Source organism: Thauera sp. 28 (assembly GCF_000310145.2).
In the GTDB taxonomy this organism is placed as follows: Bacteria; Pseudomonadota; Gammaproteobacteria; order Burkholderiales; family Rhodocyclaceae; genus Thauera; species Thauera mechernichensis.
Window position 1 is genome coordinate 1 of sequence record NZ_AMXA01000021.1, and the last position, 57130, is coordinate 57130.

General features: G+C 67.7%; 46 protein-coding genes (1 of these 46 cut by a window edge). 24 read left to right on the forward strand and 22 right to left on the reverse strand.

Annotation, left to right across the window (positions count from 1 at the left end; genetic code table 11):
* On the reverse strand, positions 1-1364 hold a 1364-nt coding region (locus C662_RS13840; protein WP_002930313.1), incomplete at its 3' end, for a DEAD/DEAH box helicase.
* Between the two features lie 266 nt (positions 1365-1630).
* Here C662_RS13840 and C662_RS13845 point away from each other — a divergent pair.
* The gene (locus tag C662_RS13845; RefSeq protein ID WP_002930316.1) at positions 1631-2803 is read left to right on the forward strand and encodes a M48 family metallopeptidase; all 1173 of its coding nucleotides are present in this window, start codon (positions 1631-1633) and stop codon (positions 2801-2803) included.
* Between the two features lie 23 nt (positions 2804-2826).
* Here C662_RS13845 and C662_RS13850 read toward each other — a convergent pair whose 3' ends face one another.
* The 3 genes from C662_RS13850 to cbiB are packed head-to-tail and all read right to left on the reverse strand — an operon-like array spanning position 2827 to position 5786.
* A complete protein-coding gene (locus C662_RS13850; protein WP_002930318.1) occupies positions 2827-3789 on the reverse strand; it encodes a cobalamin-binding protein in 963 nt (320 codons plus the stop codon).
* A 45-nt stretch (positions 3790-3834) separates the two neighbouring features.
* Positions 3835-4839 carry a threonine-phosphate decarboxylase CobD gene (gene cobD, locus C662_RS13855; RefSeq protein ID WP_002930321.1) on the reverse strand — a complete coding sequence of 335 codons (1005 nt, stop codon included), beginning with the start codon at positions 4837-4839 and terminating at the stop codon, positions 3835-3837.
* Positions 4836-5786 (reverse strand): adenosylcobinamide-phosphate synthase CbiB, encoded by a 951-nt coding sequence (gene cbiB, locus C662_RS13860; protein WP_002930324.1) that lies wholly within the window; start codon positions 5784-5786, stop codon positions 4836-4838. The genes cobD and cbiB overlap by 4 nt, the downstream gene beginning before the upstream one ends.
* A gap of 183 nt (positions 5787-5969) precedes the next feature.
* Between cbiB and C662_RS13865 the strand changes: the two genes are divergently transcribed.
* The 3 genes from C662_RS13865 to C662_RS13875 all read left to right on the forward strand — a co-directional run bounded on the left by C662_RS13865 (position 5970) and on the right by C662_RS13875 (position 8775).
* On the forward strand, positions 5970-7487 hold the full coding sequence (locus C662_RS13865) for a cobyric acid synthase (RefSeq protein WP_037984685.1): 1518 nt from the start codon (positions 5970-5972) through the stop codon (positions 7485-7487).
* Complete coding sequence (gene queF, locus C662_RS13870) at positions 7484-8332, forward strand: NADPH-dependent 7-cyano-7-deazaguanine reductase QueF (protein ID WP_002930332.1); 849 nt, start codon at positions 7484-7486, stop codon at positions 8330-8332. The genes C662_RS13865 and queF overlap by 4 nt, the downstream gene beginning before the upstream one ends.
* A 134-nt stretch (positions 8333-8466) precedes the next feature.
* On the forward strand, positions 8467-8775 hold the full coding sequence (locus tag C662_RS13875) for a c-type cytochrome (RefSeq protein ID WP_002930334.1): 309 nt from the start codon (positions 8467-8469) through the stop codon (positions 8773-8775).
* 66 nt (positions 8776-8841) lie between these two features.
* Here C662_RS13875 and C662_RS13880 read toward each other — a convergent pair whose 3' ends face one another.
* The 4 genes from C662_RS13880 to C662_RS13895 all read right to left on the reverse strand — a co-directional run bounded on the left by C662_RS13880 (position 8842) and on the right by C662_RS13895 (position 15307).
* Positions 8842-11016, reverse strand: a complete 2175-nt coding sequence (locus C662_RS13880; RefSeq protein WP_002930336.1) for an EAL domain-containing response regulator — start codon at positions 11014-11016, stop codon at positions 8842-8844.
* A gap of 52 nt (positions 11017-11068) precedes the next feature.
* Positions 11069-13024: a sensor histidine kinase gene (locus C662_RS13885; protein WP_002930337.1), complete on the reverse strand. Its 1956-nt coding sequence runs from the start codon at positions 13022-13024 to the stop codon at positions 11069-11071.
* A gap of 101 nt (positions 13025-13125) precedes the next feature.
* Positions 13126-14262: an EAL and HDOD domain-containing protein gene (locus C662_RS13890; protein WP_002930339.1), complete on the reverse strand. Its 1137-nt coding sequence runs from the start codon at positions 14260-14262 to the stop codon at positions 13126-13128.
* 22 nt (positions 14263-14284) lie between these two features.
* A complete protein-coding gene (locus C662_RS13895; RefSeq protein ID WP_037984688.1) occupies positions 14285-15307 on the reverse strand; it encodes a CDP-6-deoxy-delta-3,4-glucoseen reductase in 1023 nt (340 codons plus the stop codon).
* Positions 15308-15328: 21 nt separating this feature from the next.
* On the opposite strand from C662_RS13895, the gene C662_RS13900 reads away from it, so the two are divergent.
* The 5 genes from C662_RS13900 (at position 15329) to mobB (ending at position 20756) form a co-directional block, all read left to right on the forward strand.
* Positions 15329-16216, forward strand: a complete 888-nt coding sequence (locus C662_RS13900; RefSeq protein WP_037984691.1) for an NAD(P)H-binding protein — start codon at positions 15329-15331, stop codon at positions 16214-16216.
* A gap of 59 nt (positions 16217-16275) precedes the next feature.
* Positions 16276-16686 carry a CopD family protein gene (locus C662_RS13905; protein WP_002930346.1) on the forward strand — a complete coding sequence of 137 codons (411 nt, stop codon included), beginning with the start codon at positions 16276-16278 and terminating at the stop codon, positions 16684-16686.
* A 40-nt stretch (positions 16687-16726) separates the two neighbouring features.
* Positions 16727-18148 (forward strand): sigma-54-dependent transcriptional regulator, encoded by a 1422-nt coding sequence (locus tag C662_RS13910; RefSeq protein WP_002930348.1) that lies wholly within the window; start codon positions 16727-16729, stop codon positions 18146-18148.
* Between the two features lie 103 nt (positions 18149-18251).
* Complete coding sequence (locus tag C662_RS13915) at positions 18252-20243, forward strand: sensor histidine kinase (RefSeq protein WP_443080863.1); 1992 nt, start codon at positions 18252-18254, stop codon at positions 20241-20243.
* Positions 20244-20264: 21 nt separating this feature from the next.
* Complete coding sequence (mobB, locus tag C662_RS13920) at positions 20265-20756, forward strand: molybdopterin-guanine dinucleotide biosynthesis protein B (protein ID WP_002930352.1); 492 nt, start codon at positions 20265-20267, stop codon at positions 20754-20756.
* Positions 20757-20786: 30 nt separating this feature from the next.
* Here mobB and C662_RS13925 read toward each other — a convergent pair whose 3' ends face one another.
* Genes C662_RS13925 through C662_RS13935 form a run of 3 tightly spaced genes read right to left on the reverse strand, consistent with a single transcriptional unit; the run spans position 20787 to position 23256 of the window.
* Positions 20787-21737, reverse strand: a complete 951-nt coding sequence (locus tag C662_RS13925) for a helix-turn-helix transcriptional regulator (RefSeq protein WP_002930357.1) — start codon at positions 21735-21737, stop codon at positions 20787-20789.
* A complete protein-coding gene (gene mobA, locus C662_RS13930) occupies positions 21730-22377 on the reverse strand; it encodes a molybdenum cofactor guanylyltransferase MobA (protein ID WP_002930358.1) in 648 nt (215 codons plus the stop codon). Before mobA ends, C662_RS13925 begins: the two co-directional genes overlap by 8 nt.
* A gap of 45 nt (positions 22378-22422) precedes the next feature.
* A complete protein-coding gene (locus C662_RS13935) occupies positions 22423-23256 on the reverse strand; it encodes a formate dehydrogenase accessory sulfurtransferase FdhD (RefSeq protein WP_002930359.1) in 834 nt (277 codons plus the stop codon).
* Between the two features lie 178 nt (positions 23257-23434).
* Here C662_RS13935 and C662_RS13940 point away from each other — a divergent pair, with 178 nt between their 5' ends.
* The 9 genes from C662_RS13940 (at position 23435) to C662_RS13975 (ending at position 32475) form a co-directional block, all read left to right on the forward strand.
* Positions 23435-23902, forward strand: a complete 468-nt coding sequence (locus tag C662_RS13940; RefSeq protein WP_002930360.1) for a DUF3305 domain-containing protein — start codon at positions 23435-23437, stop codon at positions 23900-23902.
* Positions 23899-24507, forward strand: a complete 609-nt coding sequence (locus tag C662_RS13945; protein WP_002930361.1) for a DUF3306 domain-containing protein — start codon at positions 23899-23901, stop codon at positions 24505-24507. Before C662_RS13940 ends, C662_RS13945 begins: the two co-directional genes overlap by 4 nt.
* 159 nt (positions 24508-24666) lie before the next feature.
* A complete protein-coding gene (locus C662_RS13950; protein WP_002930362.1) occupies positions 24667-26775 on the forward strand; it encodes a 4Fe-4S dicluster domain-containing protein in 2109 nt (702 codons plus the stop codon).
* Entirely contained in the window at positions 26772-27404 is a 633-nt protein-coding gene (locus tag C662_RS13955; RefSeq protein WP_002930363.1) for a TorD/DmsD family molecular chaperone, read from the forward strand. The genes C662_RS13950 and C662_RS13955 overlap by 4 nt, the downstream gene beginning before the upstream one ends.
* Before the next feature lie 39 nt (positions 27405-27443).
* A complete protein-coding gene (locus tag C662_RS20325; RefSeq protein WP_157354550.1) occupies positions 27444-27650 on the forward strand; it encodes a hypothetical protein in 207 nt (68 codons plus the stop codon).
* A gap of 13 nt (positions 27651-27663) precedes the next feature.
* Positions 27664-30567, forward strand: a complete 2904-nt coding sequence (locus C662_RS13960; RefSeq protein ID WP_002930367.1) for a formate dehydrogenase subunit alpha — start codon at positions 27664-27666, stop codon at positions 30565-30567.
* Positions 30568-30585: 18 nt separating this feature from the next.
* A complete protein-coding gene (gene fdh3B / locus C662_RS13965; protein ID WP_002930368.1) occupies positions 30586-31212 on the forward strand; it encodes a formate dehydrogenase FDH3 subunit beta in 627 nt (208 codons plus the stop codon).
* A complete protein-coding gene (locus C662_RS13970; protein ID WP_002930370.1) occupies positions 31209-31445 on the forward strand; it encodes a hypothetical protein in 237 nt (78 codons plus the stop codon). The genes fdh3B and C662_RS13970 overlap by 4 nt, the downstream gene beginning before the upstream one ends.
* Positions 31446-31455: 10 nt before the next feature.
* Positions 31456-32475, forward strand: coding sequence for a formate dehydrogenase subunit gamma (locus C662_RS13975; protein WP_002930372.1), 1020 nt, complete (start codon positions 31456-31458; stop codon positions 32473-32475).
* 126 nt (positions 32476-32601) lie between these two features.
* On the opposite strand, the gene C662_RS13980 is transcribed toward C662_RS13975, so the two are convergent.
* Positions 32602-35499 carry an EAL domain-containing protein gene (locus tag C662_RS13980; RefSeq protein WP_002930374.1) on the reverse strand — a complete coding sequence of 966 codons (2898 nt, stop codon included), beginning with the start codon at positions 35497-35499 and terminating at the stop codon, positions 32602-32604.
* A complete protein-coding gene (locus C662_RS13985; protein WP_002930376.1) occupies positions 35496-37148 on the reverse strand; it encodes a FecR domain-containing protein in 1653 nt (550 codons plus the stop codon). Before C662_RS13985 ends, C662_RS13980 begins: the two co-directional genes overlap by 4 nt.
* A 188-nt stretch (positions 37149-37336) precedes the next feature.
* On the opposite strand from C662_RS13985, the gene C662_RS13990 reads away from it, so the two are divergent.
* Positions 37337-38503 carry a THUMP domain-containing class I SAM-dependent RNA methyltransferase gene (locus C662_RS13990; protein ID WP_002930378.1) on the forward strand — a complete coding sequence of 389 codons (1167 nt, stop codon included), beginning with the start codon at positions 37337-37339 and terminating at the stop codon, positions 38501-38503.
* A 32-nt stretch (positions 38504-38535) separates the two neighbouring features.
* Here the strand turns inward: C662_RS13990 and C662_RS13995 are convergent, their stop codons facing one another.
* Positions 38536-39669, reverse strand: coding sequence for a PilT/PilU family type 4a pilus ATPase (locus tag C662_RS13995; RefSeq protein ID WP_002930380.1), 1134 nt, complete (start codon positions 39667-39669; stop codon positions 38536-38538).
* A 122-nt stretch (positions 39670-39791) separates the two neighbouring features.
* Entirely contained in the window at positions 39792-40832 is a 1041-nt protein-coding gene (locus C662_RS14000; protein ID WP_002930383.1) for a type IV pilus twitching motility protein PilT, read from the reverse strand.
* Positions 40833-40924: 92 nt separating this feature from the next.
* On the opposite strand from C662_RS14000, the gene C662_RS14005 reads away from it, so the two are divergent.
* Genes C662_RS14005 through C662_RS14015 form a run of 3 tightly spaced genes read left to right on the forward strand, consistent with a single transcriptional unit; the run spans position 40925 to position 43099 of the window.
* Entirely contained in the window at positions 40925-41632 is a 708-nt protein-coding gene (locus tag C662_RS14005) for a YggS family pyridoxal phosphate-dependent enzyme (protein ID WP_002930384.1), read from the forward strand.
* A gap of 58 nt (positions 41633-41690) precedes the next feature.
* Entirely contained in the window at positions 41691-42515 is an 825-nt protein-coding gene (proC, locus tag C662_RS14010; protein WP_002930389.1) for a pyrroline-5-carboxylate reductase, read from the forward strand.
* A 2-nt stretch (positions 42516-42517) separates the two neighbouring features.
* On the forward strand, positions 42518-43099 hold the full coding sequence (locus C662_RS14015; RefSeq protein ID WP_002930390.1) for a YggT family protein: 582 nt from the start codon (positions 42518-42520) through the stop codon (positions 43097-43099).
* 52 nt (positions 43100-43151) lie between these two features.
* Here the strand turns inward: C662_RS14015 and C662_RS14020 are convergent, their stop codons facing one another.
* The 6 genes from C662_RS14020 to C662_RS14045 all read right to left on the reverse strand — a co-directional run bounded on the left by C662_RS14020 (position 43152) and on the right by C662_RS14045 (position 48784).
* Positions 43152-44432: a dihydroorotase gene (locus C662_RS14020; RefSeq protein WP_002930392.1), complete on the reverse strand. Its 1281-nt coding sequence runs from the start codon at positions 44430-44432 to the stop codon at positions 43152-43154.
* Positions 44433-44459: 27 nt separating this feature from the next.
* Positions 44460-45419: an aspartate carbamoyltransferase catalytic subunit gene (locus C662_RS14025; RefSeq protein ID WP_002930394.1), complete on the reverse strand. Its 960-nt coding sequence runs from the start codon at positions 45417-45419 to the stop codon at positions 44460-44462.
* Between the two features lie 16 nt (positions 45420-45435).
* Complete coding sequence (gene pyrR, locus C662_RS14030) at positions 45436-45942, reverse strand: bifunctional pyr operon transcriptional regulator/uracil phosphoribosyltransferase PyrR (RefSeq protein WP_002930396.1); 507 nt, start codon at positions 45940-45942, stop codon at positions 45436-45438.
* Positions 45929-46426 carry a Holliday junction resolvase RuvX gene (gene ruvX / locus C662_RS14035; RefSeq protein WP_002930398.1) on the reverse strand — a complete coding sequence of 166 codons (498 nt, stop codon included), beginning with the start codon at positions 46424-46426 and terminating at the stop codon, positions 45929-45931. Before ruvX ends, pyrR begins: the two co-directional genes overlap by 14 nt.
* A complete protein-coding gene (locus tag C662_RS14040) occupies positions 46419-46985 on the reverse strand; it encodes a YqgE/AlgH family protein (protein WP_002930399.1) in 567 nt (188 codons plus the stop codon). The genes ruvX and C662_RS14040 overlap by 8 nt, the downstream gene beginning before the upstream one ends.
* A 134-nt stretch (positions 46986-47119) precedes the next feature.
* Entirely contained in the window at positions 47120-48784 is a 1665-nt protein-coding gene (locus C662_RS14045) for a methyl-accepting chemotaxis protein (protein ID WP_083485766.1), read from the reverse strand.
* A 182-nt stretch (positions 48785-48966) separates the two neighbouring features.
* Here C662_RS14045 and C662_RS14050 point away from each other — a divergent pair, with 182 nt between their 5' ends.
* Both C662_RS14050 and C662_RS14055 read left to right on the forward strand, forming a co-directional pair.
* Positions 48967-50412: a cryptochrome/photolyase family protein gene (locus tag C662_RS14050; RefSeq protein ID WP_002930401.1), complete on the forward strand. Its 1446-nt coding sequence runs from the start codon at positions 48967-48969 to the stop codon at positions 50410-50412.
* Positions 50413-50483: 71 nt separating this feature from the next.
* Positions 50484-51644: a MalY/PatB family protein gene (locus C662_RS14055; RefSeq protein ID WP_002930402.1), complete on the forward strand. Its 1161-nt coding sequence runs from the start codon at positions 50484-50486 to the stop codon at positions 51642-51644.
* 15 nt (positions 51645-51659) lie between these two features.
* Here the strand turns inward: C662_RS14055 and C662_RS14060 are convergent, their stop codons facing one another.
* Positions 51660-57130, reverse strand: the 3' portion of a protein-coding gene (locus C662_RS14060; protein WP_002930404.1) for a hybrid sensor histidine kinase/response regulator. The gene runs 187 nt beyond the window's last position; 5471 of the gene's 5658 nt are visible here — the last part of the coding sequence; the start codon falls outside the window, past its right edge; the stop codon is at positions 51660-51662.

Consider the following 57130-nt stretch of genomic DNA (forward strand, 5'->3'; position numbering starts at 1 on the left):
GGCCGGCGATTGCCGTCGACGTCGCCATGGGGGCGCGGCTGAGTGCGGCCGTCGGTCTTGGCGACCGATGAGCTGCGCCCGCCGTTGCCACGATTGCCGCCGCGCGCTGCATCGCCGCTGGCGGCACGCCCCTGGCTCTGGCCGGGGCGCCCGCCGCCGCGACGCTGCAGGGGTTCGCGCCGATGGTCGGCATCATGTGCAGCCTCGGCGCCGGCACTGGGGACGAAATCTTCCGCGGTCGCACGCTCGATGCGGCGCTTGATCAGACGCTCGATCGCCGTCAGCAGCTTGAGCTCTTCCCGGTCGACCAGCGAGATCGCGTGGCCTGCGGCACCGGCGCGGCCGGTGCGGCCGATGCGGTGCACGTAGTCCTCGGGCACATTGGGGAGCTCGAAGTTGACCACCTGCGGCAGCTGATCGATATCCAGGCCGCGTGCGGCGATGTCGGTGGCGACCAGCACGGGCAGCGAGCCGTCCTTGAACTGCGCCAGTGCGCGCGTGCGTGCGGCCTGGCTCTTGTTGCCATGGATGGCGGCCGCAGGGATGTCGTGTTTGCTGAGGTACTCGGCCAGCTTGTTGGCGCCATGCTTGGTGCGGGTGAACACCAGCGCCTGGAACCACTGCTTCTCCTTGATCAGGTGCGCGAGCAGTTCTCGCTTGTGCTTCTGGCCCACTTCGTAGACGGCCTGGTCCACTCGCTCGGCCGTGGTGTTGCGCGGTGCCACCTCCACGGTGCCAGGCTTGTGCAGCAGGCCGTTGGCGAGTTCGCGGATCTCGTCGGAGAAGGTCGCCGAGAACAGCAGGTTCTGGCGCTTCTTGGGGAGCAGGGCGAGGATCTTGCGGATGTCGCGGATGAAGCCCATGTCGAGCATGCGGTCCGCTTCGTCGAGTACCAGGATCTCCACGCCCGACAGGTCGAGCGTGCGCTGGCTGACGTGGTCGAGCAGGCGGCCCGGCGTGGCGACCAGGATGTCCACCCGCTTCTTCAGCGCACTGATCTGCGGGTTGATGTTGACACCGCCGAACATGACCAGCGAGCTGAGCGGCAGGTGCTTGCCATAGGTCTTGACCGACTCCTCGACCTGCGCCGCGAGCTCGCGCGTGGGCGTGAGGATGAGGCAGCGCGGTCGCCCGGGCGGATGCGGGTGTGCATGGGTGGCTGCCAGCATGTGCAGCACCGGCAGGGTGAAACCTGCGGTCTTGCCGGTGCCGGTCTGGGCCGCTGCGAGCAGGTCACCGCCGGCAAGCACCTGGGGAATGGCCTGGGCCTGGATGGGCGTGGGGTGGGTGTAGCCCGCCTCGCCGATGGCGCGCAGGATGGGTTCCGCCAGCGCGAGGCTGGCAAAAGTCAGTTCGGGGTTCATTCGATGGTCCGGCGCGAGCCCGTCGCGCGTTGTACGGCGACACCAATCCGGGCTGCGGGAAAGGGATCCGGGCCGAGGCCGTGCGGATCGTTTCAGGAGACGCTGCGAACGACTGGTGCACCGCAGCGAGGCTGGACTATAAGCGCTTCGTGTCCGTTTAGCGAGGTCTTTCGCACGTGCACCAAGGTAGGGGGCGGCCCACGGCTGCGCAGGGCGTGATTCTTGGTTACACTCCTCGGCTCGTCCACGACCGTGCGCCTGCCCGAATGCACGATTTCGAACCCCGATCCAGCGTCATCCGCCTGCGCGCCCGGCTCGCGCGGCGCCTGACGTGGTGGGCGATCGGCGGCGTGGCCGCGGTGCTGGCGACCGGCTTGCTGGTGTTGGTGGTCGCTGCGGCATGCGCGGCACGGGCCTGGTTGGCGATCGAGTCCGGTCAACCCGTGGAGACCGTGATGTGGGTGGGGGCGATGCTGGTCATGGCCCTCGCCGCGGTCGGTTTGCTGAATGCCTTGTCGACGGGTGTCCCAGTTGCGGAGGGTGTCCGCCTGCCGAGGGCGGTTGCGCCCGATCTGTTCGCGCTGCTGGACGAACTTGCGGCGCAGACTGCGGTAGCCCCGGTGCACGTCGTGCGCATAACCGGAGAAATCAATGCTGCCGTGATGCAGCGCCCGGCGCTTAACCTGGTAGGGCCGCTGCGGACCGAATTGCTCGTCGGTTTGCCCTTGGTGCATAGCGTCTCCCCCGAGCAGTTCGCTGCCGTGCTGGCGCACGAATTCGGCCATCTGGCTGCGCAGCGACGCGGGCGTGACGGCTGGTCCGCTCATGTGCGCGCATGGTGGGCGCGCATCCTCAATGCCGTGATCGATGATGAGGTCGGCGATGGTCGCTGGCTCGATCGTGCGGCAGAGCGCTACTTCCTGGACATGCAGCGGCTTGCGCGGATGGAGGAGTTCGAAGCCGATGCGGTGGCCGCGCGACTGGTTGGTGCCGAGTTGGTCGGCGAGACCCTCGTCGAGTTGAGCCGCAAGGCGCATTTTCTCGAGCACGACTACTGGCCGCGGGTTCAGGCCTTAAGGTCATCGGATGCCGGCTCGCGTGTGCGTCCGTTCCGTGAGATGGGGCACGGCGTACTCGCCGGCTATGCCCAGGCTGCCGCTGCCTGCGCGGATGTCGTGGAGGGCGTGCGCGACCGGCGCCACGACCTCCACCCTACGCCGCGGCGCCGCTTGCGTGCGCTGAGGGTCGCCTGCCGGCAGTTCCAGCTGCCGTTGCCGCAGGGTGCCGGGTCGGCGGCCGAACGCTTTTTCGCCGGGCTGGTACCGACCCTGGCCTGGGTCTTCGATCGGGAGTGGTGCGAGTACAGTCGCAGCCCCAGGCACCCGATGCTTGGTCCGGAGCAAGTGGCGTCGGTGCAGGGTTTTGTAGCCAGGCGCTGAGCGGTCTCCGGACTTCCCGATGTTCAGCGTTCCTGGGTGCCCGCCGCGGCAGGTTGGGCTGAGGCGCGCCGGCTGCGCGCGGTCTCGAGGTGCGTACACAGTTGCTGTGCGCCGTCGAGGATGCGCGGCGTGTGGCGCTGGAGCAGGTCGGGCGGTACGAAGAACAGGTTGTCTGCGGCCGTGGCGGCCAGGGCCGGCCAGCGCTTCCATTCGTCCAGCCATTCGGGGCGCGCCTCGCCCATGCCGCTGGCGACGATCGCCTCAGGATTGGCAGCGAGTACGCCCTCAACGCCGATGGTGGGGGCCAGCTGCGGCAGCGTCCCGAATACGTTCTGTCCGCCGCAAAGACGAATCACGTCTGCGATCAGGTGCTCGTCGTTGATTGTCATCAGCGGCCGATTCCAGATCTGGTAGAAGGTGCGTACGGGCGCTTGCTCGCTGTAGCGTGCGCGCAGTTCGGCGTGACGCTGGCGAAAGTCGCTGGCGTTGGCGTTGGCCACTGTGCTGCTGCCCGCCAGCGCGCCCAGGGACTCCAGGCTGCGGGCCACGTCGTCCAGGCTGCGCGGCTCGTTGATCCAGATCGGGATGCCGAGCGCCTGCAGGCGCTCGAGGTGCTGGCCGCGGTTGCCGCTGCGCCAGCCGACGACCAGGTCGGGGCGCAGCCTCGCCACCGCTTCAAGGTCGACCTGGGTGTAGCTGCCGACCTGGGGCAGTTCGCGCGCCGCCGGGGGGTAGTCGCTGTAGGCCACTACGCCGACGACATGCTCGCCTGCGCCGGCCGCGAACAGGAGTTCGGTGACGTGCGGCGCAAGGCTGACGATGCGCTGTGCAGGGCGTTGCAGGCGCACGACCTTGCCGGCATCGTCGGTCAGTTCGATCTGCGCCAGCGCGGTGCCGGAACTGGCCAGCACCAGCGTGGCCGTCACGCGGGCGGCGGTGCTCAGGCACGCGCCGATGTGGCGGGCGGGGGACGATGCTTGATTCATTACGACGATGTTCCTCGGGTTGCGGTGACGGCGGACCAGCACGGATCAGGTGCTGCTGGCCGCGGCGATGGTACTGGCGGCGCAGGCGCTGAGGGCCGTTTCGAGGCGCGCCCACTCCGCCTCGTTGGCCGGTAGGCCGAAGCGCACGGCGGGTGGGTGTTCGAACAGGCGGGTGAGAATGCCTTGCTGCGCAAGTCGCGCGTGCAGCACACCGGCGTCGCTGCGCGCGATCCATTTGAACAGGGCCGGGCCGCGCGGCTGGCCGCAGCCGGTGTCTCGCAACAGGCGCGCCAGGCGCGCTCCGGCCATATCCAGCCTGCGCCGAGTGTCGTCCTGCCAGGCGCGGTCCAGCAGGGCATGGCGGGCGGCATGGCGGGCCGGGCCGCTGACGGTCCAGGGGCCCAGCCGTTCGGCCAGTGCTGCACGCACTGTGGCGGGTGCCAGCACGAAGCCGACGCGTGCGCCGGCGAGGCCGAAGAACTTGCCGATCGAGCGTAGCACCACCAGGCCGTCGGTGCCCGCCAGCGTGGCCAGGCTGGCCTCGGGGGTGGTATCGATGAAGGCCTCGTCGACCACCAGCCAGCCACCACGTGCGGCGAGCCGGCGGTGCGCGGCGAGCAGGCGTTCGCGTGGGAACAGCGTGCCGGTGGGGTTGTTTGGCTGCACCACGACGACGATGTCGTTGCTTGCGGCGACATCGTCGAGCGCTTCGGCAGCAAAGCTGCTTGCATTGTGATGGCGCCAGGCGTGCGCATGCTCGGCATAGCTGGGGGCAAGCACGCTCACGCGCACACCCGGGAGCACTTGGGGCAGGGCCTGGATCGCCGGCTGCGAGCCGGCCACCGGCAGCAGCGCAGCGGTGCCGAAGTAGCCTGCAGCGGCGGCTTCGAGGCCGTCGTCGTCCTCCGGCAGCCGTTGCCAGGTCTCGGCCGGAATGGGCGGCACCGGATAAGGGTGCGGGTTGATGCCTGTGGACAGGTCGAGCCAGTCCGTGAGCGCGATGCCGTACTGCTGTGCGGCTCGCCTGAGCCGACCGCCATGTTCGATCATGCCTGCAGTCCTCCATGCACCTGCACGGCCAGAGCGAACAACAGTGCGAGCCCCAGCCACAGCAGCACGCCGTGGCGCACGAGGGCGACGGCGGCGCGGATCGTCGCCGCATCGGGTGCCGCGCCGGTGCCCAGCGGTGGGCGCTGTTCGAGCTTGCCGTGGTACACCGCGGGGCCGCCGAGGGCGACGCCAAGTGCGCCCGCGCCTGCAGCCATCACTGGACCGGCATTCGGGCTGTCCCAGGCCGGGGCCTGGCGGCGCCAGCATGCGAGCGCACTGCGGGTGCGGCCAAGCACAGCATAGGTGAGCGCGGTGAGGCGGGCAGGCACGAGGTTGAGCAGGTCGTCGATGCGCGCGGCCGCCCAGCCGAAGCGCAGGTAGCGTGGGGTGCGATAGCCCCAGCTCGCATCCAGCGTGTTGGCCAGGCGGAACAGCAGCGCACCGGCGCCGCCGGCGACGACGAACCAGAACAGCGCGCCGAACACCGCGTCGTTGCCATTCTCGAGCACCGATTCGGTCCCGGCGGCGGCTACGCCGGTGGCGTCCAGGCTGGCGGTGTCGCGGCTGACGATCCAGCCCACGCGCTCGCGCGCCTGCGCCAGCTCGCCGGTGGCGAGTGGGGCTGCGATCGCCTCGGCATGCTCGGCGAGGCTGCGCGCGCCGAGTGCGAAGTAGAGCAGGGCGATGTCGACCACCCAGTGCGCCCACGGCGTCAGAGCGCGCAGGACGAGCACGAGTCCGACCCAGGGCAGTACCGCCACCGACCAGGCCAGCACGCCGGCCAGGCGCCCGTCGCCGGCGATGCGGCGTACAGCGGACTCGACCGCAGCTGCCCAGCGGCCGAAGCCGACGAGCGGGTGCAGGCGGCGTGGCTCGCCCAGCAGGCGGTCGGCGAGCACACCAGCGGCGAGCTTGCAGGTGAGGACGAGGGCGGGCGTGATCGGCATGGGGCGGTGGGTAGCGCTTGGCGCTTCAATCAATCGTGGGAGCAAGCGGCGCCAGCCGCGCGGTATTGGTCGTCCAGGCGCTTGCCTCGACATGCATGCAGGGGGTGGTCATCTCTGCCCGGGACCCGCAGTGGCGGAATCGGCGATAATCCGCCCCCTTCCTGAAGAACGTAATTTTACGCGATGTCTCCTCCTCTGACCCTGATGGTGCAAGGCACGACCTCCGATGCAGGCAAGAGCACGCTGGTGGCAGGACTGGCCCGCGTGCTGCGCCGGCGCGGCCTGAAGGTGGCGCCGTTCAAGCCGCAGAACATGGCGCTCAACTCAGCGGTCACCGCCGACGGTGGTGAAATCGGTCGTGCCCAGGCGCTGCAGGCCCTGGCCGCCGGCGTTGTGCCGCACACCGACTTCAACCCGGTGCTGCTCAAGCCCTCGAGCGACATCGGCGCCCAGGTCATCATCCACGGGCGCGCCACGGCGAACCTGTCGGCGCGCGATTACCACGCCTACAAGCCCACCGCGATGGCCGCCGTGATGCAGAGCTGGGGCCGGCTGTGCGCCGCCTACCACGCCGTGCTGGTGGAGGGGGCAGGCAGCCCGGCCGAGATCAACCTGCGCGACCGCGACATCGCCAACATGGGCTTTGCCGAGGCGGCCGACGTGCCGGTGGTGCTGGTCGCCGACATCGACCGCGGCGGTGTGTTCGCCCACCTGGTCGGAACCCTGGAACTGCTCTCCGCGAGCGAGCAGGCGCGGGTGAAGGGCTTCGTCATCAACCGTTTTCGCGGCGACATCGGCCTGCTGCAGTCCGGCCTGGACTGGCTCGAGGCGCGCACCGGGCGCAAGGTGTACGGCGTGATGCCCTACCTGCACGGTCTGTTTCTCGATGCCGAGGACGGGCTCGCCGACGCCGCCGCCGACGTGGCGGCCGGCAGCGGAGCGCTCAAGGTGGTGGCGCCGGTCTACCCGCGCATCTCCAATCACACCGATCTCGATGCCTTGCGCCTGCATCCGCAGGTCGACTTCCACTGGGTCGGGCCCGGACAGGCGATCCCGCCCGCCGACCTGATCGTGCTGCCGGGCTCCAAGAGCGTGCAGGCCGACCTCGCCTGGCTGCGTGCGCAAGGCTGGGAGGCAGCCATCCTGCGCCACCTGCGCTACGGCGGCCGCGTGGTGGGCATCTGCGGCGGCTTCCAGATGCTGGGGCAGACGCTGGTCGACCCGCTTGGGCTCGAGGGCCCGCCCGGCAGCAGTGCCGGACTCGGTCTGCTCGACATGGACACGGTACTCGAGCGCGACAAGCAACTTTGCAACGTGAGGGGCAGTCTGAGCGTGGAGCTTGACCACGGCCAGGCTGCAGTTGCCGGCTACGAGATCCACATGGGGCGGTCGGCAGGGCCGGCGCTGTCGCGCCCGGCCCTGGTGGTCGATGACGGTGCCGGCGCGCGTACCGATGGCGCGCTGTCCGCCGATGGCCGCATCCTCGGCACCTATGTGCACGGGTTGTTCGATGCGCCGGAGGCACTGGCCGCGCTGCTCGCCTGGGCCGGGCTGGAGCGAGTGCAGGCAGTGGACCTGGCGGCGCGTCGCGAGGCCGACATAGACCGCCTCGCCGATGCCGTCGAGCGCCATCTCGATGTCGACGCCTTGTTCGACGGCAAGCTCCCGGCACTCAAGATCAACGCACAGGATTTCGCATGACCGAGCCGACCCCCACACCCGCACACGGCGCCGAGGCCTCCCCGCTCGGTCGCCCGGTGGCGTATCGCGACACCTATGCGCCCGAGCTGCTGTTCCCGATCGAGCGCCAGCTCAAGCGCGCCGAGCTTGGCATCGCAGTCGGCGCGCTGCCCTTCTTTGGCGAGGATTCATGGAATGCCTACGAGCTGTCCTGGCTTGACCCCCGCGGCAAGCCGGTCGTAGCGTTGGGCGGGTTCCGCGTGCCGGCAGATTCGCCCCGGCTGATCGAGTCGAAATCGCTCAAGCTCTATCTCAACGCCTTCAACCAGCAGCGCTGTGCTTCGCTTGAAGAGGTGACGCAAACGATCGCGCGCGACCTGTCCGCTGCCGCCGGCGCGACTGTCGCCGTTTCCGTCGTCCCGCTCTCGGCGCGGCCGCAGCGCCACAGCGCCTATCCGGAGGGGCACTGCCTCGATGAGCTCGATATCGGTATCGATCGCTACCAGCCCGATCCCGGCCTGCTGTCTGCGGCAGGCGAGGAGGTCGCCGAGACGCTCTACTCGCACCTGCTGAAATCGAACTGCCTGGTGACCGGCCAGCCCGACTGGGGCACGCTGGTGGTGCGCTACCGCGGCCCGGCGATCGATCGCGAGGGCTTGTTGCGCTACATCGTCTCCTTCCGCGACCACAACGAGTTCCACGAGCAGTGCGTCGAGCGTGTGTTCTGCGATCTCATGGCGCGTTGCCGGCCTTGCGAGCTGGCGGTGTGGGCACGCTACACGCGGCGCGGCGGACTCGACATCAACCCTTTTCGCGCCAGTCACGCCCATCTGCGTGCGGACGAGGCGATGGAGGTCAGGCAGTAAGTGGCGCTGTCCTTGATTTTCGTCGTGGATTAATGCGCAACAGCGTTTTGCTTATGAGGTGGATCAATAGGCAAGGGGGGCGGGCTGGGTTAACATCGCGAGGCTGTCTCAACCAACACCACGAGGTAAGGAAGATGAAGGTTTTCGTTGCTGCTGCAGTTGCTGCAGGTCTCCTCTCCGCTGCGCCGGCGTTCGCGTCCGCCGAGCTGGCCAAGGCCAAGAACTGCATGGCCTGTCATGCAGTGGACAAGAAGCTCGTCGGCCCCTCCTACAAGGATGTCGCTGCCAAGTACGCAGGCCAGGGCGATGCGGTCGAAGTGCTCGCCGCCAAGATCCAGAAGGGCGGTTCGGGTAACTGGGGTCCGGTGCCGATGCCGCCCAACCCGCAGGTGAATGACGCCGACGCCAAGGCGCTGGCCGAGTGGGTGATGGCGCAGAAGTAAAAGCGCGTTACCCCACCGCCGCAGCGGTGGGGGTCGTGCATCGATGGCCGGCCTTGCCGGCCATTTTCAATGGGGTTGGGCGAACAGCAACTCGGGGCTGCGCAGCCAGGCTTCGGCCGCGGCAGCGGGTGCCGGGCGCGCGAACAGGTAGCCCTGCATGACATCGCAGCCCAGCGTGCGCAGTGCGTCTGCCTGCTCGATGTTCTCCACGCCCTCGGCCACCAGGTCGAGTTCGAAGCCGCGCGCAATGCCGGTGATCGCCGAGATGATCGGGTTGGTCATCGGCCCTTCCAGGTCGCGCACGAAGCTGCGGTCGATCTTCAGTGTGCTGACCGGGAACTTCTGCAGGTAGGCAAGCGCAGAGTAGCCGGTGCCGAAATCGTCGATGGCCACGCTCAGGCCCGCGGAGCGCAGGCCGCGCACCTTGCTGGCGACACCGGCCGTGTCGTTCATCATGATGCTTTCGGTGATCTCGATCTCGAGCGCCTCTGGCGCGACCTCGTGGCGGTCGAGGCAGGCGGTGATGGTGTCGACGATGTCGGTGCGCAGGAAGTCGTGCGCCGACAGGTTGATCGACATGCGCGGGGGTTCGACGCCGTTGCGCTGCCATTCGGAAATCTGGTTGCAGGCGCGCTCGAGCACCCAGGCGCTGATCTCGCCGATCAGCCCCACCTCCTCTGCGACCTGGACGAAGGTGCCTGGGGGCACGGCGCCGAGCGAGGGGTGGTTCCAGCGCAACAGGGCCTCCAGGCCGACGATGCTGCGCTTGCTGAAGCTGACCTGGGGCTGGTAATGCAGCTCGAGCTCGTTGCGGGCGATCGCGCTGCGCAAGTCGTTCTCGAGTGCGATGCGGTCGCGGTGGCGGCTGTTGAGCTCCGGGTCGAAAAAGCGGAAGGCGTTCTTGCCCGAGCGCTTGACCTGGTACATCGCGACGTCGGCGTTGCGCGTCAGCTCTTCGGCCGTGCTGCCGTCGCGCGGGAAGAGTGCGATGCCCACGCTCACCGTGGCGCGGAAGTCGCCCTGGCTCAGCTTGATGGGCGGCGTCAGCGTGTCGAGGATCTTGCGTGCGATGACCTTCGCGTCCTCGGGCTGGTTGATGTCGGGCAGCAGCACGGTGAACTCGTCGCCGCCGAGGCGGGCCAGGGTGTCGCCGCGGCGCAGCGTTGCCGACAGGCGGCTGGCGATCGAGCGCAGCAGGTTGTCGCCCTCGGCATGGCCGAAGGTGTCGTTGACGAGCTTGAAGCGGTCCACATCGATGAACATCACCGCCAGTGCGCCGGTACGGCGCTGGGCCTGGGCGATGGCCAGTTCCAGGCGGTCCTTGAACAGCACGCGGTTGGGCAGGTGCGTGAGCTGGTCGTGGTAGGCCTGGAAGGAGATGATCTCCTCGGCGCGCTTGCGTTCGGAAATGTCGCGCGCCACGCCGTATAGGCCGACGACCCGGCGGTCGTTCTCGTGGGTGAGCATCGGAATGCCGGTGAGCGATACGGTGACGCTGTCGCCATCGCCGTCGGGGTGGTGGCGACGCAGGCGCAGTTCGACGTTGAAGCTCTCCCCCGGCAAGCTGCTCGGCTGGCTGAGCAGGCCGAAGATGCGGTCGAGGTCCTCGGGCATCACCAGCGTGGTGAAGGGGCGCCGCATGAGTGCGCTGCGTTCGTAGCCGAGCAGGGCCTTGACGCGTGGGTTCAGGTAGCTGAAGCGGCCCTCGCTGTCGAGGGTGAAGATGAGGTCGGGCGAACTCTCGACCAGGTAGCGGTGCAGCCGCTCCGAGGCCTTGAGGCGCTGGCTCATCAGGCGGTTGGTCTTTTCGAGCGCACCCTTGTGCAGTGCGCCGTCAACCGCCCGCTGCAGCTGGGCGACGTGGTAGGGCTTGCGCACGTAGTCGTCGGCGCCCTTGCGCAAGGCGCCGATCGCGGCGTCGATCGTGTCTTCGCCGCTGATGATGACCACGGCCTCGTCACGCTGGTTGTCGCCCAGCCAGTCGAGCAGCGCGAGGCCATTTGCGTCTGGCAGACGGTAATCGAGCAGGATGAGGTCGTAGTGACGCTGCAGCAGGCGGTCTATGGCCTCGCCGATGCTGCCGCACTCGTCGAATAGCCGCCCCGGGCGCGCGAGCACGTGGGGAAAGGTCCGGCGCAAGGCCGGATCATCATCGACGACGAGGATGCGGAAGGTGGCGGTGTCAGCGTCCGCAGCGCCTTCGACCTGAGGCCGGAACGGTTGCTCAGCCGGAGTGACCATGGCTCTCAGGGCAGTGTAAGCAGATGTGTTGTCCGCCCTCATGATGCAACACTCAGGCCGTTTGTTCCAGCGGAACGAAGATCTGGAAGCTCGTCCCGGTGCCCGCCTGGCTCCGGCACAGCAGCGTGGCGCTCCACTGGGCGAGGATGTCCCGCACCACGGCAAGCCCGACGCCCTGGTGGTTGCCGCCCTTGGCGCTGGGGCGCGCGCTGAGGAGGTCGTCGAGGCGGTCCGTCGGCAGGCCCGGGCCGTTATCGACGAAGCGGATCTCGAGGCAGTTGCGGCCGTCCACATTGACCTGCGGAAACACTGAGATGACCAGGCGCTGACCAGGCTGCAGCGCCTCCGATGCATTGCGCAGCAGGTTCAGCAGGACTTGCTTGAGTGCGGACGCGGGTATTGCGGCAGTCGGTACGTCGCGTGCGGCGCGCAATTCGAGCTGAAGATCGCGGCTGCCGAACAGCGGCTCGCCGTACAGCGTACGCATGTCGAGGAGCAGTTCGGGAACCCGGCAGTAGCGCGGCTCGGCCGTGTCGGTGGGGAGCTCGGCGGCGCTGCGCAGCAGGTTGTCGATGCGGTCGAGCTCGGCATTGAGCAGGCTCATTTCGTCCTGCAGCGGAGCGTCCTCCGGGCGTTGCTGGACGAGCATGCCGAGCCGGCTCTTGAGGACGGTCAGCGGGTTGGCGGCCTCGTGGGCAATCTTGCGCACATGCTCGCGGAAGCGTTGCTGCAGCATCGCCTCGCGCGCGGCGATCTCGTTGCGTTGGCGGGCAACGTTGCGCAGTGCTCGGGCGGCGGCACCCAGCAGTGCGGCGTAACGCCAGCGCAGCTCGCTGTCGAGCGCGTTCTCCGAAGGCGCCGGGATGAGTGCCACTGCGGCATCGTGGCCGCTGGACAGCGGCAGGCAGTGGAAACCATGCTGGCCCAGCCAGCGTGCGATCTGCCAGTCGGCCACGCTGCGCCCCGGTGCGCCGCCGGCGGGAATGAAGGAGGTGGGCAGTTCGCTGCGCGTGCTGAGTGCGATGCAGCTGGCCTCGTCTTCGAGGCGCAGGCTCAGTTCGGCGATCAGGGCCTCGGTGCTGCCGCAATCGGCCTCCAGCAGCGGGCGCAGCAGTCCGTCGCCGTCGACACCGAGCAGGACCGGGGGCGTATGCAGGCCGAACAGCGGGCAGGCCAGCTGCAGGCGTGCCTTGATGGCGGCCGTGTCGAGGTCTACGAATGCCGCGGTGAGCAGGCCCAGCATGCCTGCGCTGCGATAAGGGTCGTCGGACAGCCGCGCAGGCGGGTGAGGCGTGGTTTGCAGGGGTGATCCTGCGGGCGGATAGACGGCATGCCCCGACACGATGTAGCCGACATCCGTGCGCAGGCTGAGCACCGCTTCCGCTGGCAGGCCGGCGAGTCCGGAGACGCGTGCGATGTGCGCTTCCCAGTCGTCGGCGGTGAGCAGGTCGGCGGCGGAGAGGAGCGCGAGCAGGGGGTGAGCACCGGTTGCGCGTTCATCGGCCAGGCCAGCGAGTTCGAGGCCGTCTGCGAGGCTGGCGGGCAGGCCGCAGTCACGCATCAGGCTGTGGTACGGGGGGCGGCGGCCGTCGCGGCATGAGCCGGGGCGGGACAGCCCGCGCCACAGGCCACCCAGATAGGCCTCGTCCGGGCGCGGGTAGCCGGACTCGATCGCCAGGTGCATGGCGCACTCTGCGCGCAGCAAGGCCTTCGTGCCGGCTTCGGCATTGCCGTTGCCGAGGTGGCCGAGACCCAGTAGCCAGGCGCGCAGCAGGTCGGTGCCAATATCCTCCAGCCTGCGCCGCAGGGCGCTGTTGATCCCGCCGTCGAGCTCTCCGGCGGCAAGCGGGCGCGCGATCAGCAGCGCCAGGCTGAGTGCCGGGTCGCGTGCAGCGACCAGGGCCACCTCGGGCCAGTTCGGCGCCGCTGCGGCGAGCAGGCGCAGGATGGTGGATGCGCCATCCGGAACGGGCTGCAGCTCGAAAGCACTGAAGGTGGCAGGGAGCATTCGGTGGCGAGGCGGTTGGATGGCGCAGGAGCCACGATTCTAGCCCGAGCCATGTGCAGCGGGCGTGATCCATGCCGCGGCCGCGTGTGTGCGGGCTCGGCTCAGGCCTGCATGCTGTCGGCGAAGTTCAGCCCCAGCAGCTGGGCCCGGTTGATGCGCTCAAAGGGGATGTGCAGGTCGGCCGCGACCTTGGCGAGGGTGCTGGCGTCGAAGCTTTCGCAGGCTTGTGCAAGCTTGAGGAAGGGGCCGAACTCGCCCTGGCCGTAGAGCAGTGCTTCGCTGACGTTGGCGGGCAGGTTCATCTGCTCGAGCACTTCCTGCATGGAGGTGCCGAGCAGCAGGTGCAGCAGCGAGAAGGCGCCGGTGATGAACAGGTTGTCGCGCTCGGATGCGTCGAAGTACGCCGAGCCCACCTCCTCCATGAAGCGGCCGCGCGCGATCGCCGTCTGCATCATCGCCGGCGCGCTGGGATCGCGGCTGGCCGTGACCAGCAGCAGCGACAGCCACTTGTTCAGGGCGTCGTAGCCGAGGATGCTCACTGCGTGGCGGAAGGACTGGATCTCGCACATCAGACCGAAACCGGCCGAGTTGATGTAGCGCAGCAGCTTGTAGGACAGCGCCACATCCTGCTTGAGCACCGCCTCGATGTCGCGCACCTCGCTGTTGTTGCGGACCAGGTTGAGCAGCCGCACGATCTGTGCGTGCCCGGGATTCAAGGCCTTGGCGGGCGGGTTGCCGTGCAGGAAGAACCAGCCCGAGGCGCCGTCGAAGCCCGCACCGACGGCTTGGCGGAAGGCGCCGATATCGGCCAGGCCCCAGGCCATGGTCAGGCCGGGTGAGCCGGCAGGGGCGGTGTTGCGACGCCCGTCCATGAGCACGAAACGCCAATCCACGCCGGCTGGCAGGGCGGTGCCGGGCGAGAACCAGGTCAGGCACATGCCCGTGCCGGCTTCCTGCAGCCGAGCCATGAGCGCCTGTGTCTGCGGGTGTGCCAGGGTCTGCGCCGGGATCTCGATGGTGGCGTTCTCGGGCAGCGCCCACTCGAGCAGCTCCGGGGTCGGCACCAGGCGGCCGAGACTGACGAACACCGGGTGATGGCTGGGCCAGACTTCGGTCTGGGTCGCGAGCGCCTCGACCACCGACGCCACGTTGGGGCCATGGGCGATGATGCGGTTGGCCGTGATGGCGCGGTTCTTGTTGACGACCGGCTCGCGGGTCAGCAGGGTGGTCTGGCTCATCGAGCGCTCCAGGTGGGGCGGTTCAGTTCGTCGGCTGGGCGAAGGTGAAGGCGTCGGCGAAGAACGCGTCCTCGGGCAGGCTGCGGCTGGCGACGAAGCTCGAGCGCGCGGCGTCGATCATCGCCGGAGCGCCACAGGCGTAGATCTCGTGTGTCGAGAGGTCGGCAAAGTCGTCGAGCACGGCCTGGTGGACCAGGCCGCGCCGTCCTGTCCAGGCGTCGTCGGGCTTCTCATCGGACAGTACCGGGATGTAGCGGAAGCCGGGCAGGCGGCCCTCCCAGTCGCGCGCGAGTGCGTCGAGATAGAGCCCGGCGCGGTCGCGCGCGCCCCAGTAGAGCGTGATCGGGCGCTGCAGGCCGATGTGCAGTGCATGCTCGATGAGGCCCTTGATCGGTGCGAAGCCAGTGCCACCTGCCACCATCACGATCGGTCGGGCGGAGTCCTCGCGCAGCCAGAAGCTGCCGAGCGGACCTTCGAAGCGCAGGATCTCCTTCTCCTTCATGGCCTCGAAGACGTGGCGCGTGAAGCGGCCGCCATCGATACGGCGGACATGCAGCTCGAGGTGGCTGGCGTCATGCGGGGCGTTGGCGATCGAGAAGCTGCGCCGGGCGCCGTCGGCGAGCAGGATGTCGATGTACTGGCCGGCGCGGAACTTGAAGGCTTCGCTGGCCGGCAGCTTGAGGTCGATCAGCATCACGTCGTCGGCCAGGCGCTGCAGCCGCTGCACGCGACAGGGCAGCTTGCGCACCGGGATGTCGTCCGCACGGCTTACATTGCGTGCCTCGATGACGAGGTCCGAGACCGGCTGCGCGCAACAGAACAGCGCGTAGCCCTCGGCGCGCTCGGCCTCCGGGAGGGCGCCTTCGGAGTGCGGGCCGTGTACCACCTCGCCTTCGAGTACCTTGCCCTTGCAGGCGCCGCAGGCGCCATCGCGGCAGCTGTGCGGGAGCAGCAGCCCCGCGCCAAGCGCGGCCTCGAGCACGGTCTGTCCGGCTTCGGCGTCGAATTGGTGGTTGCCGGGCTGAAGTGAAATCCGGTGGTTCATGGTGCGTGAGATAATGCCCTGATGAAAAGAGTCCTGATCGTTGGCAGTGGCGACGTGGCCCGGCGCGCACTGCCCTGGCTGACGCGTCGTTTTCGCGTTTTTGCGCTCGTTCGCAATCGCGAGGCATGCGCTCAGCTGCGTGCCGCCGGTGCCATCCCGATCGTGGCCGATCTCGATGATGCGCGCAGTCTGGCCCGTCTGGGTGGCGTCGCCGACGCCATCCTGCACTTTGCACCGCCGCCCGGCGCCGGTGAGGGCGACCCGCGGACGAAGCGCCTGCTGGCTGCGCTCGGAGCGCGCCGAAGTCTACCACAGGCCCTCGTATACATAAGCACGACAGGGGTTTACGGCGATTGTGCAGGTGCGCGGGTGGACGAGCTGTGGCCCTGTCGGGCGCAGACGGCACGTGCGCGGCGCAGGGTCGATGCAGAGCAGCGTCTGCGCGCTTTTGGCGGACGCACAGGGGTGCGGGTATCGGTGCTGCGCGCGCCTGGCATCTATGCGGCCGACCGCCTGCCGCTCGACCGGCTGCGGCGCGGTGATCCGGTGCTGTGTGCCGAAGACGATGTCCATACCAACCACATCCATGCCGTGGATCTCGCTCGCCTGGCCTGTCTGGCGCTCTTTCGTGCGCTCCCCGGTCGTGTGTATAACGTCAGCGACGATTCGGACATGAAGATGGGCGACTACTTCGATGCGGTGGCCGATGCGTTCGCCCTCGCGCGGCCGCCTCGCCTCGATCGGCGGCAGATCGTCGAGCGACTGTCGCCCGTCACGCTGTCCTTCATGAGCGAATCGCGCCGGATCGACAACCGTCGCATGAAGCGGGAACTGCGTGCGCAGCTTGCCTATCCGACCATCTCTGCTGGCCTGGCTGCAGCGCGTGAGTGCGTCGTTGCGCCCGGCTGAGGCGCTGCCTACGGCTGCGCCGCCTGGCGACATCCTTTTTTCTGGAGCACGTTCTGCACATGCTGACTCTCAAGGCCTTGCACATCATCTTCGTCGTGAGCTGGTTCGCCGGCCTGTTCTATCTGCCGCGTCTGTTCGTCAATCACGCGATGGTCGACGACATCGCGACACGCGAGCGCCTGGCGATGATGGAGCTGAAGCTCTATCGCTTCATGACCCCGCTCGGCATCCTCGCCGTCGGCCTGGGGCTCTGGCTGTGGCTCGGCTACGGATTTGCCGGTGGCTGGCTGCATGTGAAGACCTTGCTCGTGCTGGTGCTCGTCGGCTACCACCTGTACTGCGGCCGGCTGATGCGCGACTTCGCCGCAGGCCGCAACGCCCGCTCGCATGTCTGGTACCGCGTGTTCAACGAGGTTCCGGTGCTGATCCTGTTCGTCGTCGTCTTCCTCGTTGTGCTCAAGCCGTTCTGATGGTGGGTTCAGGCAAGACGAAGGATCAGGAGGAGACACGATGCTGCAAGAGACAGCAGGCATGACGGACAGGCCGGTCGACCTGGCCGAGTACAACTGGCAAGCCCATTCGGTCCTCATCGTCGATGACGAGGAGGGCATGCGCAACTTTCTCGAGCGCACGCTCGCGCGCCGCTGCGGCATGGTGCAGAGCGCGGGCGATGCCGAGCATGCGGCCGCGCTCATGGCGCGCCTGCATTTCGATCTGCTGGTGCTGGACATCGCGCTGCCGGGCAAGTCGGGCATCGAGTGGCTTCATGAGCTGCGCGAGCACGGCTATACCGGCGATGTGATCCTGATGACCGCGTTCGCCGACATGGAGACTGCGATCGACGCGCTACGGGGTGGTGCCTCCGACTTCATCCTCAAGCCTTTCCGGGTCGATCAGATCCTGAACTCGATCAAGCGCTGCTTCGAGCGCGCTCGTCTTGCACGCGAGAACTTCGTGCTGCGCCGCGAGCTCGCCGGCCTGGCTGCCGATCCGATGGGGCTGGTGGGCCACTCGGCGGCGATCGAGCAGTTGCGCGGGCTGGTGCGGCGTGTCGGGCAGATGCCCAGCACTGTCCTGTTGCTCGGTGAGTCGGGCACGGGCAAGGAGGTCGTGGCGCGCGCATTGCACCAGACCAGTCCGCGTGCGCAACGGCCCTTCGTGCCGCTCAACTGCGCCGCGATCGCCTCCGAGCTGATCGAGAGCGAGCTGTTCGGTCATGTGAAGGGCGCGTTCACCGGAGCGGGCGAGAGCCGCAATGGCTTGTTCTACTACGCTCACGGTGGCACCTTGTTCCTGGACGAGATCAGCGAGCTGCCGCTGGCCATGCAGACCCGGCTGCTGCGCGTGATCGAGGAGCGCAAGCTGCGCCCGGTCGGTTCCGAGCGCGAGGTGCCGGTGGACGTGCGCATCATCGCCGCTTCCAATCGCGACCTTGCGGCCGAAGTCCAGGCCGGGCGCTTTCGCCAGGATCTCTACTATCGCCTTGCGGTGGTGGACATGCGCCTGCCGCCCTTGCGCGAGCGCGTCGAGGACATCCCCGATCTCATGCATCACTTCATGGGGCCGCTCGCGGTCCAGCTCGGCGTGGCGCAGCTGCCGCTGTCGCACGGCGTCGTCAGCCGCTTGCAGCGCTATGCGTGGCCGGGCAATGTGCGCGAACTGCGCAACTACGTCGAGCGTTCGATGATCCTCGGTTGCTTCGCCACCGATTGCTTCGCCGAGACAGACCACGACACCGCTCCGCCTGCGGACGAGCTCGAGCTCAGCTTGTCCGCGGTCGAGCGCCGCCACATCGAGCGTGTTACCGAGGCCTGTGCGGGCAACAAGACCGAGGCCGCACGCCGCCTGGGGGTGTCGCGCAAGACCCTGGAGCGCAAGTTCGCCGAGTGGGCCGAGGAGGCGCCTGCGCCTGATCTCGTGCGGCGTGCATGAGCCCGGCAGGCATCAACGGCGGGCGAGGCTGAGCGTGCCCGGGCTGGATTGGTTGCGCAGCTCGGTACGGGCCAAGCTGCTTTGCCTCGTGCTGGCGCCGCTGATGCTCGGTTTCCCCGTCATGATGGGGCTGGTGTGGTACTGGGGCGAGGCCTACTACCACCGTCTGATGGTGTCTCGTGTCGGCAGCGACCTGGTCACGGCCAACGCCTACTTCCAGCGCGTCATCGACGGTGTGGGCGGCGGCGTCGATGCGCTGGCGGCGTCACAGGCGCTGTCCGTCGCGCGCGAGGGCGATGCACTGCCGGGCTTGCTTGGGGCGCAGCAGACCCGGCTCGGACTCGACTTCCTCAACCTGCTGGATGCCGAAGGCCGCGTGCTGCACGCCGCGACCGGGACGGCGGCGGGCAGTGCGCGCAGCGCCTGGCCGATCGTCGCACGCGCGCTCGAGTCGGGCGGCGGCGCGGTGATCGAGCGCTTTGAGCCTGATGACCTGCTGGCGCTCGCGCCGGCGCTGCGCGAGCGCGCACGCCTGCCTTTGATCGCCACCGAGCGCGCGCAGCCCGACCTGCGCCAGGAAGAGTCGCGCGGTCTCGTCATCCACGCCGCGGCGCCGGTGCGCGATGCGCTGGGCAGGCAGGTCGGCGTGCTCGAGGGCGGCGTACTGCTCAATGGCAACCTCGGCTTCGTCGACACGATCAATGCCATCGTCTACCGCGAGGGGGCCCTGCCCGAGGGCAGCGAGGGTACGGCCACGCTCTTCGTCGATGACACGCGGATCGCCACCAATGTGCGTCTGTTCGCGGATGTGCGCGCGCTCGGCACGCGGGCGTCGGCAGAGGTGCGCGAGCATGTGCTCGGCCAGGGGCGGACCTGGCTGGAGACCGCCTTTGTCGTCAATGACTGGTACGTGTCGGGCTACGAGCCCGTACTCGACAGTCGCGGTGAGCGTGTGGGCATGCTCTATGTCGGGTTTCTGGAAGCCCCTTTCCGCGCGGCCAAGCGCATGTCCTTGCTCATCGTCGCGGTGGTGTCCTTGCTGGTGAGCTTCATCGGCGCCCTGCTGACGCTGCACTGGGCGCGCAGCATCTTCCGCCCGATCGAGCGCATGCATGCCACCATCGAGTGCGTCGACGGCGGCGACGAGGCCGCGCGCGTCGGCAGCGTGGGCAGCCGCGACGAACTGGGCCGCCTGGCTGCTGCGCTGGATCACCTGCTCGACGGCCAGGCCGCGCAGCGCGGCGAGCTGCAGGCCCTCAATGCGTCGCTCGATCGCAAGGTGGCCGAGCGCACGGCCGATCTCGCTGCTGCCAATGAGGATCTGCGGGCCGCGCAGCACCGCCTCGTGATGAGCGAGAAGCTCGCGGCCATCGGTGAGCTCACTGCGGGGGTCGCGCACGAGATCAGCAACCCGACGGCGGTGATCCAGGGCAACCTCGACGTGTTGCGCGAGGAGCTGGGGCCGGCGGCCCGCCCGGTTGCCAACGAGATCCGCCTCATCCATGAGCAGGTGCACCGCATCCGCCTGATCGTGACCAAGCTGCTGCAGTTTGCCCGCCCCGGTGAGTTTGCCGGCTACGTCGAGGCGGTCGATGTCAATGCCGCGCTTGCCGACTGCCTGGTGCTTACTCGCCAGCACCTGGCGCGCAGCGAGGTGCAGCTGGTGCAGCGCCTCGAGGCGCGTTGCCCGGTGTTGATCAACCTGCAGGAGTTGCAGCAAGTGTTGATCAACCTCATCGTCAACGCCGTGCAAGCGATGCCCGAGGGCGGTACGCTGACGCTGGAGACGGCGGATCGCGATCCCGCCACCGATGCAGCCGGTGTCGTCATCGTCGTCCACGATACGGGCAGAGGCATCGCGCGGGAAGACATGGCGCGCATCTTCGACCCCTTCTTCACCACCAAGAAACGCCAGGGTACAGGGTTGGGGCTGTCGATCAGCCATACCCTGGTCGAGCGCTACGGCGGACGCATCGGCGTTGACAGCGAACCCGGCCAGGGCAGCGCCTTCATCGTCAGCCTGCTTGCCGAGCCGGTCTATCGCCGTGACGCTGCGCCGGACAATGCCGCCAGCGGTGCGCCCATCCACCCCTAACCCAATGGAACATGCAGCAAGATGAAACTGATCGGGTTCGCCGGCTGGTCCGGCAGCGGCAAGACCACGCTCGTCGAGCAGGTGGTCGGCGTGCTGAGCGCACGCGGTCTCGTCGTGTCGCTGGTCAAGCATGCGCACCATAGCTTCGATATCGACCATGCTGGCAAGGACTCCTGGCGTCATCGCCAGGCCGGCTGCCGTGAGGTGCTGGTGAGTTCGGCGCAGCGCTGGTCGCTCACCCGCGAGCTGCGCGGGCAGCCCGAGGCCACGCTCGATGAGTTGCTTGCCCATCTGGGGCCCTGCGATCTGGTGTTGGTCGAGGGTTTCAAGCGCGCACAGATTCCCAAGATCGAGGTGCATCGGGCGGTCGTTTCCGAGCCATTGCTGCATCCGGACGACCCGCACATCATCGCTGTCGCCACCGATGTCGACCTGGTCACGCCCTTGCCGCGGCTGAACATCAACGATCCCGTGAAGGTGGCCGACTTCATCGTCGACTGGATGCAGGGCTGAGTCCGCTCGCCCTCGTGCAGGAGGCCTGCTTCAGTCCAGGGTGAGTACGCGACCGAGCGGCGATAGATCGTAGCCGCTCAGGCGCAGTGACAGGGACTGCGCGCGGGCGTTGCCGTAGGCGCTGAGCAGGTCCTGGAACAGGCGGCGGAACAGGATGTCGCGCGGCAGTGCGAGATCGAAGGCCTCCCAGCCCAGGGGCAGGAAGCCCAGTCCGAACTCCGCCGCCGCCGCGCGCGTGCCCGGTGCGCAGTCGGCGTCCTCGCGTGCGACCACCGCAGCGGCTTCGCGCTCGCTGCGTGCTTCTGCCACCACGCTGCAATCGGCGGCGGAAAACCCGCGGCTGGCGAGGGCCGACTCCAGGAAGTGGCGCGAGCCGGCGCCGGTCTGGCGCATCGCCCAGCGGTAGTCGAAAGCAACAAGCGTCTCGAGACCGTCGACCTCCAGCCCGCGGCGCAGGATCACGCCCTGCTCACGCAGGGCCAGGCGCACCAGGGTCCAGCCGCGACTGGCGCCGAAGCGGCGCAACAGGAGCGCATGCTGCTGCGCGCTGTGCTCGACCCCGCCCCAGTGCAGCGCACACACGTTGGCTCGACGGCGTGCGAGCAGCTCCAGGCCGGTGAGCGTGCCGGTGGGGCTGTAGGCGACCAGGCCTTCGGCGCCGAGTTGGGCGGCCAGCGCCGCGGTGGTCGCGGCCAGCAGCGGGTCGTCACTGCCGGTGATCAGCAGGCGGTCGGTGAGTGCGCCACCATGGGCCTGCTCGAGCAGCCACTCCTCCAGCAAGGCGCGCGGGAACAGCCACTTGCCGCCGATGCGTGCGGCCGGAATCTCGCGGCTATTGGCGAGCTCGTAGAGCTTCTTCTCGTTGAGCTGCAGGAAGCTGGCCGCTTCGCGCGCGGTCAGGCAGGCTGCCGGGAGCGCGACATCCTGCGGTGCACGCTGTGTCAAGGCCGGGTCCGTCACCCGCTTGTCCCTGTCAGCCATGGCCTGCGGGCAGCTCCTGCCCTGCAGCGGCGAGTTCGTCGCGGGTGTTGATGTTGCGGAAGGCAGCCTCCTCGTCGTCGAAGCTCACCTCGACCACGTCGAGGCTGCCGTACCAGCGATCGATCCTGCGTCCGCCGCTGGCGAGGAAAGTGCCGAGGTGCTCGGCGAGATCGCGCCGGCACAGGCAGAACACCGGGTGGGGTTGGTCGAAGGTCTTTGCCACGGCAAGCTGTGCATTGGCTGCATGCAGTGCGCTGGCGAGACGCTCGACAAGGTCATGGGGCAGGAAGGGCGAGTCGCAGGGCGCGGTGACGACCAGGGGGTGCCGAGCGCGCGTGAGTGCTGCATGCAGCCCGGCCAGCGGCCCCGCGAATCCGCCGATGTCGTCGCCGAATACCGGATAGCCGAATGCTTGCCAGGCTTCGAGGTTCTGGTTGGCGTTGATGATCAGCGCATCGACCTGGGGGGCGAGGCGCTCGAGCGCATGTGCGGCCATCGGCCGTCCGGCGAGCTCGACCAGACCCTTGTCGACGCCGCCCATCCGGCTGCCCTGGCCGCCCGCCAGTAGCACGCCGGTGATGCGCCGATCGGCAGTGCGGCCGGAGTCCGGGAGGCCGGCAGGCGTCGTTGTCGCGGTCATCGTCTGGGCTCCATCGGTACGCGGTTGGCTTTGTTTGTGGTGGCTTCAGTCGCGCTCGAAGCGGTCGGCGCCGGTGAAGAGCAGGTAGTGCTTGCCCTGTGCGCGCCCGATCATGGTGAGGCCGATGCGCTGCGCGATCTGCCAGCCCATGTGGGTGAGGCCGGAGCGCGAGACAAGGAAGGGGATGCCCATCTGCGCCGTCTTGATCACCATCTCGGAGGTCAGCCGGCCGGTGGTGTAGAAGATCTTGTCTCCGCCATCCAGGCCGTCGAGCCACATCTGCCCGGCGATCGCGTCCACCGCGTTGTGGCGACCGACGTCCTCGAAGAACATCAGGATCTCGCACCCGCCCGGCGTGGCCTGGGCGAGGGCGCAGCCGTGCACGGCGCCAGCCTGCTTGTAGATGGACTCATGGTGACGTACCGCGTCCATCAGCGCATACAGGGTCGACTGTCTGAGCGTGCGCTCATGGGCCAGGCGGATCTGGTCGATTTCGTCCATCAGCCCGCCGAACACCGTACCCTGGCCGCAGCCGGTGGTGACGGTGCGGCTGCCGAGCTTGTCGTCGAGGTCGCGCAGCCCGGCGCGGGTGGTCACTGACACGGCGTCGACCTCCCAGTCGACCTGGACCGCGGCGATCTCGTCCAGCGCGCGCACCAGGCGCTGGTTGCGCAACCAGCCGATGGTGAGCGCCTCGGGCGCTGCGCCGAGGGTCATGAGGGTGACGATCTCGCGCTTGTCGACATACAGCGTGAGCGGGTGTTCGCCGGCAATCGAGGTCGGCACGACGTCGCCGTGTTCGTTGATCGCCGGGATGTCGACCGTGAGCGGGCGGCTGGCCTGGCTCAGCAGGGGAGGATTCGGGGGAGGCGCATTCATGGGCGGATCGCTTGTTGCACGCGGGGCTGCAGGCCCTGGAGCAGAGGATTGTAGCGGCAAGCGGGGCGCTGCGTGGCGGTGCTGCGATCACCGGGCTGCAGTGCTCGATGGTCGCCGGCTCGAGGCTGCGGACGTATGCTGTAGACAGAGTTCGGTTCCACAAGTCAGGTGAAGAGTCATGAACGAGTTTCCGATCGCGGTGATCATGGAGTGTCGCCGCCTGAACAATCCCTGGGTGGATGAGGCCTGGGAGGCGGTCGGGGTGGTGCCGGCCTTCGCCGACCCCGGACCCGGGGTCGCCGAGATCGTCTCCGAGCCGGAGCGGCGGCAGTGGCGGATTGGCGGTCACGCGCTGGCGCTCTTTCGTGACGAGGTGGACAACTATTTCCTCAACATGAGCTCGCCGATTCCCAAGGTGTTCGTGATGTGGCGCAAGGAAGGCGGCCAGGCGCTGCCTGCTGCCGTGTCAGTGAGCTATGGTGAGGCGGCGCGCTGGCTGGACTCGGGCGAGCAGGTCGATGGGGTGGCGATGTCGCGTGAGATCGCCGACTGGGTGGGCGATTTCGTCAATACCCATTACAAGCCAGCTCCGCGTCGCAAGGTGAGGCGCAATGACCCGCTTGCGCAGGACAGGAGGCCGCAGTGAGCGGTGGCTTCCTGTCGCGCTGGTCGAAGCGCAAGCTCGCAGCGGGGGGCGCGCCCGTGCGCCCTGTTGCCGAGCCGCCGGTTACGGTCGCGGATCGAGCTGCCGATGGCGGGCTGGACGAACATGCGGATGCCGCCCTTGCTGTTCCGGCGCCCGCGGCGGTCGAACTGCCCCCGGTTGAAGCGCTGACGCTGGCGTCGGACTTCACCGCCTTCCTCAAGGAGGAGGTCAGCGAGGCCGTGCGCCGCCAGGCGCTCAAGAAGCTCTTTGCCGACCCGCATTTCAACCGCATGGACGGGCTGGACGTCTATATCGACGACTACAACATCGCCGACCCGATCCCGCCGAACTTGATGGAAAAGCTCAAGCATGCGCGCGAGTGGCTGGGGGATGCGCCGCCTGCAGAGCAGACGGAGGCGCCCGGCGAAACTCTGGATACACCCGCTGCCGCGTCCGCAGCGGGCCTATCCGAGGAGCTCGTGCCCGAGGGCGCCTCGACGCCCCCAGCCGGCGAGCAGGCGTCGGCTGCAGGCCTTGCCGAAGCTGCGCCTGCAGCCGGGAGCGCGGCCGAGGGGCAGACCAACGGCGCTGCCTGGGAGGCGTAGCCGGCCCGGTGGGACAAAACGGGGCGTCTGGGACAATTTGTCTGTACTGAGACCAGTTGGCGCCCCAGGGTGGTCTTTTGCGGTTTGTTTTGTGGTCCAGGGTTCCGTTTTGGCTGGCCCGCCGAGTGCTTCGAATCGGTGGATTAAACGGACGAATCGATGCACGACAATCAAGAGCGGATCCGCCTCTGCGACTGTAATCGCAGTTTCTCGCTGGACGCCGGGCAGCTTGCTGCTGCCGGCGTCGTTGCGTCCTGTCACCACGCGCTGTGCGCCCAGGACTTGCCTGTGGTGGACGCAGACCTTGCCGCCGGGCGCACGGTCTTCGTGTCCTGTACGCAGGAAACCGCGCTGTTCGGCGAACTGGCCGACACGCACGAGGCCGGTCAGCGCATCCACTTCTTCAACCTGCGCGAGAACGCCGGCCGCTCGGCCGAGTCGGCGCAGGCGGCGCCCAAGCTGGCCGCGCTGATCGCGGCAGCGACCACCTTGCCCGCGCCCGAGCCCGTGCCCGCGGTGCAGATGCAGGCTGGGCGCAGCCTGTTGATCATCGGTGAAGCAGGCGCCGCGCTTGGCTGGGCAGAACGCCTGGCAGGCAGCTTCGATCCGGCGGTGCTCATAACCCAGCGTGCTGGCGAAGTCGAACTGCCCGCGGCCAATGAGTACCCGGTGTGGTCGGGCAAGGTGCTGAGCTTGTCTGGTCACCTCGGCGAATTCGAGCTGCAATGGCAGCAGCGCAATCCGATCGACCTCGAACTTTGCGTGCGCTGCAACGCCTGTGTGAAGGCCTGTCCCGAGGGCGCGATCGGTTTCGACCTGCAGGTCGATGTCGACGCCTGTCGCGGCCACCGCGCCTGCGTCGCCGCCTGTGGCGAGATCGGCGCGATCGATTTCGCGCGCACCGATACGGCGCGCAGCGAGCGCTTCGACCTCGTGCTCGACCTGTCCGTCGAGCCTCTGCTCAAGCGCATCGAACTGCCCGACGGCTACGCGGCGCCGGGCCGCGATCCCTTCGAGCAGGCGCTGGCGGTGCAGTCGCTGGGCGAGTTCATCGGCGAGTTCGAGAAGCCGCGCTACGTTGCCTTCGACGCGGGCCTGTGCGCGCACAGCCGCGCCAGGAAGACGGGCTGTACCAACTGCATCGAGGTCTGCGCCACCGAGGCGATCCGTTCCAACGGCGACGTGATCGCCGTTGATCCCTGGTTGTGCAAGGGCTGTGGCACCTGCAGCACGGTGTGTCCGTCGGGTGCGCTGGGCTTCCAGTTTCCGCGCGTGCCCGATGTAGGCCTGCGTGTGAAGACCCTGCTTTCTGAGTACGCCCGCACGGGTGGCCGCGACGCCTGCATCGTGTTTCACGCTGCAGAGGACGGTGCCGCTGCCATTGCCCGTCTTGCGCGCCGTGGTCGCGGCCTGCCTGCGCGCGTGATCCCGGTCGAGGTGTGGAGCGCGGATGCGGTCGGGCTGGACCTGATGCTCGGTAGCCTGGCGCTGGGGGCCTGCCAGGTCGCCGTACTCGCTGCCGGCAGTCACGACGCCGCGCCACTCAAGGCCCAGGCCGGCTACGGCCAGACCATCCTGTCTGCACTCGGCTACGCGGGCGAGCATCTGCGCATCATCGAGGCCGATGCCGAGGACTGGCAGGCACTGGAGCGCGCCCTGTGGTCGTGGACGCCCGCAACCGGCGTTGCCGTGCCGGCGCGTTTCCGCCTGCTGCCGAAGAAGCGCGAGACGCTGGACTTCGCGCTCCGCCACCTTGTCCAACACGCTCCCGCGGCGCAGGCCGCGCCGGGCTTGCCCGCCGCGATCGCACTGAAGGCCGGCGCGCCCTTCGGTCAGGTCGTCGTGTCCGACGCATGCACGCTGTGCATGGCCTGTACCGGCGCCTGTCCGGCTGGCGCCCTGCGTGCTGCGACCGACAGCTACCGGCTCGACTTCATCGAGCGCAACTGCCTGCAGTGCGGCCTGTGCGTCGCCTCCTGTCCGGAGTCGGCGCTGGCGCTCGAACCCCGCCTGGCGCTGGGCGAGGAGGCGCGTCGGGCGCGTGCCCTGCGTGAGGCCGACATGTTCCACTGCACCGCCTGTGGCAAGGCGATGGGGGCCGCGCCGCTGATCGAATCCATGATCGCCCGCCTGTCCGGGCATTCCATGTTCGCCACCGAGGCTGAGCGTGCCCGCCTGCGCATGTGTGCGGATTGCCGTGTCATCGACATGATGAAGTCCGAATCGACCTCAAGTTCGGCCGTGAAGGCCTGGGATCTGTCCGAATGAGCGCCGCTACCATCCCCGTCCATGCCCAACCCAGCTGGTCCGAAGAGGACCGTGCTCGTGCCGAGCACTACGCACTGCTTGCGCGCCTGCTCCATGGCGCGCCGGATGCGCCGCTGCTGGCTGCGCTTGCAGCGGCGGCGAGCGCCCTCGGCGGTACGGCCGGCGCCTTGCCGCAGGCCTGGGCCGCACTTGGCGCTGCGGCTGGTGCGCCCTTGCAGGGGGTATGCGACGAATTCAACGCCCTCTTCATCAGCGTTGGCAAGCCGGCGGTGATGGCCAATGGCTCGTGGTACCTGACCGGCTTCCTGCAAGAGGAGCCGCTAGCCGAACTGCGTGCCGACCTCGCCGAGCTCGGGCTTGGCCGTCGCGCCGGGGTGACGGAAACCGAGGACCACATCGCCGCGCTCGCCGAGGTCATGCGCCACCTGGTGCTGACCGGGCCTGACGAGGCGGGCCTGCAGCGCCAGCGCGCGTTCTTCGCGCGCCACATCGCGCCCTGGTATGCCGATTTTGCACATGCCCTGGCGCAGGCGCCCGGGGCGGACTTTTACGCGAAGGTGGGTGCCTTGCTGCTGGCCTTCATGGACATCGAGCGCGAGGCGTTCGACATGCTGGAGGTGTCCGCCTGACGGGCGGATGCCGATTCTTTGTTGGGGGGGAGATCGATGATGAAAGACGACACGACGAAATTGTCCCGGCGGAACTTCCTGATGGCCGTCGGTGCGGGCAGTGCCGCAAGCGCCGCCGCGGTGGCGACGGCAGCGACCCAGGCCGTACCGCAGGCGGCGGCCGTGGTCGAGGATGCACGCCGCGAGGCTGCAGAGCAGGGCACCAGCGCGCACATGCGCAACTACTACCGCACCGCGCGGATCTGAGGAGGACGCCACGATGCTGACCAAGAAATCCGCTGCGACTGCCGGCAGTGCGCGTCGCCTGCGCGGCGCGGCGGCGCGGCCGCTGGGCCAGACCATGGATCGGCGCGCCTTCCTGAAGCGCTCGGGCCTGGGCGTGGGCGCGGGGGCGATCGTCACCCAGCTGCCCTACAACCTCATCGGTGCGGCAGACGCTGCGGCCGCGGGCGTGTCACGCAGCGACGGCCCCGCCGAAGTGCGTCGTACCGTATGCACCCACTGCTCGGTCGGCTGTTCGACCGATGCCATCGTGCGCAATGGCGTGTGGGTGCATCAGGAGCCGGTGTTCGATTCGCCGATCAACCTCGGCGCGCACTGTGCCAAGGGGGCGGCGCTGCGCGAGCACGGCCACGGCGAGCACCGCCTGAAGTACCCGATGAAGCTGGTCGACGGCAAGTACCAGCGCATGTCCTGGGAGCAGGCGCTGAACGAGGTCGGCGACCGCCTGCTCAGGATCCGCGAGGAGTCCGGCCCGGACGCGGTGTATTGGATCGGTTCATCGAAGCACAACAACGAGCAGGCCTACCTGCTGCGCAAGTTCGTGTCCTTCTGGGGCACCAACAACTGCGACCACCAGGCGCGCATCTGCCACTCCACCACGGTGGCGGGCGTGGCGAACACCTGGGGTTACGGTGCGATGACGAACTCCTACAACGACATGCAGTTCTCCAAGGCGGCGCTTTATATCGGCTCGAATGCGGCCGAGGCCCACCCGGTGTCGATGCTGCACATGCTGCATGCCAAGGAAAACGGCTGCAAGATGGTCGTCGTGGACCCGCGCTTCACGCGCACGGCGGCGAAGGCGCACCAGTACGTGCGCATCCGTTCGGGCACCGACATCCCCTTCATCTGGGGCATGCTGTACCACATCTTCAAGAACGGCTGGGAAGACCAGAAGTACATCGACGACCGCGTCTTCGGCCTGGAGAAGGTCAAGGAAGAGATCATGACCTGGACGCCCGAGCGCGTGCAGGAAGTGACCGGTATTCCGGAAGACCAGGTGTTCAAGGTCGCCGAGACGCTGGCCATGAACCGGCCCTCGACCGTTGTGTGGTGCATGGGCCAGACCCAGCACACCGTCGGCAACGCCAACGTGCGCGCGATGTGCATCCTGCAGCTGGTGCTCGGCAACGTCGGCGTATCGGGTGGCGGCACCAACATCTTCCGCGGTCACGACAACGTGCAGGGCGCGACCGACGTCGGCCCCAACCCGGATTCGCTGCCTGGCTACTACGGCCTGGCCGCCGGTTCGTGGAAGCACTGGTGCAAGGTGTGGGGCGTCGATTACGAGTGGGTCAAGGCCCGCTACGCCTCCGAGGAACTGATGACCAAGTCGGGCATCACCGTGTCGCGCTGGATCGACGGCGTGACCGAGAACAAGGAGCTGATCGACCAGCCCAGCAACCTGCGCGCAGTCGTGTATTGGGGCCATGCGCCCAATTCGCAGACGCGCGGCGCCGAGATGGTCGAGGCCATGAAGCAGCTCGACACCCTGGTGGTGATCGACCCCTATCCGTCGGCGACTGCGTCAATGGCGGCGATGGTGCGCAAGGATGGCGTGTACCTGTTGCCGGCCTGCACCCAGTTCGAGACCACTGGCTCGTGTACTGCGTCGAACCGGTCCATTCAGTGGCGCGAGAAGGTCATCGAGCCGCTGTTCGAGTCCAAGCCCGACCACACCATCATGTACGCCTTCGCGAAGAAGTTCGGCTGGGCGGACGAGCTGGTGAAGAACATCAAGGTCGACAAGGACGCCCAGGGCTGGGACGAGCCGAACATCGAGGACATCCTGCGCGAGATCAACCGCGGCACCTGGACCATCGGCTACAGCGGCCAGTCGCCCGAGCGCCTCAAGCTGCACATGAAGAACATGCACACCTTCGACGTCAGGACGCTGAAGGCGGCCGGCGGCCCTTGCGACGGCGAGTACTTCGGCCTGCCGTGGCCGTGCTACGGCAACCCGGAGATGAAGCACCCGGGCACGCCCAACCTTTATGACACCTCCAAGCACGTCATGGACGGCGGCGGAAATTTCCGCGCCAACTTCGGCGTGGAGAAGGACGGCGTATCGCTGCTGGCCGCCGAGGGCTCGGCCTCCAAGGGCGCCGACCTGCAGATGGGCTACCCCGAGTTCGATGACGTGCTGCTCAAGAAGCTGGGCTGGTGGGACGAACTCACCGACGCCGAGAAGCAGGCGGCGGAAGGCAAGAACTGGAAGACCGACCTGTCGGGCGGGATCATCCGCGTGGCGATGAAGAACCATGGCTGCCACCCTTTTGGCAACGCCAGAGCGCGTGCGCTGGTGTGGAACTTCCCCGACCCGGTGCCGCTGCACCGCGAGCCGATCTACTCGCCGCGGCCCGACCTGGTCGAGAAGTACCCGACCCATGACGACAAGATGAAGTTCTGGCGCCTGCCGACGCTCTACAAGTCGATGCAGGACAAGGTCAAGAACATCTCCAGCGAATACCCGCTGATCATGACCTCCGGCCGTCTGGTGGAGTACGAGGGGGGCGGGGAGGAAACGCGCTCCAACCCCTGGCTGGCCGAACTGCAGCAGGAGATGTTCGCCGAGGTGAACCCAAAGGACGCCAACGATGCGGGCTTTCGCAACGGCGAGTACATCTGGGTCGAGTCGCCGACCAAGGCGCGCCTCAAGGTGCGTGCCCAGGTCACCCAGCGTGTTGCTCCGGGCACGGTGTTCCTGCCCTTCCATTTCTCCGGCTGGTGGCAGGGCCAGGACATGCTCAAGTACTACCCCGATGGCGCGGCACCGATCGTGCGTGGCGAGGCGGTCAACACCGCCACGACCTATGGCTACGACCCGGTGACGATGATGCAGGAAACCAAGACCACCCTGTGCCGCGTGAGCAAAGCGTAAGGGCGAGGAGAGAACACGATGGGACGCATGAAATTTCTCTGTGACGCCGAGCGCTGCATCGAATGCAACGGCTGTGTCACTGCGTGCAAGAACGAGCACGAGGTGCCTTGGGGCGTGAACCGCCGCCGGGTGGTGACGATGAACGACGGCGTGCCGGGCGAGCGCTCGATCTCGGTCGCCTGCATGCACTGCTCGGATGCGCCGTGCATGGCGGTATGCCCGACCGACTGTTTCTACAAGACCGAAGACGGCGTGGTGCTGCACGACAAGGACAAGTGCATCGGCTGCGGCTACTGCTTCTTCGCCTGTCCGTTCGGGGCGCCGCAGTTCCCCAATGGCCAGGCGGCCTTCGGTGCGCGCGGCAAGATGGACAAATGCACCTTCTGTGCCGGCGGCCCCGAGGAAACCGGCTCGCAGGCGGAGTACGACAAGTACGGCTCAAACCGTCTGGCCCAGGGCAAGCTGCCCTTGTGCGCCGAGATGTGTTCGACCAAGGCCCTGCTGGCTGGTGACGCCAACGTGGTGGCCGACATCTTCCGCGAGCGCGTGCTGCGCCGCGGCACGGGCGCCGAGGTGTGGGGCTGGGATGCGGCCTACGGCGGTGGCGAGCAGAAGCGCGAGCGCAAGCGGGAGGGGCAATCATGAGCCGCCACCCTTTGAAGCGTCTGCCTGTGCTCGTGCTGGCGGGGGTGCTGTCTGCCGGCTTGTCGGCCTGTGGCGAGGTGCCGCAGGTCACCGTGTACGAGCAGGGGCAGTACCGCGGCAAGACCGACACCCGGCCCTGGGAAGACAGCGAGTTCAAGGGTGACCGCGCGGCCTGGGAGAAGGCGCTCAAGCAGCGTGCCCGCAACCAGTCCGAGTACAACCGCATCCAGTGAGGAGAGCACCATGACGATACGCATGATGCGGGCGCAGGGCGGCGGGTTCGCCGCACTGCTGCTCATGCTCCTGCTGTGGGCGTTCGCCCTGCCGCTGCATGCGGCCGAGCGGCCCGCCGGCAGCAGCGCGGCGGATCAGGCCGAGCGCCAGGTCGAGCGTCCGCTCAACAACGCACCGGTGTGGCGTGCGGTGCGCTCGGGCGAGGCGCACACCACCAATGTGCGAGGCCCCGAGGCGGGCGTGCTGATCCAGAGCGAGGGCAACACCTGGCGTCAGCTCAGGAACGGGCCGATCACGCAGTACGGTGGCTGGCTGTTGATCCTGGTGCCTTCGGCGATCGTGCTGTTCTGGCTGGTCAAGGGCACGATCAGGCTGCACCAGCCACGCACGGGACGCCTCATGAAGCGCTTCTCCGCCTTCGAGCGTTTCATCCACTGGGGCACTGCGATCACCTTCCTGGTGCTGGCGGTGACCGGGTTGGCCATCCTGTTCGGCAAGCATGTGCTGCTGCCGATCTTCGGCCATGGTGTGCTCGCTGCGCTGCTCGACGTCGGCAAGACGGTGCACAACTACGTCGGTCCGGCCTTCGGGGTGTTCGTCGTGCTGATGATCCTGACCTTCCTGCGTGATAACGTCTGGCAGGCGATCGACGCGGTGTGGATCCGTCGTGCAGGCGGTGTGCTCGACGGCAGCCATGTCCCATCGGGACGCTTCAACTTCGGCGAGAAGACATGGTTCTGGATCGGCGTCACCTTCCTCGGGCTGGCAGTGGTCATCTCGGGCCTGATCCTGGATTTCCCCAACATTGGCGAGTGGACGCGTTCCGACATGCAGACAGCCAACATCGTGCACGCGATCGGCGCCATCCTGCTGCTGGGGCTGTCATTCGGCCATATCTACATGGGTACGCTGGGCGTGGAAGGTGCCTACGAGTCGATGAAGACCGGCTACGTGGATGAGACCTGGGCGAAGGAGCACCACGAAATCTGGTATCAGGACATCAAGGCGGGCAAGTCCGGGCATCCCTGATCGCCTGCCAGGGGCGCACCACTGGGCTGCGCCCCTGCCGATGGCTTTGATCCGGGCCTGCTCCTGACCTCCCTCTGGCCCGGATTATTTGGCCCCGGTGCGGATCGACCGCGCCGGGGCCTTGTTTTATCCGTCGCCGTTCGTTCCCGGGGCTCCTGCGCGCGCGTGCTGCAAGCCTTCGATGGCCCGCTGTGCGTGCGGTGGGGGCATCCTCAACCAGTGGCGGATCTCGGCAGTGGGCAAGGGCTGTGCAAACAGGAAGCCCTGGGCCACGTTGCAGCCGTGGCGGGCGAGGAAGCGCAGTTGCAGTTCGGTCTCGACGCCTTCCGCCACCACGCGCATGCCCAGGCTGTGGGCGAGGGCAATGGTGCCGCGGACGATGGCTGCGTCATCATTGTCTTCGGCCAGGTCGATGACGAAGCTCTTGTCTATCTTGAGTTCGGAGATCGGGAAGCGCTTGAGCAGCGACAGGGACGAGTAGCCGGTACCGAAATCGTCGACGGCCACGCCGACGCCGAGCGCGTGGACGCGGTGCAGCAGTTCGGCGACACGTTCCGGATCGTGCATTGCAGTGGACTCCGTTACCTCGATCTTGAGCTGGCGCGGGTCCATGCCGCTGTCGCGGAGCGCGTGGCGGATGGTGTCGACCACGCTCATGTCGGTGCATTGGCGCACCGATACATTGACCGCGATCGGCACGGGCACCAGGCCGTCCGCACTCCAGCGCGCCGCCTGGTGCGTGGCGGCGTTGAGCACCCACTCGCCGATGTTCGTGATCAGGCCGCTTTCCTCGGCGGCGGCGATGAAGAGGTCCGGGCGCACCAGGCCGCTGCCTGGTCGGTGCCAGCGGATGAGCGACTCGAGCCCGGCCAGGCGCCCGCTGCGGATGTCGATCTGGGGCTGGTAGAAGAGCTCGAATTCGTCATTGCCCAGGCCCTTGCGCAGTGCTGCTTCCAGGTTCAGGCGGTCGCGCGACCAGGTGTTCATCTCGGGCGAGTAGAAGGTGTAGCGGCTGCCGCCCTCGAGCTTGCCGCGGTACATCGCCTTGTCGGCCATCGATAGCAGGGTCTCGGCGTCGCTGCTGTCGGCGGGGCCGACGCTGATGCCGATGCTGCACGACAGCACCAGCCCGGATTCGCCTTGGGTCTCGACCTCGCGCTCGAGCAGGTCGAGCAGCTTGCCGGCCACTGCCACCACTGCGCTGCGGTCGCGCAGGTGATCCATCAGGATGATGAACTCGTCACCGCCCCAGCGCGCGACCGTGTCACCGCTGCGTACCGAGGCTGTCAGGCGCTCGGCCACCACCTGAAGCACCTGGTCGCCGACGTAATGGCCCAGGCTGTCGTTGATGCGCTTGAAGCGGTCAAGGTCGACGAACAGCAGGGCGACCAGGCTACCTCGGCGCTGGGCGTTCGCCAGCGCCTGGTGCAGGCGGTCGAGGAGCAGGGCGCGGTTCGGTAGCCCCGTGAGCACGTCGTGTGTGGCTTCATGCTGCAGGCGCGCGGTGATGGCGAGGGTCTCGGTGACATCGTGGAACACGAGCACCGCACCCTCGACGCCTCCGCCCACCGGTGTTGCGGTCAGGCGCAGCGCATGATGCTTGCCGCTGACGGCTTGCCAGGCGATCGGTTCGGGCAGGCGGATGGCCTGCCGATGCTTGAGGCAGGCGAGGATGGTTTCGACCACTACCGCGCTCTGGTCGGTGAAGTCGCGGATGAGTTCGCCCACCGGGGTGCCGCGTGCGCTGTCCAGGGTCGCCCCCGTCAGGCGCTCGGCGACCGGGTTGAGCAGTACGACGCGGGCATCCTCGTCGATCGTCAGGACAGCGTCGGCGATCGAACGCAGAGTGGCGTCGGCGTCGTGGCGGGCCTGGGCCAGCGAACCCTGGGTGTGGCGAAGCACCGACAGGAACCACAGCGCAGCGCCCAGCAGCAGGCCCGCCATGGCGCTGGCTGGCGGTATCCATAGCTGGAATGCGCCCAGGACCGCCCCCGACAGCAGGGGCGGCATCAGCAGCAGGCCGCCGAGCAGGAGCTTGCCTCGTGTCCCTGCTTGTGGCCGGAGCAGTGCTGCCAGGCTGATCACGGTCAGGCAGAGGGCGAGGGCGAGGCCGGCTGCTGCGCTGTTGTAGGTCAGCCCGCTGCGCAAAGCCTCGAATGCACGGGCGTGGAACTCGACCGCCGGCATGTTGCCACCGTGGGCCGCACTGGGGGTCGCCAGGCCTGCGTCGATACCGCTTGCAGTGGTGCCGATGAATACCGTGCGGCCTTCGAGGCGGCGTACCTGCTCTGGGCGGCTCAGCAAGGTGTAATAGGACACCACCTCGGGCCGTCCGCGCGTGTCCGGAAACGGCAGCAGCAACTCGCCCTGGCGGACCCAGAGCGGGCGCTGGACGACCTGTTGCAGGCCTGCCCGGGCGCGCGCATTGAGTCCTGAAGGCTCGCCGCTGCCAGGGTGCCTTAATGCTGCGACTGCGAGTGCATCCCAGCGTGGCTGGCCACTGCCGGCAAGGCGGTAGGTGCGACGGGAAAGGCCGTCAACATCGATTTCGACGTCGACATGACCGAGCGCAGCGGCGCTTGCGCGCAGGGTGTCGACAGGCAGCAGCTCGAACATGCCTTCCGTGGCGGTGCCTGCATGGGGTGCGACGGCAAGGATCACGCGGCCCGACGCCTGCATGGCCTCTGCCAGTTCGGCGTCGCCAGGAGCGCTTTCGGGAAACAGGATGGCCATGGCGATCGACGAGACACCGACCGCGGTCAGGCGGTCGATGAGTTCCGCGTGTACCGCACGGTTCCAGGGCCAACGCCCCATGGCGGCGAGCGTCGCCTCGTCGATGGCGATCACGGTCGACTCGGTGGGCAGTGCGGGGGCCCGGAACCACGGCTCCAGGGTGTCGAACAGCAGCAGGTCTGCGCGCTGGATGACCCCCGGCGGAAAGAGTGCGAGCGTACAGGCAAACAGTGCCGAGACCAGCCAGCCGGATCGGTGCCCGAGTGCGGTGGGGCGCCAGCGCAGAGTCATAGCGCGAGCAGCAGCGGCAGCAGGATCAGCAGTGCGCGCCAATGGTTATGCGGCACTTCGAGTTGCTGAGGCGTGCCCCAGGGGCCCATGGGCGCCGCGGCTTCCTGACTACGGATGCGGACGTGCCATGTGCCGCCCGGCGGGCGGGGCATGACCAGTTCTGCGCGCTCGGTTTCGAGCGTGTACTCGGGCGCGCTGAAGCTGGCGTCGCTGCTCACCTGCACTTCGTAGCGCTCGGCACCATCGCTGGCGCGCCAGCGCAACTGCAGGTGCTCGCCGTCGATCTCGGGGGCCTCGGGGGTGGGGCCGGGCTGCGGCCGGCGGAAGCGCTGTGGGTCGGAGAAGGGGCCGCGGCCTTCGCTCGCGGTGGTGACGGCGACGCGCCAGAAGTAGTCGCCCGCCTCCAGCGCGTGGGCGAGCACGAAGTGCGGCTCGACAAGGTCCTCACGCTGGAGCAGGTGCTCGAAGCCTGGGTCGCCGGCAAGCTCGAAATGGTACTGCAGGGCGTCGGCTATGCCCCCCCAGGTGAAGCCGATACGCTCCTCGGTGGCAAAGCCGTCGGGGGCCGGCTGGCTGGGGAAAGGGGGCTCGGGGCGAGCGTCGATGATGATGCTGCGTTCGGCATCGATGCCTTCGAGGCCGCGCGCATCGATCGCCCGCACCCGCATCATGTATTCGCCGTCGGGCAGGTGGGCCTCGCCCCGAACAGCGGGCGCGGCGCTGACACGGTCCGAGGCGACGACGGTGAAGGCCGCACTGGGCGCGATCTGCGTACGGTAACCGGTCGCGCCCGGCACGTCGGCGATGTCGATGCTGAAGGGGACGCGCTCGATGCGCTCGGGGAGGGCATCGAGCGCGGGAGCGGACAGCAGGCGTTGGGCCGGCGCGGGCGCAGTACTGGGTGTTGCCTGGGTGCCGGTCCCCGCGCGCAGGCGGGTTTCACCGCGCCGGTTACGCAGCGCAATCTCGCCTTCGAGTGTCTCCGCGAGCATGGCGGTACCGTCCGTGCGCACGCGGAAGTCGGTGCCGCGCACGGCGGCGACTGCAGCCGGGGTTTCGATGGTGTAGCGGCCGCCGGCCTTGCGTGCCGGGGTGACCACGCTCTCGATCTGCCCGCGCTTGAGCTCGATGCCGACCTGTTGGGCGCCGGACGCGTTCAGGCGCTGGACCTGGCCAACCCGCAGTTCGGCATTGTTGCCGACCTGGCTGCGGCTGCCGTCTGCGAACTCGATGGTGAGGCTGCTGTCGTCGCCACTGTGGATGGTCGCACCGGCGGTGAGCTCCATGCCTGCGACCACGGGCTCGACAGTGCTGCCGCGGCGGTGCTCGACGCTGCCATGCACGTCGATCACGCGTGCGGTGTCCTGTCTGGCACGCATCCAGCCCACGGGAATGCGCAGCAGGGTGCCGGGCTGGATCGCCGTCGGCTCCAGGATGCGGTTGTAGTCCTGGATGCGCGGCCAGTAATCGATGCTCTTCAGGTAGCGCTCGGTGATGTTCCACGGGTTGTCGCCGGGGCGCACGACGTAGATGAAGTCCTGGGCGAGAGCGCCTTGCGCGCATGCGGCGGCAACCAGGCCGAGCAGTGTCGCCGCAAATGGGCCGCGTCCGTGGGCCGGGGGGAGGGCGTTGTCTCGGTTGGCCTGCATCGTGTCTTCCTCGTTGCACCCCAGGCTGCGGAGTATTTCTGGTTATTTGAATAATTGCGGGGAAATAATACCTTGGCCAGGTTGTGCAAGGCGTCTCTTGCATCATGTAAGGGGCATGAATCCTGCGCGGACGGCGCGCCTGCGGCGGCGAGCGCTACAATGCGCCGTCTCATGTGATCGGAGGCCTCATGGCCGAGCATTTTTTTTCCCCATGCCCGCGCGGGCTCGAGACCGCGCTGGCGGCCGAACTCGAGGGCCTGGGCGCGCGTCAGGTGCAGGCCGTGCCCGGAGGCGTGGGCTGGCAGGGCGACTGGACGGCCTGCCAGCGTGCGAACCTCGAAAGTCGGATCGCAACCCGGGTGCTGTGGCGGGTGGGGCAGGGGCGTTATCGCGCCGAGGTGGACATCTACAAGCTTGCCTACAGCGTGACCTGGGCGAAGTGGTTCACCGCCGATGACACCATCCGCATCCACGTCACCGCGCAGAAGTCGCCGCTCAAGAGCCTGGAGTTCATCACGTTGCGGGTCAAGGATGCCGTGTGCGACCACTTCCGCACCGTGAGCGGGCGGCGACCGAGTGTCGATACAGCCAATCCGGCGGTCCGCATCCACGTTTTTCTCACTGCCGATATGGTCACGCTGTACGTCGACACCTCGGGCGAGGCGCTTTACAAGCGCGGCTACAAGCCAGCGGCAGTCGAGGCGCCGCTCAAGGAGAACCTGGCTGCCGGCATTCTGCGCTTGAGCGGCTGGCAGCCGGGCGAGGCGCTGGTCGACCCGATGTGTGGCAGTGGCACTTTCCTCATCGAGGCCGCCTTGATGGCGCTGGACGTGGCGCCGGGGCTGGGGCGCAAGTTCGCCTTCGAGCGCTTCCGCCACCACGACCGCAGTGCCTGGACAGCGGTGCGTGCTGCGGCAGAACGGCGCCGGCAGGCGCCGCGGGTGCTGCCCGTGTTCGGCTCGGACATCGTTGGCGAATGGGTTCGCCGCAGCCGCCTCAACCTGGAGGCTGCCGGGCTCGCCGACTGTGTGCGTCTCGACCGTGCCGATGTGCTCGAGCGTACGCCGCCAGCAGCCGAGGGCGTGATGGTGGCCAATCCGCCCTATGGCGTGCGGATCGGCGAGGCCGAGGAGCTCGCTGCGTTCTATCCGCGGCTTGGTGACGCGCTCAAGCGCAACTGGGGTGGCTGGCGATGCTATCTGTTTACCGCCGACATCCAGTTGCCCAAGCTCATTGGTCTCAAGGCCAGCCGGCGCACGCCCTTGTTCAACGGCGCGCTGGAGTGCCGGCTGTACGAATACCGCATGGTGGCAGGCAGCAACCGCAGCCGCGACGCAGCGCCGGCTTCGAGCTGAGCCGGGCGCCCTGCCTCCGGGCGGAGGCAGGCTTACAGCATGCCTAGGTTCTTCAGGCTGTCGCTGGTGTCGCGTTCGCCGTGGCGGCTGTTGAGCTTGATCTGCAGGCGCAGGTCATTGACGGAGTCGGCGTTGCGCAGCGCGTCCTCGTAGCTGATGAGCTCGTCCTCATAGAGCTGGAACAGCGACTGGTCGAAGGTCTGCATGCCGAGCTCGGTCGAGCGCTTCATGATCTCCTTGATTGCCGGGATGTCGCCCTTGAAGATGAGGTCGGAGATCAGCGGCGAGTTGAGCAGTACCTCGACCGCCGGCACCCGGCCCTTGCGGTCCTTCAGGGGCAGCAGGCGCTGCGACACCATTGCGCGCAGGTTCAGAGACAGGTCCATCAGCAGCTGCTGGCGGCGGTCTTCCGGGAAGAAGTTGATGATGCGGTCGATGGCCTGGTTTGCGCTGTTTGCGTGCAGGGTGGCCAGGCACAGGTGGCCGGTCTCGGCGAACGCGATGGCGTAGTCCATGGTCTCGCGGTCGCGGATCTCGCCCATCAGGATCACGTCCGGTGCCTGGCGCAGGGTGTTCTTGAGTGCGCTCTCCCAGGACTCGGTGTCGAGGCCGACCTCGCGTTGGGTGACGATGCAGTTCTTGTGTGCATGCACGAACTCGATCGGGTCCTCGACGGTGATGATGTGGCCGTAGGTGTTCTCGTTGCGGTAGTCCACCATCGAGGCGAGCGAGGTGGTCTTGCCGGTGCCGGTGCCACCGACGAAGATCACCAGGCCGCGCTTGGTCAGCGCGATATCGCTGAGCACCGGGGGCAGGCCCAGCTCTTCGAACTTGGGGATGCGCTGCGGGATGGTGCGCAGCACCAGGCCGACCTTGCCTTGCTGCACGAAGGCGTTGACCCGGAAGCGCCCGATGCCGGCTGGCGAGATGCCGAAGTTGCACTCCTTGTGCGACTCGAACTCGGCGGCCTGGCGGTCGTTCATGATCGCGCGCGCAAGCTCGGCGGTATGTGCGGGCTGCAGCATCTGGTTCGATTGCGGCATGATGCGGCCGTCGATCTTGATCGCTGGCGGGAAGCCGGTGGTGATGAACAGGTCGGAGCCGTTCTTCTGCAGCATCAGCCGCAGCAGATCGTGCATGAACCTGAGTGCCTGGTCGCGTTCCATGTTTCAGACTCCTGGCGCACCTTGTGTGCGGCGTGCTGCAATGAACTTGGGACCCGCGCAATTCGCCGCGGGCGCTGAGGCTCGAATCTGGCCTCAATGTGCTCCGATGCGCCTTGCTCGGCCTAGACGAAGTTGTCCTTGTTCTGTGCCCGGATACGGGCTTCGGCCGACGAGACGACATTGCGGCGCACCAGGTCGGCCAGGCACTGGTCGAGGGTCTGCATGCCGACGTTCTGACCAGTCTGGATCGACGAGTACATCTGTGCGATCTTGTTCTCGCGGATCAGGTTGCGGATAGCCGGGCTGCCGATCATGATCTCGTGCGCCGCCACCCGGCCCTGGCCGTCCTTGGTCTTGAGCAGGGTCTGCGAGATCACCGCGCGCAGTGACTCCGACAGCATCGAGCGCACCATGTCCTTTTCCGCCGCCGGGAACACGTCGACGATACGGTCGATGGTCTTGGCCGCGGACGAGGTGTGCAGGGTGCCGAACACGAGGTGGCCGGTTTCGGCTGCGGTCAGTGCCAGGCGGATGGTTTCGAGGTCGCGCATTTCGCCCACGAGGATGACGTCCGGGTCCTCGCGCAGCGCCGCGCGCAGGGCATTGTTGAAGGACATCGTGTCGCGGTGCACCTCGCGCTGGTTGATCAGGCAGCGCTTGGATTCATGCACGAACTCGATAGGGTCTTCGACGGTCAGGATGTGGCCATACTGGTTCTCGTTGACGTAGTCGATCATCGCCGCCAGCGTCGTCGACTTGCCGGAGCCCGTCGGCCCGGTCACCAGCACGATGCCGCGCGGCTGGCTGGAGATGTCCTTGAAGATCTTCGGACAGTTGAGCTCTTCGAGCGTCAGCACCTTCGACGGAATGGTACGGAACACCGCGCCTGCACCGCGGTTCTGGTTGAAGGCATTGACCCGGAAGCGCGCCAGGTTGGGTATGGCGAAGGAGAAGTCGCATTCCCAGGACTCCTCGTACTGCTTGCGCTGCGCGTCGTTCATGATGTCATACACCATGGCGTGCACTTCCTTGTGCTCGAGCGGAGGCAGGTTGATGCGGCGCACGTCGCCATGGACGCGGATCATGGGCGGCAAGCCGGCCGACAGGTGAAGGTCGGAGGCCTTGTTCTTGACTGCGAAGGCGAGGAGTTCAGTGATGTCCATGGTATGGCCGGCAGCCGGGGGCCGGAAAGGGTGGGCAACAGCGCAATGCTATACTTTTTGCGCCCTGTGCTAGAGGAATTAGGCCACGCAATATGACGACAATCGCTGCCCGACTGCAAGCGGTCAATGACCGCATCGCCGCTGCCGCGCACGCCGCGGGCCGTGCCCCCGCTTCGGTCGCCCTGCTCGCGGTGAGCAAGACCTGGCCGGCAGCAGCCGTGCGCGAGGCCGCTGCGGCCGGCCAGCGTGCGTTCGGCGAGAACTACGTGCAGGAGGGTGTCGACAAGGTCGAGGCCCTGCGCGAACTCGGGCTCGAGTGGCATTTCATCGGGCCCTTGCAGAGCAACAAGACCCGGCTCGTGGCCAATGCGTTCGACTGGGTGCATGGCATCGATCGGCTGAAGATCGCCGAACGTCTGTCCGCGCAGCGCGACGTGCATCTCCCCCCGCTCAATGTCTGCATCCAGGTCAATGTCAGTGGCGAGGAAAGCAAGAGTGGCGTCGCGCCCATCGATGCGGCCAGCCTGGCGGCTGCAGTGGCGGCGCTGCCGGGCCTGCGCTTGCGCGGCCTGATGTGCATCCCGGAGCCGAGTGCCGATCCGGCGCTTCTGCACGCCCGCTTTGCGCTGCTGCGCCGGCTGAAGGACGAGCTTGCCGCGAGCGGCCTCACGCTCGACACCTTGTCGATGGGCATGTCCCATGATCTCGAAGCCGCTGTAGCCGAGGGGGCCACCGTCGTGCGCGTCGGCACGGCGATCTTCGGCGAGCGCCAGGCAGGCGCTTTTGCTCAACCCGGCTGATGCGGCGCCTGGGCGGCATCGGCTCAAGTAAATCGGTTCAACCCAAACGGATCAAATCATGAAGATCACTTTTCTCGGCGGCGGCAACATGGCGAGCGCCCTCATCGGCGGCATGATCGAGCGCGGCTTCGCGGCGACCGATATTGCCGTCGTCGAGCTTGGCGAACAGGCGCGCGCTGCGCTTGCGGCGCGCTTTGGCGTCGGTGTGCATGCGTCCCTCGATGCTGCGGCGCTGGCCTGCGATGTATTGGTGCTGGCGGTCAAGCCGCAGCAGATGAAGGCGGCGCTGGCGCCGATTGCGGGTCGCCTGCAGGGGCAATTGGTGATCAGCATCGCCGCCGGGCTGCGCCTGGCCGATCTCGGGCGCTGGCTGGGTACGCCGGAGCAGCCTCATGCGCGCGTAGTGCGCTGCATGCCCAATACACCGGCCCTGATCGGCTGCGGCGTCACCGGCCTGTATGCTGACCCCTCGGTGGATGAGACTGGGCGCGCGGCTGCCGAGCGCATCCTGGCTGCGGTCGGCAGTACGGTATGGGCGACCGAAGAGGGGCAGATTGACGCGGTGACGGCAATCTCAGGAAGCGGGCCGGCCTATGTGTTCCACTTCATCGAGGCGCTCGAGTCCGCCGGGTGCGCCCTCGGCTTCGACCAGGCCAGTGCGCGCCGGCTGGCGATCGATACCGTGCTCGGTGCGGCCAGGCTGGCGGCGAGCGCGGAAGACTCACCCGCCGTGCTGCGCCAGAAGGTCACCTCGAAGGGTGGCACCACCGAAGCGGCCCTGGCCAGTCTGGCGGCGTCGGGCTGGCACGATGCGCTGGTCGAGGCGGTACGCGCAGCCGAGGCCCGTGGTCGCGCCCTGGGTGAAGAACTGGGCAAGGACTGAACATGCTCGCGAACATCCTGCTGCTGGTGCTCAACACCGTCTGCGGCTTCATTACCCTGATGCTGCTCGCGCGCTTCTACATGCAGTGGCAGCGCATCTCCTTCCGCAACCAGATCGGCCAGTTCGTCGTGACCACCACCGACTGGGTGGTACGTCCGCTGCGCCGCTTCATCCCCGGCGTGCTTGGCCTCGACCTCGCGAGCCTGCTGCCAGCGTGGCTCGTTCAGGTGCTGCTGGTGGCCTTCGAGCTCAGCCTGCGCGGCGCGGTGTTCAGCGGCAATGCCGGCGCAGTGGCCTTGGGCTTGCTCGGCGTGGGCCTGATCGAGACCGTGCGCATGATGATCTATCTGCTGTTCGCGGTCGTGCTCGGTTCGGCCGTGCTGTCCTGGGTCAGCCCGCACGCACCGCTTGCGCCGCTGCTGCATGCCCTTGCCGATCCCTTTCTGCGCCCGTTCCGCCGTGTGGTGCCGAGCATCGCCAATGTTGACCTGTCGCCGCTCGTGCTGTTGCTGGTGCTGCAGATCGTGCTGATGGTGCTGGCCGGGCTGCGCGGCGGCTTTGCGCCGCTGCTGTTCGGGGCTTGAGCCCGGGCTTGCCTGAAGTGGAGCCGGCCCTGCAGGGCCGGCTCTCACAGCCTTAGTCGACCGCGTACATCACCTGCCCCTCGACCAGGGTGTAGCGCACCTTGCCCGGCAGCTCCATGCCGAGGAAGGGCGTGTTCTTGCCCTGGCTGCGCAGGTTGTCACGGGTAACGGTGACGTGGGTGTCGGGGTCGAACACGCAGATGTCCGCACGTGCACCTACCGCCAGGTGGCCGGCCTTGGTGATGCCGACGATCCTGGCCGCATCGGAGGTGATGCGGGCGAGGCCATCAAGCAGCGACAGGCCGGCGCGCTCGGCCCATTTCAGCGTGAGCGGCAGCAGCAGTTCCAGGCCGGTGGCACCGGGCTCGGATTCCGAGAAGGGGGCTTGCTTGCCGTCGTCGTCCACCGGGGTGTGGTCCGAGCACAGCGCGTTGACGCGGCATTCGGCCAGCCCTCGACACAGCGCCTCGCGATCGCGCTGGCTGCGCAGCGGCGGGATGAGGTGGCAGTTGGAGTCGAAGTAGCCGATATCCATGTCACACAGGTGCACATGGTTGATCGACACGTCGCAGGTGACGTCCATGCCCTCGGCACGTGCCTGCTCGATGAGCGCCAGGCCGGCAGCGGACGACAGGCGGGTGATGTGCAGGCGTGCGCCGGTGATCTTGGCAAGCTCCAGATAGGTGAACAGCGCCACCGTCTCGGCGGCGACCGGGATCCCTGCCAGGCCCATGCGCGTGGCGACTTCACCGTCATGGGCGTTGCCGCCGCGCGACAGGAAAGGTGCGAGCGGTTGCAGCCAGACACGGAAGTCGAAGGTGGCGGCGTACTGCAATGCACGCATCAGTACGGCGTTGTCGACGATTGGCACGTTGGCCTGCGAGAAGGCAACGCAGCCGGCTTCGACCAGTTCGGCCATCTCCGACAGGCGCTCGCCCTTGAGACCGATGGTGAGCGCGCCCACAGGGTAGATGTGGGCGCGGTTGAGCTTCTTGGCGCGGTAGGTGAGCATCTCGACCAGCCCGGGCTCGTCGAGCGCGGGGTCGGTGTCGGGCGGGATCGCCAGGCTGGTGACGCCGCCGGCCATCGCCGCCTCCATCTCGGATTCGAGCGTGGCGCGGTACTCGAAGCCGGGTTCGCGCAGGCGTGCGGCGAGGTCAATGAAGCCGGGGGCGACGACCAGGCCGCTGGCGTCGATCGTGCGCTCGGCGACGAAGCCGTCCGGCGCCTGGCCGAGGGCGACGATCTTGCCGCCAGATACATACACGTTCTGCACCGCGTCGCTGCGGTTGGCCGGATCGATGACGCGGCCGTTGGAAATCAGGATGTTCATGCTCTATTGCCTATCGGTAGTGGGCGCTCAGTGGCTGCCCAGCATGCTCATGACCGCCATGCGTACGGCGATGCCGAAGGTGACCTGGGGCAGGATGACCGCCTGCGCGCCGTCGGCCACTGCCGAGTCGATCTCGACGCCGCGGTTCATCGGCCCGGGGTGCATCACGATGGCGTCGGGCTTGGCCAGCGCCAGCTTTTCGGCGGTGAGGCCCCAGATCTTGTAGTACTCCTGCGGTGTGGGCAGCAGCGCGCCGTTCATGCGCTCGTTCTGCAGGCGCAGCATCATCACTACGTCCACACCCTTCAGCCCCTCGCGCATGTCGTGGAACACGCGTACGCCCAGCTTCTCGACCTCGGTCGGCAGCAGGGTCTTGGGACCGATCACGCGCACCTCGGGCACGCCCAGCGTGGTCAGCGCGGCGATCTGGCTGCGCGCCACGCGCGAGTGCAGCACGTCACCGACGATCGCCACCGTCAGGTTGGTGAAGTCCTGCTTGAAGTGGCGGATCGTGTACATGTCCAGCAGGCCCTGCGTCGGGTGCGCATGGCGGCCGTCGCCGGCATTGACCACGTGGATGTGGTCGCGCCCGGTATTCTGCAGGTGCTGGGCGATGAGCATCGGTGCACCGCTGGCGGCGTGGCGCACGACGAACATGTCGGCCTGCATCGCACACAGGTTGTCGACGGTGTCGAGCAGGCTCTCGCCCTTGGCGGCCGAACTGGTGTTGATGTTGAGGTTCACCACGTCGGCCGACAGGCGCTTGGCGGCGATCTCGAAGGTGGTGCGGGTGCGCGTCGAGTTCTCGAAGAACAGGTTGAACACGCTCTTGCCGCGCAGCAGCGGCAGCTTCTTGACCTCGCGTTCGGCGACTTCGGTGAAGGGCGCGGCGGTGTCGAGGATGGCGGTGAGGATGTTGCGCGGCAGACCGTCGAGGGTCAGCAGGTGTTGCAGTTCGCCGTGCTTGTTGAGTTGGGGGTTGCGCATCGGGCGTGCCTCGGTATCAGCGGTTGGCCTGGGTGAGCTGGAGGGAGAATACGCCGTCCTCGTCGCGCCGCAGGTCCAGGTTCTGCTCGCGCGCCAGCGGCGTGGGCAGGGTGTGGGCGCAGTAGCGCGCGGCGACCGGCAGTTCGCGGCTGCCACGGTCGACCAGGACCGCGAGCTCGACCATGGCCGGACGGCCGAAGTCGAAAAGTTCGTTGACGGCCGCGCGCGTGGTGCGGCCGGTGAACAACACGTCATCGACCAGGATGACGTGGGCACCGTCGACATTGAACGGGATGTCCGTCTTCTGCGGCTTGGCGTGCAGTCCCTTGCTCGCGTAGTCGTCACGGTAGAAGGAGACGTCGATGGCGCCCAGGGGCTGGGCGATGCCGAGCTCGCGGTGCAGGCGCTCGGCCAGCCAGAGGCCGCCGGTGTAGATGCCGACGAGGGCGGTTGCGGGGCTGACCTGCGGGCGGATCTGTTCGGCGAGCGTTTGATACAGGGCTTCGGCGTCAAGGTCTTTCATGGCGGCGTGTGTCCAGGAAGGTTTGCAGGATGATCTGGGCCGCGGCGGCGTCGAGCACGGCCTTGCGTTCGCGCCAGTGCCTGAGGCCGGCGTCGGCAAGTTCGACCTCGGCAGCGACCGAGCTCAGGCGTTCGTCCGCGGTGAGGACGGGCAGGCCGAAGCGGCCGTGGAGCTGGTTGGCAAAGCGCTGGCAGCGCGCGGTCAGCGCATGTGCGCTGCCGTCGAGGTGAGCTGGAATGCCAACCACCAGCGCGACCGGCCGCCATTCGGCGATGAGTCGGGCGATGGCCTTGAAGCGGGCGTCGTTCGATTCGTCGTGCAGCGTGGTAAGGGCGCTGGCCTGCCCGGTCTCGAGTTCGCCGGTGGCGACGCCGATGCGGGCGAGACCGAAGTCGAAGCCGAGCAGCGTACCGCGAGCGGGCAGCGCCGCACCCGCGGGTGTGGTTTCGTGACCTGTCGTCGCGGCGCGAGCCGCATCAGGCATGCCCGGCGACCTCGCTGAGGTTGGCGAAATCGACGCCCAGCTTCTGCATGGCCGCGACCAGGCGTTCTTCGGGCGGCAGATCGAACACGATCGCCATGTCGGCAGGCACGGTCAGCCAGGCGTTGTCCATCAGTTCCTGCTCGAGCTGGCCCGCAGCCCAGCCGGCATAGCCAAGCGTGACCAGCACGTCGCGCGGCTCGCCATGGGCGCCGATCGCCTGCAGAACGTCGCGGCTGCTGGTCAGGCCAATCTCGTCGTTGACCTTGAGCGTCGAGTGCCATTCGCCGAGCGGGCGGTGGAGCACGAAGCCGCGGTCGGTCTGGACCGGACCGCCGAAATACACCGGCTGCGCATCGAAGCCGGGCGCATCGAGCGGCAGGTCGATGCGCTCGAACAAGGTGTGCAGCGTCATGTCGATCGGCCGGTTCACGATGATGCCGAGCGCACCCTGCTCGTTGTGTTCGGCGATGTAGGTGAGTGTGCGCGTGAAGTGCGGATCGGCCATGTTGGGCATGGCGATCAGGAAGTGATGCGTGAAGTTGGCCGTGGGTGTATCCATGCGCCGATTTTACGCCGATCACCCCGGTTCATGGCGCGGGGCCTGTGTCAATTTTGGTGTGGAGATCGTTGGCCCGCTCCGGGCCCCGAGTGCAGGCGCTTTGCGCCTGGACTCGGGGCGGCAGGGCGTCCGTGCTACATCCTGAACCGGCGCAGCATGCTGTCGATGTTCTTGGCCATCTCGTGCAGCGTGTGTGCGGCGACGGAGGTCTGCTCGACCACGCTGGCGTTGTGCTCGGCCATCTCGGCGATGCGCTCGACGTTGCGGGCGATGTCATTGGCGGCTGCGCCCTGTTCGCGCAAGGCCGTCGAGATCTCGCCGACCACGCTGTCGACTGCCTGGGCGCTGGCGTCGATGCGGCCGATGGCCTCGCCTGCCTGATTGGCGACGGCGACCCCTTCGGTTGCGGTGGTGGCGCTGTGTTCCATGACGCCGGACACGTCACCGACGCTGTTCTGGATCGCGCCCACCAATTGGCCGATCTCGGTGGTGGAGAGCGCGGTGCGTTCGGCCAGCTTGCGTACTTCGTCCGCCACCACAGCGAACCCGCGGCCTTGCTCGCCGGCCCGTGCAGCCTCGATTGCGGCGTTGAGGGCGAGCAGGTTGGTCTGGTCGGCGACGTCGCGAATCACCCCGACCACACGCGAGATCTCGCTGGTGCGATCGCGCAGCTCGCTCACCCGGAGCGTAGCGGAATGCGTGCTCTCGGCGATCGATCGCATGCCGGTCACCGCCTGGTTGATCACGGCGCTGCCCTGCTTGCTCTGGTCGCCCGCCTCCTGCGCCAGGCGCGCAGCTTCGCGCGCCGAGTCGGCGACGTGGTTGATGCTGACCGTCACCTCCTCGACCGAGGCCGCCATCGATGCCGCGGCTTCGCTCTGATGCCCCGAGGCTTTGGCCACACTGTCCGCCGAGGTGGTCAGCTGCAAGGCCGAGCTCGAGAGCTGCTCCGCCGAGTGCTGCAGGGCGCCGATGATCTGGCGCAGGTTGCGTTGCATGGCTTCAAGGGCAGCGCCGAGTCGGCTGAGTTCGTCATTGCCGCCGCTGAGTGCGATTGGGCGGTCAAGGCGCCCTTCGGCGATCGTCTCCGCCGTCGCGAGTGCTTCGCCAAGCGGACGCGTGATCGAGCGCAGGATCGCGAAGCCCACCATGAGCCCCAGCAGTACGGCGGCGATGACCAGGCCTGAGAGCAGCCACTGCTGGCCGCGATAGGCGCGCTCGGCATCCGCCGTCAGCGCCTCGCCCTTCTTGAGTTGAACCGCGGCGAGTTGATCGAGCAAGGTGAAGCGCGACATCATCATTGCCTGCCCTTCGACGATGAAGCGACGCTGGACCGCCATCGAGAAGTCGTCCTGGCTCAGGGCCGAAGTCGTATCGCGAACCAGGGGCAGAATCTCCTTGAGCGCTTCGTCGAACTGCGCCACCAGGGCGCGCTCTTCGGCATCGATGGATCGTCCCGCCTGATAGCCCTGCCAGCTCTGGGTCAAGGTGGCCACATGCTTGGTGACCCGTTCCAGGTGCAGCGACGTCGGGTGATTGTGCAGTGCCACCAGTGCGTGCCCGGGCTGATGCTGAAGCGCACGCAGCAGCTCGAGGTTGATCCCCTGAACTGCCCCCCGGACCTCGCCCAGGTGCTGCATCGGCGTCAGCTGTTCGGTATGCATGCGCTGCAGGCTGGATACGGTCGATGCCATGCCATAGAGGCCGAGTGTGCCAATGCCGAGCATGAATGCCAGCATAAGCACCTGCAGGATACCCAGGCGTAACCCTACTCTCAGTGAGGAAAAGAGGCCGTTCATTCAGAACTCCGATTCTTCGGGATGTTGTTGTTGGACACTGCCAGGGGATGCTGACCAGAATATCGGCAGGGCGTGGTCATGTCTTGAGCCGCCGCGGTCCGATCACTTGGTCCGTGTCTGGTGAGCCGAGGGAATGTGTGCAGGATGCGCCATAATGTGCTCAAACTTGTCCTGGACAAAACATGCCATCCGCCCTTGTCTGGTTTCGCCGTGACCTGCGCAGCTTCGACCATGCCGCCTTGTATCATGCCTTGCGCTTTGCCGATCGTGTGCATTGCGTTTTCGTGTTCGATAGCGCGATTCTCGATGCGCTGCCCTCGAAAGCCGACCGCAGGGTCGAGTTCATACAGCGCAGCCTGATCGAACTCGATGCCGGGCTCGATGCCCTGTCCCGCGCAGCGGGAGGTGGGGGGGCAGGGCTGATCGTCCGCCATGGCCGTGCCGATGAACTGATCCCGGCGCTCGCGCTCGAGTTGGGTGTGGACAAGGTATTCGCCAACCGCGATTACGAACCGGCGGCGATCCAGCGCGACAGCCGTGTGGCTCAGCGCCTGGCTGAAGCCGGTATCGGCTTCGAGGACTTCAAGGACCAGGTCGTGTTCGAGCGCGACGAGGTGCTGACCCAGGCTGGCCGTCCGTTCAGCGTATTCACGCCTTACAAGAATGCCTGGCTGAGGATGGTGGACGAAGCCTGCCTCGCGTCATGGCCCGTCGAGCCCCTTGCAGGCCGCCTGGCGCCACGGCAGGCTGGCGACGGCGTACCGGCGCTCGGCGCGATCGGTTTCGAGGCGACCAACCTGACCGCGATGAGGATGCCGGTGGGCATGAGTGGCGGCAGGCAGCTGTTAGACGACTTTCTCGCCCGCATCGAGCGTTACAAGCGCGCCCGCGACTTCCCCGCGGTGAAAGGGGTGAGCTATCTGTCGACCCACCTGCGCTTTGGCACGGTGTCGGTGCGCCAGCTTTGCGCGGCGGCGCGCAGCCGCGGTGGCGAGGGGGCGGAATGCTGGCTCGGCGAGCTGATCTGGCGCGACTTCTACCACATGATCCTTTGGCACAACCCGCATGTGCTCGAGCGCACCTTCCGGCCGGAGTACGCGGCGATCGTCTGGGACGACGACGCTGAGCTGTTCGAGGCCTGGTGCGAGGCGCGCACAGGCTATCCGATCGTGGATGCGGCCATGCGCCAGCTCAACCAGACCGGCTACATGCACAACCGGCTGCGCATGATCGTGGCGTCTTTCCTGACCAAGGACCTGGGTATCGACTGGCGGCGCGGCGAGCGCTACTTCGCCGACCACCTCAACGACTACGATCTTGCGGCCAACAATGGAGGCTGGCAGTGGGCGGCCTCTACCGGCTGCGATGCCCAACCCTGGTTCCGCATCTTCAACCCGGTAACTCAGTCGCAGAAGTTCGACCCGGAGGGGCGTTTCATTCGCCGCTACCTGCCCGAGCTTGCACGCGTGCCGGACAAATTCATCCATGCGCCGTGGACAATGGGCGGCATCGATCAGAGCGCATGCCGGACCCGGATCGGCGCGGACTATCCGGCGCCGATCGTGGATCACGCGGCCGCACGCGAGCGCACGCTGCTGCGCTTCGGGGTGCTCAAGGATGGTGGATGAGTCGGCACGGCAGCGTGCAGGCTCGGGCCGCAATGCGGGACAATGCGTGTCCTGTCCCCGGATCCTGCACCATGACCGCCGAGCCTTTCGATTTCGACCGTATCATCGACCGCCGCAGCCTGCCGAGCGAGAAGTGGGGGCGCTATGCCGGGCGCGACGTGCTGCCGCTGTGGGTCGCTGACATGGATTTCGCGGCGCCGCCTGCGGTGCTCGAGGCGCTGCAGCAGCGCGTTGGCCATGGCGTGTTCGGCTACACGGAGGCCTGGCCCTCGCTCGTCGACGCGGTGATCGACGGTTTGCGGCGCGACCACGATTGGTCGATCGAAGCCGACTGGCTGGTGTGGCTGCCGGGCGTGGTCACGGGCTTCAACCTCGCCTGCGCCATCGCGGGCGAGGCGGGCGATGGCGTGCTGACTGCCGCGCCCGTGTATCCGCCTTTCCTGAGTGCGCCGGCGAACGTCGGCCGGGTGCTGCAGCGCTGCGATCTGGCGCTGCAAGACGGGCGCTGGCAGTGGGACTGGGACGCGCTTGCCGCAGCCAGTTCGTCGCGAAGCCGCCTGCTGCTGCTGTGCAGCCCGCACAACCCGGTCGGCCGCGTGTTCGACGAGGCCGAACTGCGTCGTCTTGCAGCGTTTGCGGCCGAGCGTGACCTGCTGATCTGCTCGGACGAGATCCACTGCGGCCTGGTGCTTGACGAGGCGCGTCCGCATCGCCCGATCGCCGCGCTCGACGAGGCGACGGCGCGGCGCACGATCACCCTGATGGCACCCTCCAAGACCTGGAACATTCCCGCGCTTTACTGCGCCTTCGCGGTGATCCCCGATGACGCGGTGCGTCGACGCTACCGGCAGGCCATGCGCGGCATCGTGCCTCATGCGAACGTACTCGGCATGGTGGCGGCCGAGGCGGCGTATCGCGATGGCGACGACTGGCGGCAGGCGCTGCTTGCCTATCTGCGCGGCAATCGTGCGCGCGTGGTGGAGGCGGTGGGCAAGATGCCCGGGCTTGAGATGGTCGTACCCGAAGCGACCTACCTGGCCTGGATCGACTGCCGGCAGATGATGGCCGAGCGCGCGCAGACCGACCCGACGGCCTTCTTCGAGGCCGCCGGCGTCGGCTTGTCGGATGGTGCAGCCTTTGGCGCTCCCGGCTTCGTCCGTCTCAACTTCGGTTGTCCGCGTGCGACGCTCGACGAAGCCCTCGCGCGCATGGCGCGTGCGCTCGGTGCCTGAGCCGCAGCGCCTGTCTCAGCCGGCCACTCGTCCGCAGTAGCCCGCAACCAGGGCAAGGAGTTCCTCTTCCTGATAGGGCTTGCCCAGGTAGTGGTTGGCACCGATCTCCTGAGCGTAGCGGCGATGCTTCTCGGCCAGGCGCGAGGTGATCATGATCACCGGCAGGTGCTGCAGGCGTTCGTCGGCACGGATGTTGCGCAGCAGGTCGAAACCGTCCATGCGCGGCATCTCGATGTCCGACAGGACGACGTCCGGGCGGGTGTCGATCAGCTGTTCAAGCGCATCGACGCCGTCCTTTGCGGTCAGTACGCGGTAGCCCTCGCGTTCAAGCAGCCGGCCGGTGATCTTGCGCACCGTCAGCGAATCGTCCACCACCATCACCGTCGGCAGGTGAAGCGGCGGCGGCGGGGGTTCGATAGTACCCGGCGCGTCGCCATCCTCATCCGTCAGGCCGCGGCTGGCCAGGGCAACCGGGTTCAGGATGAGCACGACCTCGCCATTGCCGAGCACCGAGGCGCCCGACATGCCGATGATCCGGGTCAGCTGAGGGCCGGCGTTCTTGACGATGATTTCCTGGTTGCCACGCAGGCCGTCGACATGTAGCGCGAGCGTCTGCGCCCCTGCGCGCAGCAGCAGCACCCAGGTATAGCGTTGCGCTTCGGGGCGGGCATCGTGGTCGCCGAGCAGCCGCGGCAGATAGCGGTAGGCGAAGTGCTCGCCCTGCCAGTTCAGGCCGCGTTCGTCCTGCACCTTGCGCAATGCGTCGGGCTTGAGTTCCATGGCCTGGACGACCATGTTCGATGGAATGGCCCAGGTCCGCGCACTTGCCCGTACCAGCAGCGCCTGGGTGACGGCGAGGGTGAGGGGAAGGTGGATGTGGAAGCGCGTGCCTTCGCCGCGGCGACTGCTGACGTCCACCCGGCCCCCGGCTGCTGCGGTCTGCGCCTTGACCACGTCCATGCCGACGCCGCGCCCGGAGACTGCCGACAGCTCGCTTGCCGTGCTGAATCCGGAGACGAAGATCAGGTTGGTGAGCCGCTTGTCGTCGGGGTGTTCGCCGGGACCGATCAATCCACGTTCGCGCGCACGTTGGGCGATGCGCTCGAAGTCGAGGCCGGCGCCGTCGTCGGCGATCTCGATCGCGACCTCGTTGCCCTCCTGAGTCACCTTGAGGTCGATGCGACCGGTCTCCGCCTTGCCGGCGGCGCGGCGTGCGGCCGGGGTTTCGATGCCGTGGGCGACGGCATTGCGCAGCAGATGCTCGAGCGGGGCTGCGACCTGTTCGAGCACGCTGCGGTCGAGCTCGATGCGTCCGCCGCGCAGGTCGAGCGTGGCACGTTTGCCGAGCTCGCGCGCACTTTGCCGAACGACCTGGTAGAGCCGACTTGCCAGGCTGTCGAAGGGCAGCATGCGCACCTGCATGAGACCTTGCTGCAGATCGCGTGACAGGCGCGCCTGGCCGTTGAGCGCGATGTCGGCGCCATCCAGGTTGTGGAGCAGGTTCTGCTGGACCGTGGTGACGTCGTTGACGCTCTCGGCCATCATCCGCGTCAGTTCCTGCAGACGGGTGTAGCGGTCGAGCTCGAGCGGGTCGAACTCGCCGTGTTGCGATTCCGCCTGGGCGATGCGTGACTGCATCTGCACCTCGGCCTGGATCTCGACCTCGCGCAACTGGTTGCGCAGGCGGATGACGTTTTCGGTCAGGTCCAGCAGCGAGCGGCGCAGGGTGCGCAGTTCGCCGTCGATTCGGCTGCGCGCGACGCCGATTTCGCCCGCCTGGTTGACGAAGCGGTCGATCAGCTCGGCACGCACGCGCAGTGTTGGGGTGGCGATGGTTTCGCCCTCTCCGCCCTCTGCCACTGCGCTGATGGGCCGTGCGTCTGCGTCCGTAGCGACGCCGGCCGCCGCCTCGGGCACGGGCGCGGACTCGGTTGCCGCAGCCGCAGGCGCTCCCGGAAGGGCGAGGTTGTCGATGAGCTGCTCGCACGTATCGAGGCCGAGGGCGAGCTCGTCGGCGAGGCTGGCAGCCGCCTCGCGCGCCGCGACCCCATCCTCGAGACGCGACTCCAGTGCGTGCAGGCGGGCGCCGAGCTTCATCGCACCGGTCATGCGTGCGCTGCCCTTCAGCGAGTGCAGCACGCGTGCGACCGCACGTGGATGTTCCTCGGACGCGGGCTCGTTGCGCCAACTGCGTAGCGTCGCATGCAGTTCGGTCAGCAGTTCGGCGGCTTCTTCCAGGAAGATCGGCAGGAGCTGCGTGTCGACGTCGTCGTGCTGCGCGGCCTCGTCTTCGGGCGCTGCCGTGCGCCCGGCGGCCGGGCTGGCCGGCGCAGCGCCGCCTGCGGCCGCGCTCGGCTGCACATCGTGGCCAACGTCCTCGTGTTCCACTTGTGCGATCGGTTCGACGCCTGCGCCCGCCTGATTGTCTGTTGGCGAAGCGATGACGTCTTCGTGCTCGGCAGGCGGCGCAGGCGGCTGTGCCGGGAAGCCCGCATCGAGTGCGCGGATAAGCGCTTGCTGCGGCTCGGGCGCCTGCAGTGCGCAGACGTCGTCGAGCATCTGCCGCAGTGCGGCGAGGCTGGCGTCGAGTACTTCGAGCTCGCTTGCATCGGGGCTGCGCCCACCATCGCGCAGGCGCCCGAGCGCGTGCTCGAGTGCGCGCCCCAGCTGGTGGGGCGCCGTCAGCCTCGCAGTGCCCGAGATGCCTGCGTACGTATGGGCGGCGCGTTGTGCGGCCAGCGTCGGGCCGCCGCTACCCTCGAGACGCAGGCGCTCGAACTCGATCTCGAGCGCGTCCAGGTGCTGTGCAGCCTCCATGCAGTAGAGCTCGTGCAAGGCTCGCGAGATCGACTGTCCGTCGAGTTCGATCGACTCGGCAGCGGCGGACGTCTCAGCGCTGGGCTGTGCTGCCGAGGGGGCTTCGGCCGCGGCGGCTGCCGGCGTGCCGAGATCCTCGACGGCCTCTTCCGCGTCGAGCTGATCGGCTTCGGCGGTGGAGGGCATGATGCCGATGTCACCGATATCGCCATCGAGCAGATAGTCGGCAGCCTCGATGGTGACCCCGGTTTCCGCCGCCGGCGCCGGTTCCACCGCTACGGTTTCGTCGCCCAAGGCCGGTAGCGGCAGGATCTCACCCTCGTCGCCGAGTTCGAGGGTGGGGAAGTCGAGCGCGGTGACGCCTGCATCGGCTTCGATGCGGGTGTCCGTCGCTGCCTCGGGCGACCATTCCGGCGCCGACTCCGGGGCAAGGGGGGGAGCGAGAGGGGGCTCTTCCGCAGCGCGCAGGCGCTCGGCTTCTGCGGTCAGCGCTTGCGCATCGGGAATGCTGCCGCTGCCCGCCTGCAGGCTGGATACCCAGCTGTCGAACAGTTGCTGTCCGTCATCGACGAAATGCAGCAAGGCAGGTGTGACCGGCCAGTCCAGCTGCAACCAGCGGTTGAGCGTTTGCTCTACCGCCCACGCTACCTCGCCGAGCGCGCTCAGGCCGACCATGCGGCCGCTGCCCTTCAAGGTGTGGAAGCCACGACGAATGGTGATGAGATGCTCGCCCGCGGACGGCTCCGTGCGCAGCAGTTCAAGGTGCTCGCGCACCGTGGCGAGGACCTCGACGGCCTCCTCGATGAAGATCGCGAGCAGTTCCGCATCGATCTGGCTGGCGCTGCTCGCCACCGGCACAGCGGGCGTGGCGGTCGGGATCTCGAGCGGGGCCAGTAACGGTGGAGCGATGTCGAATTCGAGTGCCGCGGCGTCTTCGAGGTCTTCGATGAGCGTGATCTCGTCATCATCGCGCTCCTGCGGCAGCAGGGCCTCGGGCTCGCTGCGTTCATCCGTGGCCTGTGTCGGGGCCGTCGGCGCCGGGGGCGCCGTTGGGCCAGGCGTGGCGATTGCCGTGTCCACTGCGGATGCGCAGGCTTCGGAGGCCGGGGCGGGTTCCGCCTCCGCTTCGGTGCACACGCCGGCGGGGGCGAACTCGGCGGCCGCGTAGCCTGCGGCCTGGACCGACGCCGGCTGCTCCTGGGTCGCATGCGGGTTGAGCAAGTCGTCGAGGCGGACGTTGCCGCGAGGTAGCGCCTCGATGTAGAAGCCCAGGGCCGAGAGCGTGTGGGCAAGGGCTTCGAATTCGCCCGGGCTGTCGCTGCTCTCGGCGTGGGCGAGACCGGCGATACGGGTCGAGGCGTCGCGCACCAGGCGCAGTGCGTCGGTTTCGCCGAGCATGCTCAGCGCGCCGATGATCTGCTGCAGCGGTTTGTGCAGGTGCTGCAGCGGCTCGCGCTTGGCCTGGTTGCGGAAGAAATCGTCCAGCGCCTGTTCGACCAGGGCGAGGCTGGCGAGCATTTCCTTGGCGACCTGGGCGAGTGCCGCCTTCTCCTGCGACTGGGCTGCGCTGCCGAGGTCGAGGGCGCCTCCATCCTCGGGCAGCGTCTCGCCGCGCTGCAGGCTCGCGAGGCGGGCGAGAGCGATATTCACCCGCCGGGCAAGGTCGGCATCGGGGGGGCGGCGCTCGAAAGCCGTTTCGAGCATCAACAGATCGGTTGCGAGTTCGAGCGCACCTGCGTCGGTGAACTGGAGCGGGTCGCGGCGCAGCCAGCGCGCAAAGCCAAGCATGGCATCGAGCAGCCGCAGGGCGACCGGACGTTCGAGCGGGCGTGCAGCGAGACTGAGCGCCTCGAGCGCGTCGTCGAACTGGGCCAGCGCAACGGCGGTGCCTGAGCAGAATGCGTCCCAGTGCTCGCGGGCCTGGGCAAGCTGTCGGTTGAGGCGCTCGAGCAGGGGGGCGATCGGTGTCTCGCTGACTGCTGCTCCGGGCTCCGGGATCAGTCCATCGAGCTGCCAGCACGCTTTCACCTCGGCTTGCTGCGGGGTATGCGTGGGGCTTGTGGCAATGCGGTACAACAGCTCGCGCACAAGCCGGTCGGGTGCCGAAGGTGTCCCGGCAAGCAGGCGCCGGAACTGCGCATCGACCTGTGCGCACAGGCGCTTGAGCGCCGGGTCGGGCATGCTGTCGTCGTGGATCAGGGTGTCGAAGAAGCCCAGGCTCACCCACCACAGGGTGTGTGTGGGGGTCGCGCGCTGCAGCGCTTCGACTTCGGCCATGGCTTCGCGCATGGCGCGCGCGCCGTCGCTCGCCGGCCCCTTGCGCAGCCATTCGAGCAGGCCGCGCTCGAAGCGGCTGCGCGCTGCGCGCAGGCTGGTGGCAAGGTCTTCCGTGGGCGTCCGTGCCGGCGTGCGCAGTGATGGGCGGCGCGACAGGTCGGGATGGAACAGGTCGACCGGTCCTGCATCGCTGAGGCCGCGGGCAGCACCGAGGGCAAGGTAATGCGGCGCCAGGCGCAGTGCCTGGTCGGGCGCGCCGTGGGCGATTTCCTCGAGGTAGTTGCCGATCACGGCCAGTGCGCGCCGGGCGAGCGCCCGATGCGCCGGGTCGGCCGGCTGTTCGCCGCGGATCATGTCGCCCAGCAGTTGCTCGAGGGTGTCCGCGAACTGGG

Coding starts and splice junctions, on each gene's coding strand:
- C662_RS13845 (WP_002930316.1), top strand. CDS start 1,631: ATGCACGATTTCGAACCCCGATCCAGCGTCATCCGCCTGCGCGCCCGG.
- C662_RS13850 (WP_002930318.1), bottom strand. CDS start 3,789: ATGAATCAAGCATCGTCCCCCGCCCGCCACATCGGCGCGTGCCTGAGC.
- cobD (WP_002930321.1), bottom strand. CDS start 4,839: ATGATCGAACATGGCGGTCGGCTCAGGCGAGCCGCACAGCAGTACGGC.
- cbiB (WP_002930324.1), bottom strand. CDS start 5,786: ATGCCGATCACGCCCGCCCTCGTCCTCACCTGCAAGCTCGCCGCTGGT.
- C662_RS13865 (WP_037984685.1), top strand. CDS start 5,970: ATGTCTCCTCCTCTGACCCTGATGGTGCAAGGCACGACCTCCGATGCA.
- queF (WP_002930332.1), top strand. CDS start 7,484: ATGACCGAGCCGACCCCCACACCCGCACACGGCGCCGAGGCCTCCCCG.
- C662_RS13875 (WP_002930334.1), top strand. CDS start 8,467: ATGAAGGTTTTCGTTGCTGCTGCAGTTGCTGCAGGTCTCCTCTCCGCT.
- C662_RS13880 (WP_002930336.1), bottom strand. CDS start 11,016: ATGGTCACTCCGGCTGAGCAACCGTTCCGGCCTCAGGTCGAAGGCGCT.
- C662_RS13885 (WP_002930337.1), bottom strand. CDS start 13,024: ATGCTCCCTGCCACCTTCAGTGCTTTCGAGCTGCAGCCCGTTCCGGAT.
- C662_RS13890 (WP_002930339.1), bottom strand. CDS start 14,262: ATGAGCCAGACCACCCTGCTGACCCGCGAGCCGGTCGTCAACAAGAAC.
- C662_RS13895 (WP_037984688.1), bottom strand. CDS start 15,307: ATGAACCACCGGATTTCACTTCAGCCCGGCAACCACCAATTCGACGCC.
- C662_RS13900 (WP_037984691.1), top strand. CDS start 15,329: ATGAAAAGAGTCCTGATCGTTGGCAGTGGCGACGTGGCCCGGCGCGCA.
- C662_RS13905 (WP_002930346.1), top strand. CDS start 16,276: ATGCTGACTCTCAAGGCCTTGCACATCATCTTCGTCGTGAGCTGGTTC.
- C662_RS13910 (WP_002930348.1), top strand. CDS start 16,727: ATGCTGCAAGAGACAGCAGGCATGACGGACAGGCCGGTCGACCTGGCC.
- C662_RS13915 (WP_443080863.1), top strand. CDS start 18,252: ATGCTCGGTTTCCCCGTCATGATGGGGCTGGTGTGGTACTGGGGCGAG.
- mobB (WP_002930352.1), top strand. CDS start 20,265: ATGAAACTGATCGGGTTCGCCGGCTGGTCCGGCAGCGGCAAGACCACG.
- C662_RS13925 (WP_002930357.1), bottom strand. CDS start 21,737: ATGGCTGACAGGGACAAGCGGGTGACGGACCCGGCCTTGACACAGCGT.
- mobA (WP_002930358.1), bottom strand. CDS start 22,377: ATGACCGCGACAACGACGCCTGCCGGCCTCCCGGACTCCGGCCGCACT.
- C662_RS13935 (WP_002930359.1), bottom strand. CDS start 23,256: ATGAATGCGCCTCCCCCGAATCCTCCCCTGCTGAGCCAGGCCAGCCGC.
- C662_RS13940 (WP_002930360.1), top strand. CDS start 23,435: ATGAACGAGTTTCCGATCGCGGTGATCATGGAGTGTCGCCGCCTGAAC.
- C662_RS13950 (WP_002930362.1), top strand. CDS start 24,667: ATGCACGACAATCAAGAGCGGATCCGCCTCTGCGACTGTAATCGCAGT.
- C662_RS13955 (WP_002930363.1), top strand. CDS start 26,772: ATGAGCGCCGCTACCATCCCCGTCCATGCCCAACCCAGCTGGTCCGAA.
- C662_RS20325 (WP_157354550.1), top strand. CDS start 27,444: ATGAAAGACGACACGACGAAATTGTCCCGGCGGAACTTCCTGATGGCC.
- C662_RS13960 (WP_002930367.1), top strand. CDS start 27,664: ATGCTGACCAAGAAATCCGCTGCGACTGCCGGCAGTGCGCGTCGCCTG.
- fdh3B (WP_002930368.1), top strand. CDS start 30,586: ATGGGACGCATGAAATTTCTCTGTGACGCCGAGCGCTGCATCGAATGC.
- C662_RS13970 (WP_002930370.1), top strand. CDS start 31,209: ATGAGCCGCCACCCTTTGAAGCGTCTGCCTGTGCTCGTGCTGGCGGGG.
- C662_RS13975 (WP_002930372.1), top strand. CDS start 31,456: ATGACGATACGCATGATGCGGGCGCAGGGCGGCGGGTTCGCCGCACTG.
- C662_RS13980 (WP_002930374.1), bottom strand. CDS start 35,499: ATGACTCTGCGCTGGCGCCCCACCGCACTCGGGCACCGATCCGGCTGG.
- C662_RS13985 (WP_002930376.1), bottom strand. CDS start 37,148: ATGCAGGCCAACCGAGACAACGCCCTCCCCCCGGCCCACGGACGCGGC.
- C662_RS13990 (WP_002930378.1), top strand. CDS start 37,337: ATGGCCGAGCATTTTTTTTCCCCATGCCCGCGCGGGCTCGAGACCGCG.
- C662_RS13995 (WP_002930380.1), bottom strand. CDS start 39,669: ATGGAACGCGACCAGGCACTCAGGTTCATGCACGATCTGCTGCGGCTG.
- C662_RS14000 (WP_002930383.1), bottom strand. CDS start 40,832: ATGGACATCACTGAACTCCTCGCCTTCGCAGTCAAGAACAAGGCCTCC.
- C662_RS14005 (WP_002930384.1), top strand. CDS start 40,925: ATGACGACAATCGCTGCCCGACTGCAAGCGGTCAATGACCGCATCGCC.
- proC (WP_002930389.1), top strand. CDS start 41,691: ATGAAGATCACTTTTCTCGGCGGCGGCAACATGGCGAGCGCCCTCATC.
- C662_RS14015 (WP_002930390.1), top strand. CDS start 42,518: ATGCTCGCGAACATCCTGCTGCTGGTGCTCAACACCGTCTGCGGCTTC.
- C662_RS14020 (WP_002930392.1), bottom strand. CDS start 44,432: ATGAACATCCTGATTTCCAACGGCCGCGTCATCGATCCGGCCAACCGC.
- C662_RS14025 (WP_002930394.1), bottom strand. CDS start 45,419: ATGCGCAACCCCCAACTCAACAAGCACGGCGAACTGCAACACCTGCTG.
- pyrR (WP_002930396.1), bottom strand. CDS start 45,942: ATGAAAGACCTTGACGCCGAAGCCCTGTATCAAACGCTCGCCGAACAG.
- ruvX (WP_002930398.1), bottom strand. CDS start 46,426: ATGCCTGATGCGGCTCGCGCCGCGACGACAGGTCACGAAACCACACCC.
- C662_RS14040 (WP_002930399.1), bottom strand. CDS start 46,985: ATGGATACACCCACGGCCAACTTCACGCATCACTTCCTGATCGCCATG.
- C662_RS14045 (WP_083485766.1), bottom strand. CDS start 48,784: ATGAACGGCCTCTTTTCCTCACTGAGAGTAGGGTTACGCCTGGGTATC.
- C662_RS14050 (WP_002930401.1), top strand. CDS start 48,967: ATGCCATCCGCCCTTGTCTGGTTTCGCCGTGACCTGCGCAGCTTCGAC.
- C662_RS14055 (WP_002930402.1), top strand. CDS start 50,484: ATGACCGCCGAGCCTTTCGATTTCGACCGTATCATCGACCGCCGCAGC.